53 protein-coding genes, 1 pseudogene and 1 other annotated feature (1 of these 55 cut by a window edge) are annotated in these 57,671 nt (G+C 44.8%); of the genes and pseudogenes, 40 read left to right on the top strand and 14 right to left on the bottom strand.

All coding sequences use genetic code 11. The features are described 5' to 3' along the window. A protein-coding gene (gene fba / locus ACWQAU_RS00775) for a class II fructose-1,6-bisphosphate aldolase (protein WP_003641904.1) crosses the window boundary here: on the top strand, positions 1-762 show its 3' portion. It extends 102 nt beyond the left edge of the window; the window shows 762 of its 864 coding nt (coding positions 103-864); its start codon lies off the left edge, out of view; it ends in the stop codon at positions 760-762. A 292-nt stretch (positions 763-1,054) separates the two neighbouring features. Here fba and ACWQAU_RS00770 read toward each other — a convergent pair whose 3' ends face one another. The 3 genes from ACWQAU_RS00770 to ACWQAU_RS00760 all read right to left on the bottom strand — a co-directional run bounded on the left by ACWQAU_RS00770 (position 1,055) and on the right by ACWQAU_RS00760 (position 3,656). Next, on the bottom strand, positions 1,055-2,371 hold the full coding sequence (locus ACWQAU_RS00770) for an MFS transporter (protein WP_003643745.1): 1,317 nt from the start codon (positions 2,369-2,371) through the stop codon (positions 1,055-1,057). 169 nt (positions 2,372-2,540) lie between these two features. Further along, entirely contained in the window at positions 2,541-3,443 is a 903-nt protein-coding gene (locus ACWQAU_RS00765) for an SPFH domain-containing protein (protein WP_003643746.1), read from the bottom strand. 12 nt (positions 3,444-3,455) lie between these two features. Beyond that, entirely contained in the window at positions 3,456-3,656 is a 201-nt protein-coding gene (locus ACWQAU_RS00760; protein WP_003643747.1) for a hypothetical protein, read from the bottom strand. Between the two features lie 682 nt (positions 3,657-4,338). Between ACWQAU_RS00760 and ACWQAU_RS00755 the strand changes: the two genes are divergently transcribed. From ACWQAU_RS00755 to ACWQAU_RS00730, 6 genes are all read left to right on the top strand, one after another. Continuing rightward, the gene (locus ACWQAU_RS00755; protein WP_027821527.1) at positions 4,339-5,751 is read left to right on the top strand and encodes a C69 family dipeptidase; all 1,413 of its coding nucleotides are present in this window, start codon (positions 4,339-4,341) and stop codon (positions 5,749-5,751) included. Between the two features lie 65 nt (positions 5,752-5,816). After that, a complete protein-coding gene (locus ACWQAU_RS00750) occupies positions 5,817-6,062 on the top strand; it encodes a hypothetical protein (RefSeq protein ID WP_003641910.1) in 246 nt (81 codons plus the stop codon). A 128-nt stretch (positions 6,063-6,190) separates the two neighbouring features. Then, a complete protein-coding gene (locus ACWQAU_RS00745; RefSeq protein ID WP_003643749.1) occupies positions 6,191-6,754 on the top strand; it encodes a biotin transporter BioY in 564 nt (187 codons plus the stop codon). Between the two features lie 37 nt (positions 6,755-6,791). Beyond that, a complete protein-coding gene (locus ACWQAU_RS00740) occupies positions 6,792-7,763 on the top strand; it encodes a biotin--[acetyl-CoA-carboxylase] ligase (RefSeq protein ID WP_027821526.1) in 972 nt (323 codons plus the stop codon). Continuing rightward, the gene (locus ACWQAU_RS00735) at positions 7,760-8,074 is read left to right on the top strand and encodes a CHY zinc finger protein (RefSeq protein ID WP_027821525.1); all 315 of its coding nucleotides are present in this window, start codon (positions 7,760-7,762) and stop codon (positions 8,072-8,074) included. The genes ACWQAU_RS00740 and ACWQAU_RS00735 overlap by 4 nt, the downstream gene beginning before the upstream one ends. 160 nt (positions 8,075-8,234) lie before the next feature. Continuing rightward, entirely contained in the window at positions 8,235-9,410 is a 1,176-nt protein-coding gene (locus ACWQAU_RS00730) for a pyridoxal phosphate-dependent aminotransferase (RefSeq protein ID WP_027821524.1), read from the top strand. A 176-nt stretch (positions 9,411-9,586) separates the two neighbouring features. Here ACWQAU_RS00730 and ACWQAU_RS00725 read toward each other — a convergent pair whose 3' ends face one another. After that, a complete protein-coding gene (locus ACWQAU_RS00725) occupies positions 9,587-10,753 on the bottom strand; it encodes a hypothetical protein (RefSeq protein WP_027821523.1) in 1,167 nt (388 codons plus the stop codon). Between the two features lie 594 nt (positions 10,754-11,347). Between ACWQAU_RS00725 and ACWQAU_RS00720 the strand changes: the two genes are divergently transcribed. The 5 genes from ACWQAU_RS00720 to ACWQAU_RS00700 all read left to right on the top strand — a co-directional run bounded on the left by ACWQAU_RS00720 (position 11,348) and on the right by ACWQAU_RS00700 (position 16,129). Continuing rightward, positions 11,348-12,163 carry an ABC transporter permease gene (locus tag ACWQAU_RS00720; protein ID WP_003641920.1) on the top strand — a complete coding sequence of 272 codons (816 nt, stop codon included), beginning with the start codon at positions 11,348-11,350 and terminating at the stop codon, positions 12,161-12,163. Between the two features lie 12 nt (positions 12,164-12,175). After that, positions 12,176-13,267: an ABC transporter ATP-binding protein gene (locus tag ACWQAU_RS00715; RefSeq protein ID WP_003641921.1), complete on the top strand. Its 1,092-nt coding sequence runs from the start codon at positions 12,176-12,178 to the stop codon at positions 13,265-13,267. Positions 13,268-13,645: 378 nt separating this feature from the next. Next, complete coding sequence (locus ACWQAU_RS00710; protein WP_003643757.1) at positions 13,646-13,918, top strand: hypothetical protein; 273 nt, start codon at positions 13,646-13,648, stop codon at positions 13,916-13,918. A 226-nt stretch (positions 13,919-14,144) separates the two neighbouring features. Further along, positions 14,145-14,687, top strand: coding sequence for a PadR family transcriptional regulator (locus ACWQAU_RS00705; RefSeq protein WP_027821522.1), 543 nt, complete (start codon positions 14,145-14,147; stop codon positions 14,685-14,687). After that, positions 14,684-16,129 (top strand): MFS transporter, encoded by a 1,446-nt coding sequence (locus tag ACWQAU_RS00700; protein ID WP_011100971.1) that lies wholly within the window; start codon positions 14,684-14,686, stop codon positions 16,127-16,129. The genes ACWQAU_RS00705 and ACWQAU_RS00700 overlap by 4 nt, the downstream gene beginning before the upstream one ends. Before the next feature lie 329 nt (positions 16,130-16,458). Here the strand turns inward: ACWQAU_RS00700 and ACWQAU_RS00695 are convergent, their stop codons facing one another. After that, a complete protein-coding gene (locus ACWQAU_RS00695; RefSeq protein WP_003643760.1) occupies positions 16,459-17,775 on the bottom strand; it encodes an ammonium transporter in 1,317 nt (438 codons plus the stop codon). A gap of 495 nt (positions 17,776-18,270) precedes the next feature. Between ACWQAU_RS00695 and ACWQAU_RS00690 the strand changes: the two genes are divergently transcribed. Both ACWQAU_RS00690 and ACWQAU_RS00685 read left to right on the top strand, forming a co-directional pair. Continuing rightward, the gene (locus ACWQAU_RS00690; protein WP_021356535.1) at positions 18,271-19,230 is read left to right on the top strand and encodes an L-lactate dehydrogenase; all 960 of its coding nucleotides are present in this window, start codon (positions 18,271-18,273) and stop codon (positions 19,228-19,230) included. Between the two features lie 102 nt (positions 19,231-19,332). Beyond that, positions 19,333-19,602 carry a hypothetical protein gene (locus ACWQAU_RS00685; protein ID WP_003641927.1) on the top strand — a complete coding sequence of 90 codons (270 nt, stop codon included), beginning with the start codon at positions 19,333-19,335 and terminating at the stop codon, positions 19,600-19,602. A 230-nt stretch (positions 19,603-19,832) separates the two neighbouring features. Here the strand turns inward: ACWQAU_RS00685 and ACWQAU_RS00680 are convergent, their stop codons facing one another. Further along, positions 19,833-20,396, bottom strand: coding sequence for a M57 family metalloprotease (locus ACWQAU_RS00680; RefSeq protein ID WP_027821521.1), 564 nt, complete (start codon positions 20,394-20,396; stop codon positions 19,833-19,835). Between the two features lie 193 nt (positions 20,397-20,589). Between ACWQAU_RS00680 and rpiA the strand changes: the two genes are divergently transcribed. The 3 genes from rpiA to ACWQAU_RS00665 all read left to right on the top strand — a co-directional run bounded on the left by rpiA (position 20,590) and on the right by ACWQAU_RS00665 (position 23,554). Further along, complete coding sequence (gene rpiA, locus ACWQAU_RS00675) at positions 20,590-21,258, top strand: ribose 5-phosphate isomerase A (RefSeq protein ID WP_016511451.1); 669 nt, start codon at positions 20,590-20,592, stop codon at positions 21,256-21,258. A 157-nt stretch (positions 21,259-21,415) separates the two neighbouring features. Continuing rightward, positions 21,416-22,921 carry a multicopper oxidase family protein gene (locus ACWQAU_RS00670; protein ID WP_027821520.1) on the top strand — a complete coding sequence of 502 codons (1,506 nt, stop codon included), beginning with the start codon at positions 21,416-21,418 and terminating at the stop codon, positions 22,919-22,921. Between the two features lie 264 nt (positions 22,922-23,185). Next, the gene (locus ACWQAU_RS00665) at positions 23,186-23,554 is read left to right on the top strand and encodes a DUF1304 domain-containing protein (RefSeq protein WP_013355173.1); all 369 of its coding nucleotides are present in this window, start codon (positions 23,186-23,188) and stop codon (positions 23,552-23,554) included. Positions 23,555-23,666: 112 nt separating this feature from the next. Here the strand turns inward: ACWQAU_RS00665 and ACWQAU_RS00660 are convergent, their stop codons facing one another. Beyond that, positions 23,667-24,176, bottom strand: a complete 510-nt coding sequence (locus ACWQAU_RS00660) for a YbhB/YbcL family Raf kinase inhibitor-like protein (protein ID WP_003641932.1) — start codon at positions 24,174-24,176, stop codon at positions 23,667-23,669. Between the two features lie 30 nt (positions 24,177-24,206). Beyond that, positions 24,207-25,403, bottom strand: coding sequence for a DUF2075 domain-containing protein (locus ACWQAU_RS00655; protein ID WP_027821519.1), 1,197 nt, complete (start codon positions 25,401-25,403; stop codon positions 24,207-24,209). Between the two features lie 109 nt (positions 25,404-25,512). Between ACWQAU_RS00655 and ACWQAU_RS00650 the strand changes: the two genes are divergently transcribed. The 3 genes from ACWQAU_RS00650 (at position 25,513) to ACWQAU_RS00640 (ending at position 27,133) form a co-directional block, all read left to right on the top strand. Next, entirely contained in the window at positions 25,513-25,983 is a 471-nt protein-coding gene (locus ACWQAU_RS00650) for an RrF2 family transcriptional regulator (RefSeq protein WP_003646440.1), read from the top strand. Between the two features lie 153 nt (positions 25,984-26,136). Continuing rightward, positions 26,137-26,457 (top strand): hypothetical protein, encoded by a 321-nt coding sequence (locus ACWQAU_RS00645; RefSeq protein WP_223843866.1) that lies wholly within the window; start codon positions 26,137-26,139, stop codon positions 26,455-26,457. A 103-nt stretch (positions 26,458-26,560) separates the two neighbouring features. After that, positions 26,561-27,133, top strand: a complete 573-nt coding sequence (locus ACWQAU_RS00640) for an acetyl-CoA carboxylase biotin carboxyl carrier protein (protein ID WP_027821518.1) — start codon at positions 26,561-26,563, stop codon at positions 27,131-27,133. Positions 27,134-27,298: 165 nt separating this feature from the next. On the opposite strand, the gene rihC is transcribed toward ACWQAU_RS00640, so the two are convergent. Beyond that, positions 27,299-28,219 (bottom strand): ribonucleoside hydrolase RihC, encoded by a 921-nt coding sequence (gene rihC / locus ACWQAU_RS00635; RefSeq protein ID WP_011100977.1) that lies wholly within the window; start codon positions 28,217-28,219, stop codon positions 27,299-27,301. A 136-nt stretch (positions 28,220-28,355) separates the two neighbouring features. Between rihC and ACWQAU_RS00630 the strand changes: the two genes are divergently transcribed. Beyond that, positions 28,356-29,267 carry an oxidoreductase gene (locus ACWQAU_RS00630; RefSeq protein ID WP_027821517.1) on the top strand — a complete coding sequence of 304 codons (912 nt, stop codon included), beginning with the start codon at positions 28,356-28,358 and terminating at the stop codon, positions 29,265-29,267. A gap of 887 nt (positions 29,268-30,154) precedes the next feature. Here ACWQAU_RS00630 and ACWQAU_RS00625 read toward each other — a convergent pair. Next, positions 30,155-30,601, bottom strand: coding sequence for a hypothetical protein (locus tag ACWQAU_RS00625; RefSeq protein ID WP_003641939.1), 447 nt, complete (start codon positions 30,599-30,601; stop codon positions 30,155-30,157). A 237-nt stretch (positions 30,602-30,838) separates the two neighbouring features. Between ACWQAU_RS00625 and ACWQAU_RS00620 the strand changes: the two genes are divergently transcribed. The 14 genes and pseudogenes from ACWQAU_RS00620 (at position 30,839) to ACWQAU_RS00555 (ending at position 48,607) form a co-directional block, all read left to right on the top strand. Next, complete coding sequence (locus tag ACWQAU_RS00620) at positions 30,839-32,365, top strand: ABC transporter permease/substrate-binding protein (protein ID WP_003641940.1); 1,527 nt, start codon at positions 30,839-30,841, stop codon at positions 32,363-32,365. Next, positions 32,366-33,337 carry an ABC transporter ATP-binding protein gene (locus ACWQAU_RS00615; protein WP_027821516.1) on the top strand — a complete coding sequence of 324 codons (972 nt, stop codon included), beginning with the start codon at positions 32,366-32,368 and terminating at the stop codon, positions 33,335-33,337. It abuts the gene before it with no gap. Between the two features lie 77 nt (positions 33,338-33,414). After that, positions 33,415-34,746 (top strand): dihydrolipoyl dehydrogenase family protein, encoded by a 1,332-nt coding sequence (locus tag ACWQAU_RS00610; protein ID WP_024971425.1) that lies wholly within the window; start codon positions 33,415-33,417, stop codon positions 34,744-34,746. Between the two features lie 465 nt (positions 34,747-35,211). Next, the gene (gene glpK, locus ACWQAU_RS00605) at positions 35,212-36,729 is read left to right on the top strand and encodes a glycerol kinase GlpK (protein ID WP_027821515.1); all 1,518 of its coding nucleotides are present in this window, start codon (positions 35,212-35,214) and stop codon (positions 36,727-36,729) included. A 14-nt stretch (positions 36,730-36,743) separates the two neighbouring features. Further along, complete coding sequence (gene glpO, locus ACWQAU_RS00600; protein ID WP_027821514.1) at positions 36,744-38,573, top strand: type 1 glycerol-3-phosphate oxidase; 1,830 nt, start codon at positions 36,744-36,746, stop codon at positions 38,571-38,573. 14 nt (positions 38,574-38,587) lie between these two features. Then, the gene (locus tag ACWQAU_RS00595) at positions 38,588-39,310 is read left to right on the top strand and encodes an MIP/aquaporin family protein (RefSeq protein ID WP_003641945.1); all 723 of its coding nucleotides are present in this window, start codon (positions 38,588-38,590) and stop codon (positions 39,308-39,310) included. A gap of 586 nt (positions 39,311-39,896) precedes the next feature. Beyond that, the gene (locus ACWQAU_RS00590) at positions 39,897-43,580 is read left to right on the top strand and encodes a MucBP domain-containing protein (RefSeq protein ID WP_079111766.1); all 3,684 of its coding nucleotides are present in this window, start codon (positions 39,897-39,899) and stop codon (positions 43,578-43,580) included. 1 nt (position 43,581) lies between these two features. Continuing rightward, positions 43,582-45,408, top strand: a complete 1,827-nt coding sequence (locus ACWQAU_RS00585) for a pre-toxin TG domain-containing protein (RefSeq protein WP_222834961.1) — start codon at positions 43,582-43,584, stop codon at positions 45,406-45,408. Positions 45,409-45,418: 10 nt separating this feature from the next. Continuing rightward, positions 45,419-45,814: a barstar family protein gene (locus ACWQAU_RS00580; protein ID WP_027821512.1), complete on the top strand. Its 396-nt coding sequence runs from the start codon at positions 45,419-45,421 to the stop codon at positions 45,812-45,814. Between the two features lie 175 nt (positions 45,815-45,989). After that, a complete protein-coding gene (locus ACWQAU_RS00575; RefSeq protein WP_033608070.1) occupies positions 45,990-46,220 on the top strand; it encodes a hypothetical protein in 231 nt (76 codons plus the stop codon). A 54-nt stretch (positions 46,221-46,274) separates the two neighbouring features. Next, positions 46,275-46,478: pseudogene (locus ACWQAU_RS00570) on the top strand (hypothetical protein). A gap of 133 nt (positions 46,479-46,611) precedes the next feature. After that, positions 46,612-46,857 carry a polymorphic toxin type 28 domain-containing protein gene (locus tag ACWQAU_RS00565; protein ID WP_027821510.1) on the top strand — a complete coding sequence of 82 codons (246 nt, stop codon included), beginning with the start codon at positions 46,612-46,614 and terminating at the stop codon, positions 46,855-46,857. Between the two features lie 574 nt (positions 46,858-47,431). Further along, positions 47,432-47,851 carry a hypothetical protein gene (locus ACWQAU_RS00560; RefSeq protein ID WP_003643792.1) on the top strand — a complete coding sequence of 140 codons (420 nt, stop codon included), beginning with the start codon at positions 47,432-47,434 and terminating at the stop codon, positions 47,849-47,851. 363 nt (positions 47,852-48,214) lie between these two features. Beyond that, positions 48,215-48,607 carry a barstar family protein gene (locus ACWQAU_RS00555; RefSeq protein WP_228403034.1) on the top strand — a complete coding sequence of 131 codons (393 nt, stop codon included), beginning with the start codon at positions 48,215-48,217 and terminating at the stop codon, positions 48,605-48,607. Between the two features lie 335 nt (positions 48,608-48,942). On the opposite strand, the gene ACWQAU_RS00550 is transcribed toward ACWQAU_RS00555, so the two are convergent. The 4 genes from ACWQAU_RS00550 to ACWQAU_RS00535 all read right to left on the bottom strand — a co-directional run bounded on the left by ACWQAU_RS00550 (position 48,943) and on the right by ACWQAU_RS00535 (position 52,456). After that, positions 48,943-49,560, bottom strand: a complete 618-nt coding sequence (locus ACWQAU_RS00550; RefSeq protein WP_027821508.1) for a sugar O-acetyltransferase — start codon at positions 49,558-49,560, stop codon at positions 48,943-48,945. Between the two features lie 3 nt (positions 49,561-49,563). Then, a complete protein-coding gene (locus ACWQAU_RS00545; protein WP_003641963.1) occupies positions 49,564-50,718 on the bottom strand; it encodes an MFS transporter in 1,155 nt (384 codons plus the stop codon). Between the two features lie 3 nt (positions 50,719-50,721). Further along, positions 50,722-51,513: a Cof-type HAD-IIB family hydrolase gene (locus ACWQAU_RS00540; RefSeq protein WP_003643796.1), complete on the bottom strand. Its 792-nt coding sequence runs from the start codon at positions 51,511-51,513 to the stop codon at positions 50,722-50,724. A gap of 70 nt (positions 51,514-51,583) precedes the next feature. Further along, positions 51,584-52,456, bottom strand: a complete 873-nt coding sequence (locus ACWQAU_RS00535) for an AraC family transcriptional regulator (protein WP_003643797.1) — start codon at positions 52,454-52,456, stop codon at positions 51,584-51,586. A gap of 159 nt (positions 52,457-52,615) precedes the next feature. Here ACWQAU_RS00535 and ACWQAU_RS00530 point away from each other — a divergent pair, with 159 nt between their 5' ends. From ACWQAU_RS00530 to ACWQAU_RS00510, 5 genes are all read left to right on the top strand, one after another. Continuing rightward, the gene (locus ACWQAU_RS00530) at positions 52,616-53,431 is read left to right on the top strand and encodes a Cof-type HAD-IIB family hydrolase (RefSeq protein ID WP_003641966.1); all 816 of its coding nucleotides are present in this window, start codon (positions 52,616-52,618) and stop codon (positions 53,429-53,431) included. Between the two features lie 80 nt (positions 53,432-53,511). Then, positions 53,512-53,791 (top strand) — a binding site (T-box leader). A 165-nt stretch (positions 53,792-53,956) separates the two neighbouring features. Then, positions 53,957-55,333, top strand: coding sequence for a branched-chain amino acid transport system II carrier protein (brnQ, locus tag ACWQAU_RS00525; protein ID WP_027821507.1), 1,377 nt, complete (start codon positions 53,957-53,959; stop codon positions 55,331-55,333). Positions 55,334-55,377: 44 nt separating this feature from the next. Further along, positions 55,378-56,562 (top strand): cation:proton antiporter, encoded by a 1,185-nt coding sequence (locus ACWQAU_RS00520; RefSeq protein ID WP_011100995.1) that lies wholly within the window; start codon positions 55,378-55,380, stop codon positions 56,560-56,562. 374 nt (positions 56,563-56,936) lie between these two features. Beyond that, positions 56,937-57,110, top strand: coding sequence for a ComC/BlpC family leader-containing pheromone/bacteriocin (locus ACWQAU_RS00515; RefSeq protein WP_088899882.1), 174 nt, complete (start codon positions 56,937-56,939; stop codon positions 57,108-57,110). A 15-nt stretch (positions 57,111-57,125) separates the two neighbouring features. After that, the gene (locus ACWQAU_RS00510) at positions 57,126-57,305 is read left to right on the top strand and encodes a class IIb bacteriocin, lactobin A/cerein 7B family (protein ID WP_027821506.1); all 180 of its coding nucleotides are present in this window, start codon (positions 57,126-57,128) and stop codon (positions 57,303-57,305) included. The last annotated feature ends 366 nt before the right edge of the window (positions 57,306-57,671 follow it).

Here is a 57,671-nt window from a genome sequence, read left to right as displayed (position 1 = left end):
TTGAAGGGTGCTCAAGACACTAACACCCCAGTTATTATCCAAGTTTCAATGGGTGCTGCTAAGTACATGGGCGGCTACAAGCTCGTTATGGACTTAGTTGCTGATGAAATGGAAAGCATGAACATCACTGTTCCTGTTGTTATGCACTTAGACCACGGTAACTACGAAGCTGCCAAGGAATGTATCGAAGTTGGTTACTCATCAGTTATGTTTGATGGCCATGACCTACCATTTGCTGAAAACTTAGAAAAGACTAAGGAAATCGTCAAATTAGCTCATGCTAAGGGCATCTCTGTTGAAGCCGAAGTTGGTTCAATTGGTGGTGAAGAAGACGGTATCATCGGTGAAGGTGAATTAGCTGATGTTGAAGAAGCTAAGACTTTAGCTGCTACTGGTATCGACATCTTAGCCGCTGGGATTGGTAACATCCACGGCAAGTACCCAGAAAACTGGACTGGCTTACACTTCGATCGTCTTCAAGAAATCTCAGAAGCCGTTAAGATGCCATTGGTACTTCACGGTGGTTCTGGTATTCCTAAGGACCAAATCGTTAAGGCTGTTGAATTGGGTATTAGCAAGGTTAACGTTAACACCGAAAACCAAGTTGCTTTTGCCAATGCAACTCGTGCTTACATCGAATCTGGCGCAGACCAAATCGGTAAGGGCTACGACCCTCGTAAGTTATTGGCACCTGGTAAGAAGGCCATCGTTGATGTTGTTACATCACGGATTGGCTGGTTCAAGACTCCAGCTGTTAAATAATTGGATTTTTGATTCAGAAAAAGTCGACTCTTCGGGGTCGGCTTTTTTCCTGCGCTTTTTTGGGGAACTTGGTACTGACTTACCACCTGGGAGTGCCAGTGTCAGTGTACCCTTTTCTGGTTGCTATTATCGGGGAACCGATTGTAGCGTGATTTTTAATTTTGCGGTTTGTTAAAATAATCGTAACTTAATGGGATGCTGTTGGTATCCAATTGAATGAAGGAAAAAGTGAGGTCAGTGATTCTCGAATGCCGAGGGTCACTGACCTCATTTTGGTGTTAAGAACGGATAACTAAACATTAATCGCGTCTTGCAATTGCTGCTCATTGTAAAAAATTAATACGATAAACATCACCACGTAAAGTAATAATGGTAACCACGCATAGTTCAGGGTAATCATATGCTGAGTGGCGATATTTTGTGCATGATTGGCGGTGTAGCCACTTAGATGAAAGAGTCCGGCGGTGACTAGGCCACCAAGTCCTAAGCCGACATTGACGCCGAAGTCATCAGTAGAGGCTAAAATACCTTCAGCTTGAATGCCAAGCGCCGTGCCATAACGGATCGTATCAGCAATCATAATTGAGACCAAACCAATGATGAGACCGTTACCGACAGCGTTGATCAACGTACCACCGAAGACGAAGGCCAGTTGATTGATGGCTGTCCCGAGACCGAGGATCAGTTGTCCCACAGCGGCGATTGCGATACCCGCCAACATGGTATTCTTTTTCCCATGGTGGTTGGCTAGCCGGACAATTAAAATGACCCCGATCAGTGACGCAAACGTAAAGCCGTTAACGACTGGCACTAAGTCCTCACGCTGAATCAAGTATTTAAAGTAGTAGATGGTCGTTTGATTCTTGATGGCGGTTGTTAACCAATACAGTAAAATCACGCTGGATAAAATAAACCACGGCTGGTTTTGCTTGAGCATGCCCCACACCGCACTGAGTGATTGGTGCGGACGCTCAGGTTGACTAAAGCGTTCCTTGACTTGGAAGAAGGTGTTGAGGATCAGTACCAACGAAATAATGCCAAATAGAACGATTGTCAGTAAAAACCCTCGTTGCTGATCACCCTGACCAAATAAAGCAACTAGTGGCAAGGTGAAGACAGCGACGATAATTTGAACGCTACTACCGAAGAATTGACGAATCACGCCTAGTAAGGTTAATTCACGTTCATTCTGGGAGAGTGCTGGTAAAATCGATGTGATTGGTAGGTTGACGGCGGTATAGAAGAATCCTAACCCTAAATAGGTCACATAAGCCCAGACGAGTTTACCAGTTGCTCCGAAATTCGGGGTCACAAAGGTCAAAACGGCGAACAAGACGTAGGGTAACGCGTACCATAAGAAAAACGGGCGGCTTTTACCGAAGCGCGAATGGGTATGGTCAATCATGACGCCGATAATCAGACTTTCAACGACATCGGCTAAGCGCGCAACGACAAATAAAATCGCCGCTGCACTCGTGGATAGGCCGTAAACATCGGTATAGAAGAATAATAAGTATGTGGTCATCATCTGAAAGACTAAGTTATCCGCGGCATCACTGAGCCCATAACTAATTCGTTCCGGCCAAGCTGTTTGCCAAGGTTGTTTCAATATTAACACCTCTAAGTATGGTTTTGCACAATCTAATTCTAACCTAGTTGCACGCTTAAACCTAACGGAAAGGTTTACAAAATTGATTAGGTCTTAGATTGATCAGAAAAAAGCCTGCAGGTGGCGTTCGTCAACCTGCAGGCTTTGCATTGTTTGTCCTGATTAAAAGCTACTTAGTTGTTAATTTGCTAACCTTGGTGAGTGCTGGGATTAAGCCCAAGCTATCTAACGTTTGGTTTGGTAAAACAACGGTGTTGGCATTGCCGTCCGCTAAGGCTTTGACAGCTTCCGTGTTTTGGAAGATAAAGTAGTTTTCGGATGATTGTGCCAAGGCTTCGTTTAAGATCCGCGTCCGGTAAGCATCAGCATCTGCTTCAGTTTGAACGGCTGTTGCTTTCGCCTTTGCACTATTCACTAAAGCTTCGTTTTGGGCTTTATTGGTGGCTAATAAGGCCCGGTTATTGGCTTCATTTTCCAGTGTGATTGACTTACTCTTACCTTCAGCAGTTGCGATGGTGGCATCCCGTTCCCGCGTAGCTTGCAGGAGTTTATTCATGGAAGCCTGAATATCTGCCGAAGGGTTAACGGAATCAATATTGACCCGGTCAACGTTTAAACCGTAGCCCGCCGTAACGGAGGAGATCTCCTTGAAGAGGGCGGCATTGATTTCTTGCGTCCCATTCAGGACTTCGTTTAATTCTTTGTTCCCAATGATACCACGCAGTGCCGCGCGGGTATCTTGAATCATACTACGAACGGAGTCTTCGTTTTTAAAAACGAAGTCTTCAATATTAGTGACGTGGTACTTAAGCGAAATCTTAACTGAGATTTCAGCGTTATCTTTGGTGATAACGACTTGTTGATTAAGATCAACGGGTGTCTGAGCCGTGTTAACGGTGATGACACGTGAGATGAACGGTTTAATAAAGTGAAAGCCGGAACTAATGACGCGCTCGAACTTTCCAAATGTTAAGACGACACCTTGGTTCGGTTGGGTGATGATGCGGATGGAAGCGATTAGGACTAAAACGACCAGTAGAATGACAATAATTGCAACGATGATACCTACCATAATAATTTCCCCCTATTGTTGTGGTGCGATAATCGTTACCGTTAGACCATGAGCACTGACGGCCGTGATTTCAACGGTATCGCCGGTGTGCAATGGTGTTGCGGCGTGCAAATGGTACAAGATGCCATAGAATGCGACGCCGTCAGTTAGATCGGTCGGTTTGATAATGAAGCGCTGACCGATTAAGCGCTGATCTAAGTATCCCTCTTGCATAGATGACCCACCTTTAATGTGATAATAATTAAATTATATGCTGTTTTTGGTTAGATTGATAGGGCCGTTATAAAATAGTGGGTGAGTTTTGGATTGCTGATAAAGTATGGCGATAAATGGTGAATTCATGCTGCATATCGCTCAGTAACTATTTGGATAAGCTCGTTTTAGAGGGCGGTTCAGTAATACGGAGTTAAAGGAGCGCTTGAAGTATTTAAGCCGACAAAAAAACCTTCGTACGGGAATACGAAGGTCAAAAGGAGTAGGTCAGCATATGACGGGGAATCATATGCTGATAACTTGATGAGCGTTTATTCATATAAGCGGGGGGACGTTCACATGCCGCTCATCAAGCTGTCAAAGTTGTTACGCTTTGACGGATTTCATTACTTTGGAGGAGTAAATGAAAAGAATGTTAATTATTATAGTAGCAATCTTGGAGGGGGATCCTTAATTGCTATAGATACATATTAACAACGAATTGTGAAGAAAATGTGACGATGATTTTTCAAATTTAAGAATTATTGATTAGATTACGAAAAGATTTATGACTATTGATAAATTTATCGGCAATTAAAATTGCGTAAGAATTATCTGTCAGCGCTTTCGCAATGGTGGCTTTTTAAATTAGAGCGTGTATCATTAATAATGATCACGGAAATTAAAGACAGGAGATGCTTGCATGTACGAACAAGCTTGTACCACAATTTTAGTTGGGAAGAAGGCGACCGTTGATGGTTCAACGATGATTGCCCGCAATGATGATACGTTTATGCCGATTACACCGCAAAAATTTATCGTCCATCCCGCCGTTCATGGTCGCAACGAAACGTTAACTTCTGGGAAGAATGGCTTTACCGCACCACTTCCAGCGGATGGCTACCGTTACCAAGCTGTCCCGAACATTGAAGTCGCTGAAAAGGGTGTTTTTGAAGAGAATGGCTTTAACGAAAAAAACGTTGGTGTTTCTTCAACTGAAAGTGTTTATGGTAATGAACATACGCTGACTTTTGATCCCTTCGTGCCGAATGGGCTCGCAGAAGATTCATTGCCAACCATGCTCACGCCGTTCATTGATTCTGCCCGTGGTGGGGTTGAATACTTGGGCCAGTTGATCGCTAAATATGGTTCGCCAGAAGGTAACGGTGTTTTGTTCAATGATAAAGATGATGTGTGGTACATGGAGATCGTCACTGGTCACCACTGGGTTGCACAACGGATTCCGGATGATGCTTACGCGGTGGCTGCCAACCAAGTTGCGATTCAATGGGTTGATTTTGATGATCCCGATAACTTTATGTGGTCTGATGGTATTCAAGAATTTGTTGCGGAACACCATTTGAACCCTGACAAGGAAGGTTTTAACTTCCGTCATATCTTCGGTACTGATAATGAAAAAGACCGGCATTATAATACTCCCCGGGTCTGGTACGGCCAATGTTATTTCAATCCAGAGATCGAACAAGATCCACAGTCGAGTGAGCTACCGTTCATTTGTCACGCAGCCAAGAAGATTTCAGTTGCCGACGTTGAATTTGTACTGGGTTCTCATTATAACGAAACGAAGTACGATCCCTTCTTGAATACACCAGAAGCTAAAAAGTTTCGGCCAATTTCAATGAATCGGACGCAGAATTCACACGTTATGCAAGTGCGGAATGACGTACCAGCAGAACAAAGCGCGATTATGTGGATGACATTTGGGGTACCAGCTTTTGCGCCATACCTCCCATTCCATGCGAACGTTTCTGAAACTGATCCTAGTTTTGCGAACACACCACTAAAACATGATATGAATAGTGCTTACTGGCTCTACCGGACACTATCAATGATTGTTGAATCACACTATGCTGATTTCGTTCAGGATGATATTGATTATTTGAAAGAATGTCGAATCGAACTGGGTCAATTTGTGGCTGCGACCGATGAACAAGCGGCGAAGTTATCTGGTGACGAGTTAACGGCTTTCTTGACTGAACAAGATAAAGTGATGGTCGCAAAGATGCGTGATAAAGCCCAAGCTTTGATTGGTCAATTAGTCACCAAAGGTTTAACGCTCTCGAAACTAACCTATAATGTTGATATCAATCTTTAAACTTTCGTTATGACGGTATCAGCGTGTATAATTAGGTTATTAAGAGGACAAGGAGCTGATGGCAAATGGATGAAAATGTCTTATTTAATCCTGGTGACGCAATTTCAGAATCGCATGACTACAATGAAGCGCTCCGTAGTGCGGATATTTATAATGCGCGTCACGGACGTAAGCGCGGACTCATGATTGCGCGGCCGCTAGAACAGGATCACGGTTATTCGGTTTTTTACGCGGATGACTTACTGACAGCCGATACGCCAAGACCAGAAGCACGTCAATATCACGTTGAAAAGCGTATTCCAAAAGAATAGTTCAATCATCCCATGATCAGTAAAAAGGGTCATGGGATTTTTTATTTTCTAAACAGTAACCCATGATGTTGATATTGGGTTACTGTTGTTTTATAATAGCGTTTAAATTGATTAACAGGGGTGCGATGATGACGAATCGACAGACGATTAAACACCTGACCCAGACGGCGATGGTGACCGCTTTGATTATTGTATTAGGTTTCTTTCCGGGAATTCCAGTGGGCTTTATTCCCGTCCCGATTGTGTTGCAGAATATGGGCATCTTTTTAGCCGCCGAGTTACTTGGACGCAAATATGGGACGATCGCAGTTGGATTGTTCTTAGGATTAGTGGCACTGGGACTACCCCTATTATCTGGGGGGCGTGGGGGTGCCGCGATTTTTCTCGGGCCAACGGGTGGCTATCTCGTTGCTTGGTTGCTGGCACCAATGCTGATTGGAACGTTGATCAAAATAACTCGGGCGATGACAAGTGGTTATTGGTGGCTAGAAGTTGGCATTGTCTGGTTGGCTGGTATCTTATTTGTTGATGTAATCGGTGCTAGTTGGCTAGCTGTTCAGTCTCATATGACTTTGACGGCCGCCTTGCTGTCGAACGTGGCCTTTCTTCCTGGTGACATCATTAAAGGGACTTTGGCCGTATTTATTGCCCGGCGTGTGCGGGCCATCGTTGATTTTGGATTGCCAGCTTAGTAAATAGCTAATGTGATTGGCAGGTCAGGAGGTCATAATGACAACTAAAGAACAGGTCTTAACAATTTTATTGCGTCATCATGGTGAGTGGCAATCGGGGGACCAGCTTGCCCAATCAGTTGGCTGTAGTCGTGAGAGCATTTGGAAGGCAATCAATGCTTTGAGAAAGCAAGGACACCAGATTGAGAGTCGTAAAAACCGGGGCTACTGTTATCTGGGAAGTCGTAATTTGGATGCCAAAGCCATTCAAATCTATGGGCAACGTCAATTTACGGGGCCCCTTGAAGTGGTCGCCCAGACGCCGTCCACTCAGATTCTAGCTAAGAGCTTTTTAAGTCAACATCAGCCACAGTTTGCCGCCTTCTTCGCGGACGAACAGACGGCTGGCTATGGCCGTTTGGGCCGGGACTTCTATTCACCGGCCAAAACTGGACTGTATTTTAGCTTGGTTGTTCCTAATCCCACGAATGCATTGGTCAATGTGGGTTTACTGACAACTGGTGTCGCGGTGAGTGTCTTGAATGTTTTACAGCAATTTTATCCTAATAAGAACTTTGGGTTGAAATGGGTCAATGATATTTATCTTGATCAGCATAAGGTCGGGGGCATTATCACGGAAGCAAGTTTGGAATTAGAATCGACTTCCGCAACGGCCTTTATTGTCGGTGTGGGGCTCAATTTAACGACCACCGATTTTCCACGGGAATTGCAAGCTCGTGCCCAAGCGGTCGACCCGAGCATGTCAGTGGATCGCAATCGGTTAGCAGCGGCCTTATTATCAGCACTAGTAGCGCTATCAAAACGCTACGCTACGGCCGACTTTTTGCCAGCATATCGGGCTAAATCATTAGTGTTGGGTCAACAAGTGACACTTCAAGTGGGCGATTCCGTGGTGAATGGGGTGGCTGAAGATATCGATGAACATGGTGGCTTAGTGGTCCGCATGTTGACCGGGGAGCGGCGGACATTTACGAGTGGTGAAGTGATCAGGGTAGGGTTACCAGTATGACTGAGTGGGTACCAGTGATTTACGGCATCGGTTTAGACGCTGCCGGTCGGTGCCAACATTATCACCTTGAAACTGATATTGCGGCATTGTGGTGTCGGCGATGTCAAAGCTATTACGCGTGTTACCGGTGCCATGATACGTTGTGCCAGCATACTTTTGTGGCCAGTGCTCCGACGGATTTAGCCGTGATGTGTGGTGCTTGTCGTTATCGAATGCCGGTTGATCGGTATCATGAGGGGCAATGCCCGCACTGTCACCGGCCATTTAACCCGCGGTGTCGGTTGCATGACCAGGTTTACTTTGAAAAGTAAAATTGAGACGTATTTTTGGTAGTTTTGGCTTAATTCAGTGATTAATCGAAAAACAATTAAAAAATTGACATATTCTAATTGAAAACTCATAATTAGGCTTGAGATTATGGTTGATTGTAAATTAGTACTGACAACCATTGACAGAAGGGAAGCACTAATTTTGAAATTTGAAGAGTCCAAAATTTTGCAGCAATTACCAAAACAGTTTTTTGCGAATCTGGTCAAAAAGGTCAATGCCAAAGCGGCGGCCGGTGCGGATGTGATTAATTTAGGTCAAGGCAATCCTGACCAACCAACCCCTGAGTTTGTTGTTAAAGCAATGCAGACTGCAACTGCCAATCCCGCGGATCACAAGTATTCGTTGTTTCGAGGTTTGCCGCGATTCAAACAAGCCGCGGCTGATTTTTACGAACGAGAGTACGGTGTGAAATTAGACCCGGAGACCGAGATTGCGGTTTTGGGTGGCAGTAAGATTGGGTTGGTCGAGTTACCCTTTGCCTTACTAAATCCGGGCGATACAATGATTTTACCTGACCCCGGTTACCCAGACTATTTATCTGGTATTACGTTGGCACAGGTGAAGTTGGCTTTACTACGGTTAACAGCGGCCAATCATTTCTTACCGGATTATCAGCAGGTTGATCCACAAGTGGCTGCGGCGGCCAAGCTGTTGTACCTGAATTACCCGAATAATCCCACTGGTGCTGTTGCAACGTCGCAGTTTTTTCAAGACACGGTGGATTTTGCAAATGAACATCAGATTGGTATCGTTCATGACTTTGCTTATGGTGCAATTGGGTTCGATGGTCAGCGACCAGTGAGCTTCCTACAGACACCGGGGGCTAAAGACGTTGGAATTGAGATGTACACGTTATCTAAGTCCTTTAACATGGCAGGTTGGCGCGTTGGTTTTGCCGCTGGTAATGCTGACATGATTGAAGCCTTAAATTTGATTCAGGATCATCTGTTTGTCAGCGTCTTTCCGGCCATTCAAGATGCAGCGATTGCAGCCTTGAACAGTGACCAACAGACGGTCCACGAACTGGTTAGACTGTATGAACGACGCCGTAATCAGTTCTTTACGGCGGCCCGCAAGATTGGGTGGGAGCCCTACCCATCAGGGGGCTCATTTTACGCTTGGATGCCAGTCCCTGAAGGGTATACCAGTGAAGCATTTGCCGATTTGCTGTTGGATAAAGCGGCGGTTGCGGTGGCGCCAGGAAACGGCTTTGGTGCGGGTGGCGAAGGCTATGTGCGCGTTGGACTCTTGATTGATGAACCCCGCTTCACGGAAGCCTGTCAGCGAATTACAAAACTGCACTTATTCGATCGTTAGGATGACCTCTTAGCATTAATGATGACAGCCAATCACTTACTGAGCATAATTCATGCAACGGGGGCGCAACTCGTTCTTGATTGCTCGGAAATATTGAGCTGTAATAACGGAATCAAAATAACGCAACTAGCATTCACATGCCAGTTGCGTTATTTTGATTCGAGGTATTGAAATTATTATAAATTACCGGTGCTCTTTAACCGCTTCTCTAACAGGTACGCGTCCATGTACCCAAAGGATAATTCAACGACCTGGTCGAGTTCGATCATCGTGCCAACATGATTAATTTGATTATCATCATCCACGTTATAGAAGATGAAGTGCCCGTTCGTTAACGTTCCCGGATAGCCGGTCATTGCTGGCAACATGGGGTTTTCTGTTGTGATGTGAACGAGGTTATTGAAAGTTGCGGCTTGTCGCAAAATTGAATCAAAAAGATCAGTTGTGGCGTCAAATAACCGTTCGTTGTTTAAGACGGGTTGAACATTTAACTCATACTGGCGATTTAATTCAATAAAGCCACGCATCGTTTGTAAATAGTCGGACTGGGTTGTCACCGATTCAATTAGTGAACGGCGACAAAGGGTGTAGCCCCCAAATTGGCCCGTCATATCGATCAGATTGAGCAGGACACTATCAGCGTTCAATGCGTTAATAAAGCCAACAAAGAACATGTCAGACCCATCCGCTGACCGAATTGCAATCAGTTGGTGCTCATTTAAGGCGTTGTTTAGAGTATGATCAACGTCGTCAAACTCGCTGACTTTGACGGTTGCTCGATGCGTATGGATGGTCTTGACAAAGGCGCTTTCCAATAAGAGCTCATTGCCGCAAAACTCTAAGATCTGAATAGCAGCCAATGGAATTTCCTGTTGCCCGTTGTTTTTAAAGTTAAATTTGTCAAAAGTTTTAAAGGTAATCGTTTGGTCAGTGACTTGTTGGACCTGACCTTCTAAATAATTTTCGTTGTCTTCGAGGACTAGTAGCACAACTTGATGATCGGTTTGGGCTTGGGTGACTAACTGTGTTAGGACTGGCCGTTGATCGTCTAAAGCTACGGTTGGTTGTGGCACACTGTTCAAACCTTCAGTAGTTGCATTTTCAAGGCGAAAGGCCATGTTATCAAGGTCTTCACTCATCATTTCAACTTCATCAATGACGTCGTAGCGCATGAAGACGGCGCCGTCCTGGAGCCCAGCATCATCGTAAGTATTCACGACAACGCCATCAGGTGCCAGACGGTCGATGTAGCCGGTGTAAACCACTTCGCTATTGGCTTGATATAGGTTGATGAGGTGAACCTGTTGTGCGGCTAATTGTAAACTCTCAATAATTGAACTCATCGTGTCTAACCCCCTTAGTTAATGTTCCCTCATCATAGCACTTTTTGAGGTGAAGACGCCATTATAAGTCATTATTCAGCTGGTTTGGTAAGTGTGTTATGACTAGGTAAGTAAACGGATGCTCACGTGCTATTCAGGTCGCTCATCTCATTAGAAGGGCCTTGTTCTGCAAATTTAAAACCGTTTTCGCTTGCACCCGGACGCGGTCACCGGCATTGAGTGCGGCTGTTTGGTATGTGTGCAACACAACACGGTGCTGGTCATCGCTACGTAAAAAATAGTGTTCCGATGATGCATTCACGGCTAGTGATCTTAAAGTGCAATTCGATATTCAAATGATGATTGCCAAAATAAACGCATACGGGTTTTTTAAAACACAACGTATGTAAGGGCTTTCTTTGCTTGTGAAATAGGAGTATCGGTCAATAAGTATCCATTGATAATAGGTAAATATTTAATAAAAAATGTTATTTTCGGTGCTATTAACGAGGTTTATCGTTATAATGTAGTCTGCGGTTTATCTTGACCGTAAATCTGTCATGACCTTTCAAGAGGCGCTTGATCGTGTTGCGACATACATTTAAGGAGTGCACTATGTTTACGATGTTTAAGACGATTGGCGATCAGTTCGCCAATTTCAAGATTATTCGGCGAATGGCGAAGTATGATGATCGGGCCACATACCAAAGCCATTACCTTGGGTTAGCGTGGGAATTTCTAAACCCACTGATTCAAATCGGAATTTATTACTTAGTATTCGGGGTCGCGTTAAAACGTGGCGATCCGATGCCAGGAATCCCGTATTTACCATGGATGGTTGTCGGGATTGCACCATGGTTATACATGAACAAAACGACGCTGGACGCGTCTTCTAGCATTTATCGTCAGGTTGGGTTAGTTTCAAAGATGAAATTCCCAGTCAACGTATTACCGTCAATTAAAATTTATGGTAACTTATATAGTTTCTGGACGATGATTGCTTTTGGAATCTTCCTGATGTTCGTTAATGGCATTTGGCCCTCAGTTTCTTGGATTCAATTTATCTACTACTTTGGTTGTATGATCGTATTAATGTATTCACTTGGGATTTTTAATGCCACGGTCAGTGTTCTGATTCGTGACTGGCATATCACGCTTCAATCCGTATTGCGGATGCTGTTCTATATGAGTGGGGTGCTATTTAACTTTACAACGTCTAACTTCCCCGCAGTTTTTGTGCGCCTACTAGAACTAAATCCGTTCTACTACGTGCTCAACGGAATGCGGGAATCGCTGCTTAATCGTGGTTGGATCTGGCAACAGCCTAATATCACGTTGACGATTGTCTTTTGGCTCTTCAATCTCGTTGTGATTCTGACTGGAACGTATCTCTATAACAAGTTCCGTTCGAACTTTGTGGATTTGATTTAGGAGGCGGAACTGATGGAAAATCAATATAAGGTTGAATTGCATAATGTCACTAAAGAATATGATTTATATCGTAGTAACAACGATAAGTTAAAACACTTTTTTAACATTGGTAATGTTGATGTCCCGCGGTTTTGGTCGCTAAAAGGGGTCAGCTTAAACGTTAAACCAGGTGAAGCGTTGGGGATTATCGGAATCAACGGTTCTGGTAAGTCAACGATTTCGAATATCATTTCGGGAATCATTCCTCAAACGACTGGGACAGTGGATGTGCACGGTGATACGTCCATTATTTCAATCGGAGCCGGCTTAAAGTGGAATTTGACCGGTGATGAAAACATTCGGTTGAAAGGACTCATGCAAGGGTTGAGTATTAAAGAGATCCAAGCGGTTCGTGATGATATTGTTGATTTCGCGGATATTGGTGATTTTATTGGTCAACCAGTTAAGGACTATTCGACCGGGATGCGGTCACGATTGGGATTTGCGATTGCGGTGCATATCAATCCCGACATCATGATTATTGATGAAGCACTCTCGGTTGGTGATGACACCTTCTATCAAAAATGTGTGGATAAGATTATGGAATTCAAGAAGCAAGGAAAGACCATTATCTTTGTCAGCCATAATTTACGGCAAGTGGAATTACTTTGTGACCGGGTCGCTTGGATGCACTTTGGGGATCTTTTAGAAGTCGGCGAGACCAAGGAAACTGTTGATCATTACCGGAAATTCTCTAAGGATTTCAAAGCGCAAACGGCGGCTTATCGTAAGAAGTATCAGGTCGGTAAGAAGAAGGAACAAGCGGACTTTGACATTGTCGCTTATGAACGACAATTAGTCGAAGAAAAGGCTAAGGATAGCGATAAGAGTAAGCAGGCAGTTAGCCGTCAAGTTCATCGGACGCTATACAAGCAAATCTTGCCAGAAAAGATGACGATTGCCACCAAGCTCGTCATGTTAGTGGCAATTGTCCTGTTCGTCTTCTTTGCGTTAGTGAATGTTTCAGGTCACTCAGTTACTTCGGCGATTGAGAATCCGACAGTACTGTTACATCCAGTCAATCATTATATTAAAAGTCAGTCAGTCTTATTCAATAGTAAGTGACGGCGGCTGGTTAGTGGTTGCATTAAATTAACATTAATATCGATGGGTGATTGCGATGGCAATCACCCATTTTTTGTGTGCATTCAAGACGGCTTTGGTTGGAATAAAGTACAATACAACGTCGCACATTATTCGGACTGGGGGCCGCTGATGCTTTTATTCGAGGGGACGAGCTTGGGCTGACCGTACTACCGATTTGAAAGGAAAATGTCTAAACTTCAATGCACAATTTATGAGTTGGTTTCGGGTTAAATTAAGCTTGATTTTTTGTAATGCTTCAGCAATCTAGTTATATTCGTTATAAGCATTAGATTATTTTCCGCCTGGAATACCATTTGGTGGGTTATCTTAATACTAGAGCATAAAGGGGGTCATATCATGGATACGCCACTATTCTTAAATGTTGTCGCCTATGTGCTATTAATATTGGTATTACAATATATCAAATTCAAATTTCCAGACAGTACCTTTATCCGTTTCTTTCAAAAATACGGGTGGTGGTTAATTGGTCTATGTTTTGTCGCAATATTGGTGATTTTGGCCGGACCGCAATTTCAGAACCCCTTTAATGCGTTAGATGTACCGGCTATTGGGGTCATGTTAGTATTCGGGTACTTCTTTATTAAGGATAAAAAATCGAAACATAAGTGATGATTAAATGAGATAGCACCTCGAACGATGATGTCGTCCTGAGAGGTGCTATTTTTTTGCCCAAAAATCGATTTGAGAAGTACTGGTGTTTAGCCGTTTTAATCTAGCATTAAACGTGAACTGGGTTATTCGATAACGGAGGGGCATAATTAAAAAATCAGTTTGGCTCCTTGAAATATATCTAAAAGATATATATACTTAACAACGCGAAAGATTGGTGAATTTAATGTATGAATTGTTTATTTTAGGACAGTTGATGGATCATCCGATGACGGGCTACCAGTTGCGTAAAGCGCTGGTAAACGTAGTCGGTTCAGAATTAACCATTAGTTTTGGCGCGTTGTACCCGTTGCTAGATAAGTTAGCCGCGGCTGAAGAATTAACACTGGCGTTTAAGCGGACCACTAATAAACGGCCACAAAAGTTAGCCACGATAACAGCGGCTGGTCGCACGAAATTTTGGCAGTTAGTTATGACGCCAGTCGCGCTCAACAAGCAAACGCAGTTAACGTTTCAAATAAAGCTGAATTTTTTACATTTATTAAGTCGTGATCAGCAGCAAGTAATCTTGTTGGATTTTCAGCAATTTGCACGGGGACAGGTCGCACGCTTAACGGCGCAGCACAAACGGGTGATGACGAATACCCACATGCTTGCCGCTGATATTCAAGATGCGTTGATGGTCAATGAGTTACAACGGGTACGAGCCCAAGCACAATTAGACTGGCTTGACCGCCAGTTGCGCAATGGAGGGGAAGTTAAGGGATGAAAACAATGTCGTTTGCGACTGATCCACAAATTCAAAAGCATCGCTGGTGGATATTGGTTGCGGTATGTTTATTTACGTTCATGTCAACGTTAGATGGGAGTATTGTGAACATTGCCTTGCCAGTAATGAGTAAGGATTTAGCGATTCCAATGAATCAGGCAGAATGGGTCGTCTCAATTTATTTGATTGTGATTTGTGCGTTATTGTTATTATTTGGTAAATTAGGTGATATTTACGGTAAGATTCGGGTGTTTAAAATCGGGTCCTTACTATTCATTATTGGCTCGTTATTGTCAGGATTCAGTGTGGGGTTGCCATTTCTACTCATTGCACGCAGTATTCAAGCAGTCGGAGCGGCAATGACGATGAGTACGAACAACGGGATTATTACCGAAGTTTTCCCGTTTAAGGAACGGGGCCGGGCGCTAGGTATGATTGGCTCATTCGTTGCATTGGGGAGTATTGCTGGCCCCGGTATCGGTGGTTTGATCCTAGCTCATTTGAGCTGGGGCTATATTTTCTGGATCAACGTTCCGGTGGGAATCTTGGCGATGATTTTAGGCGCAATGATTTTGCCAAAAGACGTCACGACGACGCAACAACCATTGGATAAGACCGGGGCGGGGTTATTTGCCGTACTCATGGTTGCACTATTTGCAGGTGTGTTTATCGGGCAACAGATTGGGTTCTTGCAGCCGGTTATCTTAGCCTTGTTTGCAGTGGCAATTGTGACGCTGATTATTTTTGTTCGCGTCGAGTTACGTCATGAAAATCCGCTGCTAGCGCTACAATTATTTAAGAATGCCCGTTTTAGCATTAGTATCTTATGTGCGTTATTAATTTTTATTGCGAACTTTTTCTTTAACGTGATTGCCCCGTTTTATTTGGAAAATGCTCGGGGGCTAGCGGCAAACTATGCGGGCTACGCCTTGATGGTATTCCCAATCGTACAAGTGGTGGTCGCCCCGATTGCTGGGACGATTTCTGACAAGATCGGACCAGAATTGTTAACGTTCGTGGGATTGGTCCTGATTTCAATCAGTCAAGTGGGTTACATGGTTGTGGGGCTAGCAACACCACTTTGGTTCTTCTTATTATTCGTCGGATTAGTTGGATTTGGCAATGGTATCTTCATGGCACCCAATAATTCGATCGTGATGAGTTCAGTGGCGGTCAAAGACTTGGGCGTTGCTGGCGGGATTAACGCGTTGGCACGTGAATTAGGCATGATTGTTGGAATTTCGGTTGCCACGACCGTACTATATTCGGCAATGAGTCAATCAGCGGGGTATAAGGTTACGTCATACCTGCCAGCTCACCCGGAGATCTTTATTGATGGTATGCACATTGCGTTCGTGGTCTCGTTAGGGATTTGTTTAGTTGCGACGGTCATTACTGGCGGGCGGTTACTAAAACATCGACGCACGGCACCTGCCAAGTAAACATTAGCAAATCAAAAAACGTGTTGCGAGAAATCTGAGATGATTTCTTGCGACACGTTTTTATATTCTTGCATCCTTGATGTTGCTGAAAGGGGGTCTGGTTAAATCAGGCTTGTTTTAAAGATCCAGGGCATAAGCTCACTGAAAAAAACTCGGATTAGCGCCGTTATGACGCCAAACTCGTCGTTTAATTCCCTAGTTAGGCTAATCCTCAGTCTTCTCCCGTCTGATTTATGCCCGCTTGTGATACTGAGCATTGATAGAAATGTGCCATGCGACTGCTTTCTCGAACGCACTGAAACCTGTGCATATTACGCCCATGATTCCGATTATCGGAATCGTTGTTGCTTATCTAGCAGTTGCGCTAACTGACCACGAAATTCATCGCTATGGTGTTGAATGTTCGTCAAGTCGTGACTCATTTGAACGGTGTAGTCAGCGACTTCGCCGTGTTCGCCTTGATCGAGTCCGAGTTCTTCCTCTTGTTCGTCAACGCGCATTCTGATGACTCGTTTCAATAGTACGATAATGACGATGCAAACGATGGTAGTAAAGCCAATGGTAAAGATCGTTGCTAATAGCTGTAATCCGAATAATTTAAAGCCGCCACCATAGAAAAGACCGTTTAGAGAAATTGTGTTATTAACGGCTTTGCTAGCGAATAGCCCAGTCATGATACTGCCGACCATGCCGGAAACACCGTGGCATCCAAAGGCATCGAGTGCATCATCGATACCTAAGCGTGGTTTGATGAACGTAATGAAGCCGTAACTAGTTAATGTGGCGATAAGGCCAATCCAAAAGGCACCAGAAATGGTGACGTAGCCACAAGCAGGTGTAATCGCAACGAGACCACAAAGGGTACCGGTGCAGACACCGACTAGGGTTGGTTTGCCCTTGGTTAGCATATCAACGACCATCCACGTCATCATGGAAGTGGCGGTGGCAACGGTCGTGGTTAAGAAGGCTTGGATGGCGATGTCGTTCATGGCAAGCGCCGAACCGGCATTGAAACCGTACCAGCCGATCCATAAAATAGCGGTCCCCAGCAATACCCATAAGATGTTATAGTGCTGGGTCATATCCTTGCCATACTTGTGGCGGGCACCTAAGAATGCTGATAAGACTAAAGCGGTGATACCGGCATTGATGTGGACGACGGTACCACCAGCGAAATCGATGACGCCAAGTTTAGCTAATAAACCGTTATCCCAAACCATATGAACCATTGGATAGTAGATGAGGAGTGACCAGAAGATGATGAAGGTTAATAAGAATTTAAAACGGATACGGCCGACCACTGCGCCAACAAATAGTGCTGGCGTGATAATGGCAAACATCATTTGAAAGATGAGATATAAACCGTTGGGGATCTTTGTCGCGGTAAGCGCGGTCAAGTCCACACCATGCAACCAAGTGGCTTTGAGATTACCGACAAAGCCACCTAAATCACCGGAAAAAGATAGTGAATAACCGAATGCGAGCCATAACAAGATTGCTAAGCCACAAATCATGAAGACGGATAACATGGTGTTAACGACATTCCGTTTGGAAACTAAGCCACCGTAGAAAAATGCTAATCCGGGCGTCATGAATAATACCAATATACTAGATAACACTAAAAACGTTGAATTTGCAGCGTTCATACTCCCAACCCCTATCCATACCATTTGATGTTAGAAATTATAACATTGATTATTGAGTGACGCACTCTTTTTTTGTGTTTAGGTTAAATATTAAACTTACAAACGGGCTTTGGTGTCATTATGGAACTGTTGATGTCAGGTTTTGTGACGCAAAACTATTGAAAACATGAGTGGACTCCTTGTAAATTCTTAGCAAAATCCGGTCAAGGTTGCTTGTTGGCAGAAATGTAGGAAGTGACTTCCAAGAGTGGTCGCGATTAGTTCGGTAATGAAAATAATTAGGCAATGGGGGGCAAGTGATTAATTATCTTAAACTAATTAGGGGAATTGGTAACTATAGTGCGTGCTATTGCTTAATAAAATGATGATATGAAAGGTGAGGCGCTTTCAGCAATTGACCATTACTAACTAGAGCAGTAAGGTTATCACCACATAAATTAAAAGACGATGAGATTATTACATAACGTCTTAATAATTAAAACGGGGGTTCAGCTTATGCGAAAATATGCGATTATTGGGGTCGGCCACGTTGGGGCGACCATTGCTTATACATTAGTTTGTAAAGGAATTGCGGATGAATTAGTCTTGATTGATACTAATGCGGCTAAAGCTCGCGCAGAGCAATTAGATTTACAAGACGCTCAAGCCCGTTTAGATAGTCGAACGATTATTAAAATCAATGACTATCATGAATTAGACGACACGGATATTTTATTTGTTACTAGTGGCAACATTCACGCGTTAGACCATGCTTCCGGTAACCGATGGGCTGAATTTGAATATACGAAGCAAATCGTTCAAGATATCGCTCCGAAAGTTAAAGCAACCAAATTTAATGGCGTGGTCATCGATACAATGAATCCGTGCGACGCAATTACTCACTATTTCCAACGCGCAACGGGATTATCACGCCAACAGGTCTTTGGGACTGGGACTTTCTTGGATACGGCGCGCATGCAAAAGGTTGTCGCAGAAGCCTTCGACTGTGATCCAAAAAACATTAGCGGGTATGTTTACGGTGAACACGGCGAATCACAATTCAGCGCGTGGTCAACGGTTCAGGTTAACGGTATTCCAATTACATCCTTAGTTGATAAGTATGATTTGGACTTAGATGCACTTGAGGCAGCTGCACGCCATGGTGGCTGGGCGGTTCATTCTGGTAAGGGGTATACCAGTTTTGCCATTGCTACTTGCGCGGTTAAATTAAGTGAAGCGGTCTTTGCAAATGCTCGCTTAGCATGCCCGGTCTCTGCGTATAGTGAGACCTTTGGGACGTATGTTGGTCAGCCAGCAATCATTGGCAAAGATGGGGTCGAGAGTGTGACGACGCTTGCTCTGACTGCTGATGAACAAGCTAAGTTCCGTAATTCAGCGGACACGATTATCGAGAAATTCCACGCCTTTGATGACGTCTTAAGCGATCAATCAGTAAAAAAACGTCAACAAGCCTAAAAAGTGACGGTTGTTAATTGTCTTGTTTGGCAAACTTCTACCAAAATGTTAAAATTTTACTAAGCAGAACGTTGACTGCATTAACTATATGGTGGGATGAATATGCGCCGACAATTAACAAACCGGCAACGGTGGTTCGTGATTGTAATCGCGACGATTCTGGGAGTAGGCTGTGCCTTGCTTGGTCAATGGGGCCAGTTCTTCGGAGTCATCGCAGCAACGTTTGCGCTAATGTTGTTAACCAGTGGCTGTTTGACTTTTTGTCATCGCCGCGGGTGGCAACCTGGAAGCGGCATGTTGCTAGCATTAGTCACGGCTACAGGGTATGTACTAGTTATTTTAGGAAGCTATGGTTATTTACTGCACAGCTAAGCGCAGCACTTTGATACGGTCGATTCCTCGTATCAAAGTGCTTTTTGTCTGCAATCATTTTTAGCGTGCTAATTAAGTTATGTTTCAACAATGATTACGGCCATCGGTGCTCATAAAAAAAGGTCGCGACTCATCATCGCGGCCTTCCTGGGTGCGGTATTGATTGTAAACATCAAAGTGGGGTCACCGCACCCAAGGTATTAATGGCAGACCTAGTTGGATAGCTTTACCTAAAGCCTGCCAACAGGTAAGCGGTAACGCAGATGCACCGCCGCGCTATCGGCTGCACTAATACCGTTATAGCGATTATCAGCTAACATGACACTGTGGCGATCACGGCTGTGTTCCAAACCAATAGTATGTCCTAACTCGTGTTCAGCCACGTGGACTTGATCCGTATAAGAATAGTGGTAGCGTACAAAATTACGTGTTAACAAGTACACTTGCGCTTTTGTGTAATAACCATTGGTATAACCGGTCGAAAAAGTAATACCGGCTAAGCGATAATACTGCCCACTGGTGGCATTACTGGTCCCCAAAGTAATTTGATGATGAGCAGTGGTTCCCGGCACGAATTTAAAGTAACCAGTCGCATTCCAGGCTTGGATGGCCGCTTGATAGACGTGCCGCTCGTATGATGATGCTTGAATGACGTAGGTCACTTGAGCGTGTGGCCAACGACTCCGTGAATATGGTGTCGCAATCGATTTTGCGTTGGCAATTGGTGTCAGCCCAAGACCAAAAATCACGGTTATTGTGGTTAAACCTAACTTAGCACTGTACTTATTCTTCATTGTTGTAACCCTCTTTCCCCCAAAAACGAAGGTCGCCATCAATAATTGTATTTTAAAACGTTGCTGAGATAGGGGCCTCATCCTAGACCCGAATTTGACCAAAAATCGTGTGATTTGGTTGCGATTAAAGTTAGTTAAATAGGTTATCGCGTGCTATGATGAGAATATCTTGTGATGATGGAAGGAAATTGATATGACGATTAAACAGGCAATTGTTCAACAAGCTTTGACGTTAATAAAACCGCAAATGGTTGTTGGTTTTGGTGGTGGCTCGACGGTTGGTGAACTGGTCAAGGAGGCAGCCAATCATGTGAATGATATTACGGTCGTCACCCCATCACCGACGACCCGCCAGCTTGCGACCGTTCTCGGGTATACCGTTGTAGATACTGCATATTGTGACCGGGTTGATATTGCTTTTGACGGCTGCGATCAGTTAGATCATTACGGTAACGCGCTCAAAAGTGGCGGTGGAATCCATGCTAATGAGAAGATTATTGCCAGTTTGGCGGATGAATATTGGCTGTTAACGATGCAGGACCGGTTAGTCGATCAATTTGATATCAAGACGCCACTAGTCTTAGAAGTACTACCAGCGGCCTTATCGTTAGTCATGCGGACGGTGAGTGATCTTGGCGGTCAGGCAACCATTCGAACTGCTAATAATCGGGATGGCTTCACGTTAACCGATAGCGGCAATTTATTGATCGATTGTCATTTTCCAACGTATGCCAAACTTACGGACCTGAATGTTGAATTGGCAACTTTGGCTGGCGTTGTTGAAACGAGCTATTTTGATCATTTGGTGACGAATGCTTGGTTGGGCGATGCAACCACGAATACAGTCAACGCGCTATTTTAAGTGTTATCAGGGACGACAGCATGACCTTAATGATTAGCAATTGAGCACTGAAATTCGTTTGACACTTTTTTAAAATAATTCTAAACTGAAGGTGACGTATAAAAGCGCCACCATTTTTTGAATCTAAGTTATTTTAAATATCTAAGGGGATGTCAACATGGCAAAAAAAGTCTATACTGATTATTTTTTTGATGAACCTGCTTACAACACACATGACGGTGGCTATATTCCACTAGTTACACCGAAAGTCGAGTCACAACCGTTAGCGATTCCGCCGTTATTGAAGCCGGATCGCCAGACGGATACGGATGATTACTATACCGTCACGGCACAAGAAAGCGAAACTCAGTTTTTACCTGGTAAGAAGACTAAAACGTGGGGCTATAATGCGGGCTTCCTAGGCCAAACTATCGTCTTTCGTAATGGTAAGCAGACCCATATTGACTTGGAAAATAAACTCCCAGAATTGACGACTTTCCATTGGCACGGCTTGAATGTCCCAGGGCCCATTACCGATGGTGGCTGCCACGCACCGGTCTATCCCGGTGAAACGAATCACATTGACTTTAAAGTACATCAACCAGCTGCGACTACGTGGTTACATGCTCATCCGTGCCCATCGACTGCGACGCAGGTCTGGAAAGGCCTAGCAACGATGGTGATTATTAAGGATGACGTTGAAGATCAGTTACCGTTACCACGTAATTATGGTGTGGATGATATTCCGTTGGTATTACAAGACCGTGAATTTCACGATGATAACCAATTTGATTACCGGGCGGATTACGATCCAGATGGTGTTCAAGGGCATACGGCGTTAGTTAACGGGACGGTCAACCCATATTTTGATGTGACGACGCAGCGGGTGCGGCTACGAATCTTGGATGGGTCGAACCGGCGCGAATGGCGTCTGCACTTCAATGACGATTTGGAATTTGCACAGGTCGCTTCCGATGGTGGCATTTTGCCGGCACCGGTTTATATGACTAAAGTGATGATGACCTGTGCGGAACGGGACGAAATTGTCGTTGATTTCGGTCAGTATCAGCCGGGCGATGAAGTCACGCTGATGACGGATGATACGCCGCTATGTCGCTTCCGAATCAAGTCGTTCGTACCGGATGACACCAAACTACCAGAACATTTAGTTGATATTCCTGATGAAACCCCAACACCTGACTTACCTGTTCGCACAATCACGATGGATGGGATGGATGATGAAGTCGCGCTGGATGGTAAGAAATTCGATATGAGTCGCATCGACGCTCGGCAGAAAGTTGGAGATGTCGCCATTTGGGAAATCCGCAACACCAACAGTACTGAAAACGGCATGGTTCATCCATTCCACGTTCATGGGACTCAGTTTAGAGTTTTGGCACGGAATGATGGTCCAGTTTATCCTAATGAACATGGGCTGAAGGATACGGTCGGTGTCAACCCTGGTGAAACGGTGCGGATCAAGGTCAAATTTGAGCTGACAGGAGTTTACATGTATCACTGCCATATCATCGAACATGAAGATGGTGGTATGATGGCCCAAATTGAATCATATGATCCCCAACACCCACAAACTTATCATTTAATGGATATGGACACCTTACGGAATGCTTTTGCGAAGGAACAAGGCATCAAGCCCGAAGATGTTTGGATGCCCGGTATGTAAGTGTAGATTAAGCTAATTTGGTAATGAGATGTGAATAAAGTCCGGTTGCAACCAGCAAGTTATCTGCTTGGTCGTAGCCGGGCTTTATCATTTAAAAGCACCTCGGGGTCAAAACGGTGGCGGTTTTGACCCCGGATTTACCATGTTTTAATCATGATTTGTGACGAATTAGCTCGTATAAAGACAAGTAAGTCTGTATTTCTACAGTTTAGGCGCAGTAACTGGTACAATTCAAGTAAGGACCGAAAAAAGGAGGGGATTAGGATGCACGTTGCAGCAATGATTATGGCGATCTTGGTTGCCGTTGAACATTTATTTATTTTGTGGCTGGAAATGTTTAATGCGGATAGTGAAATGGCCGCAAAAGCGTTTGGAATTCCACGGCAAACGCTACAGTCGCCGTCAGTGCAATTATTGTTTAAAAATCAAGGGTTATATAACGGTTTCTTGGCCGTCGGTATTTTATACAGCTTGTTTGTGATTCCGGCCGTCGCGAGCGTCGGGGCAACCCTGTTTTTCTTAGCCTGTGTGATGGTTGCCGCGGTTTATGGTAGTATTACTGTCAGTCGCGCGATCGTCGTGATTCAGGGGCTACCGGCATTAATTGCGTTTATTCTGATGTATTTTGCTTAGCCGGTTCTTTGAAGTAATGCAATTATATTAGTGTTAATAAAAAACGTTGCTACGTGATTCTGTAGCAACGTTTTTGGTTGTTTAAGCTATCCATATTATATGGCAGATTGGATTACACTTTGCCAATGACCGTCGTTTTAGCAGTTGCTAGCACGTGACCGGCAATGGCATCATGGAATTCGTTGAGCCAGTATCCAGGTTGGAGGTCTAACTCAGTATCAAGTGCAAATAGTTTAAATGAATAACGATGATCCTTGTCAGGCGGATACGGGCCGACGTAGTGTTGGCTAACTTTCGGATCAGTCTCGTGAACATAGGCGCCCGCTGTGGAATTATTACCTTGGACCATCGGAATAGCACCGGTCTGACTGGCATTTTCAGGGATGTGGGTCGTGGTTGCCGGTAAATTGGCGGCAATCCAATGAATCCAGGTGAAGCCACCTACCGGAATTGCATCGTGGTCAACGAAAGTGAACGCCAGTGAATGGGTGCCAGCTGGCACATCACTAATGTCAACGGGAAACGAGATGATGGGGTGGCCCTTATACGTTTGGGCAACGGCCGCTTGTTTGGAATAGGTGGCTGCAAGGGCGCCATTGATGGTCGGAATTGATAGTTGCATTGCAAATCCCTCCTCGTGTAATTAGTCTTATTATAACGCTAATAGTCGCTGGCGTAGTGCTGGGTCAACCGCATAAATATAAAGCCCATAACGACCACGTTTCATCAAGACGTTGATTGAGTTAAAGATAATCTGCTGTTTAAGGGGACGCAGATCGCCTAAGTCTGTCCGGTTTTTGAACGCTTCTTGATCTTCATAGCGTTCAGGGCGAACGACAATCTGATCATGGTCTTCATCATAGCCCACAGAAGGGCCGAGAATGACCCCCGCATAATTCAAATCAAACCCTTGAATGGTATAAATAGAACCAACTTCATTCAGTGTCTCAGGTCGTAAGGCCCAAGGATCATCAGTTAAGTTGACTTTATCCCACGGAAGCTTCAATTGTCCGGCCGTCACGTACCAAGTGCCATGATTAACGACGTACGGGAAGTCAGCGGTTGCCACCATCCGAGCGAGTCCATACTGCTGGTCGCGTTGTTTGATCAGGTCGTATAAGGGTTGCCCATCATCAAAAAAGCGTAGATCAAAGTTATCGCTAACGGGTTTTGGTTGTAATTGCCCGCGGGTAAAACCATCGATCCAGTCGACAACATCGGCGCCGCCAGTGACCCGAAATTGCTCGTCTAAGTTGTAGTTCGCGTGCGGGTACTGGTCTAAAAATGGCTTGAGATCGTTGCTGTGCCAGTAGCTCTTTAACTTCAAGACTTGACGGGTGTCGAAGACGAGGACAACGACGCGACTATGATTGATCAGTTCCGTTAACTGGTTGTGACCTGTAAAGCGGTTATAGCGGTCTGGTTGCGTGAGTAATAGGTGCGCTTCGTCGATAAAAACAACGTCTGCTTGCCGGTGTTCTTTTGCCAACCGGTTGATCAACGGAGTGGGCTTTTGGAAGTCTTTTTTGCGCAAGACGGGATCTTCACCAGCTAAGCGCTTATAAATTTTGAGCATTTCATTGTGATTGACGACGAGATAGTTGTCAGTGGCCTGCAAATCGTTTGGTGTCAAGCTACAATTGAGGGCTTGTAGCCGAGCAAACGCGGCGGCTAATACGGCACTCTTGCCAGTTCCTGCATCACCATGAATAACAAAGAGGCTGGGCTGCTTTTGCTGGCGATGGGTACGGATAAAAGTTAATAGTTGGTGCTCTAATGATTGTTGTGCCGGTGACAACGCAGCTTGATCATTTAGCTTGAACGTTGCGGCACTGATTGTAGATGACATATTTTTTCACTCCCAAACACATTATACCTGCATATTGGGGCTAATTGAAATGAGAGTCATTACAGTTGGTGGTAGAATAGAATTATGACAAAGTGTGGGAGGAAGTAACATGAAACTTGATTTTTCGGTGGCGGTGCATAGTATCCTGTACCTCGATGCACACCGTGATAGTAAGGTCGCTAGTCGGGAACTCGCGCAGTCACTGCATCTTAACCCGGTGATGATTCGCAATATTTTATCAGTTCTACATAAGCATGGGTATTTAACGGGGACGGTTGGTAAAAATGGGGGCTACCAATTAGACTTGGCGTTGGCCGATATGAACCTCGGCGATCTATATGATTTGACCATCCCGCCAACAATTAGCTATGCGCGCTTCATTACGGGACCATCCAAAACGGATGAACAGGCTGATCAATCCCCGATTGCGGCCAATATTAGTGAAACGTTGACGGATTTATTTACAGTAGCTGACCGTCAATATCGGGCTTACTATCATCAGTTTACGATGGCTGATTTACAAGCCGACCTGAACCACCACGGTACGTTTTTACAACACGAACAAGATTCAGAATCTTAAGTAAAAAGCGTTACTTGATTGAAAAATAAGGCGATTTTCGTTAATAACCTTAATTTGAAACGGGTTTGCCATTCAGGATTGTCAGGGCTAATTATCGGTGCTATCTTAGATGTCATTATGAAAGTGGCATTGAGATTGAAAGGGGCCTTGGCAATGACAGCACGGTTAGTGTTAATTCATGAAGTTGGTCGTTATCGAGAATTATCGGAACAACGGTACTGGTTAGAATCCGCCGATTTTTGGGGTGTCGATGGGCGTGGCGCGACGGTCAATGAGGCCATCGGTAACTTTTTGACCAACCTCGTGCAATATTGCCGCGACTATTACCAACGCGGCTTGTGGCAACTTGATGATCGGTTGTTACAGCTAGATCACGTTGATACAGTGTTAGCGTACGCGCAGGCAGGTAAGTCACCAGCACCATTATTTTTGTTTAAATTAGTTCCGGCGGATCATGAGTTGGCGTCTGCTTAATCGAAATATTGACGAATTCTTAAAGAAGCGTTCATACTTCCACCACACTCCTGCGCTAAACTATGCGGTATAATCAAAGCGTAAATTAATTGGAGGGTGTTGTATGGAATTAGATAAGATTTATCAGTTAATGGACAAGTTTGAACAAAGCAGTTTAACTAGTTTTGAGTATCGGGACCAAGATTTTGAAATTCAAATGGGTAAGAAGGGACACGGCAAGACGACGGTGACTCCGCAGCCGACGCCACTTCCCAATCAGCCGGTGATTGACCCAACGCCGGTCACACCGACACCGGTCTCAACGGTTAGTACCCCAGTTGTTGCGGAGGCGGAACCAACCCCAGTGGCGACCAGTACGGCTAGCAATCCGACGAGCGTTGTAACACCTGATCCTGAACCAGAACCGGCGCCAATCGATCCTAAGGAATGCGTGACGGCACCGGTCGTCGGAATCTATTACCCAGCGCATTCTTCAGAAGAAGCGCCATACGTTAAGTTAGGCGACCACGTTAGCGTTGGTCAACAAGTCGGTCTCATTCAAGCGATGCAGATGATGCGGCCCGTGGTTGCTAAGCAAGCGGGGACGGTCAAGGCCTTCCTAGTGAAGAATGGTGAAGAAGTCAACTTCGGTCAACCATTGATTCAATTAATCCCAGATACACCGGATGACATTTAATCAGGTACAATCAGTGGTTGCTGAGCGTATTAAGCACTTTGAGTAGCACTATGTCTTGATAAAAGCGTGACACAAATTAAAAATGAACCACTTCAAGCGCACATGATAGTTGTGCAAGCTGAAGTGGTTCATTTTTTAGCTTAATTAATGACGATTGGTAGTGGTTTATTTAGATTGGTCAATGGCTGCCACGGTTTCTAGGAACCATTTATTGAAAGCCGCCGCATCAATATCGACACAAACGGTCGCGTTGGTTTTGCCGTCATGGTAAGCACCACGAATATCGCCAACGGTCTCGCCATTAGCGGGGCCCTCCGTCTGGACATCAATCCACATCTTTTCAGTCGTGAAGGCTTCTGGATGTAGTAAGTAGAAGAGCGTATTGACATCATGCATCGCAACGCCAGTCTGGTTGCGGTCGTTGTAATGACCAAAGAGGGCGTGGAGCATTTCGCCAGTTTTACCGAGGGTCGGTAACTGTTCAATCGATTTGCGCGTTAAAAGGGCCTTCATCGTCACGTCTAAGCCGACCATGGTAATTGGAACGCCGGATTGGTACATGATTTCAGCCGCGTGCGGGTCGGTAAAGACGTTGAACTCTGCGGCGCTGGTCATATTACCTTTGCCTAAGGCCCCACCCATCGCAACGATTTCTTTAATGTGTGGCATTACTTCGGGGTAGGTCTTAAATAAGAGCGCAATGTTGGTATAGGCTCCCGTTGGCACTAACGTAATCGGTTGTTCAGCAGCCATGATGTAGTCACGGAGCGCTTCAACGGCTGTTTCTGGTAATGGTTCCGCAAGGTCAGTCGGGAAGTCGTAACCCGGCATTCCTGAAACACCGTGAATTCGGACGGCATCTTCAAACGGTTTGATCAGCGGTTGGGCAGCCCCACCCGCTACGGGAACGTCACTGTTAAAGAAGCGCGTTAGTTTGAGCGCATTCAGCGTCGTTTTGTCGACCGTCACATTGCCGGCGACCGTTGTAATTAATTGTAAGTCCAAGTCAGGATGATTTAACGCAAAGGTAATTGCGGCGGCATCATCAATACCAGGGTCAGTGTCCATGATAATCTTTGTTGACATGTTCATTCCTCCAATTAAATTGACGTGCTTGAAATTAGTTCTATTTTAGCATACTACGGGCAATGAATTCGATTGCAATTGTGAAGGGTTTGACGTAGCATGACAGTAAATACAGTTAACGATGGAGGAACGGATTATGAGTCAACCACGGGTCATCTTAATTACGGGCGCATCTTCGGGGATCGGTAAAGCAACTGCTTTGAAGTTACAAGCTCAGGGGAACATTGTGTACGGAGCCGCACGGCGGATTGAAAAAATGACGGATTTAGCAGCGGCTGGAGTGCACGTTTTAAAAGTCGACGTGACGGATGAAGCGACGTTAATCGCGGCTGTCAAGACGATTCAGGTCGAACAGGGGCGCATTGATGTCCTAATCAACAATGCGGGGTATGGCTCATACGGTTCCTTGGAAGACGTTCCGGTCGCAGAAGGCGAGTACCAATTCAAGGTCAATGTCTGTGGTGTGATGCGGTTGACACAATTAGTTTTACCGTTGATGCGGGCACAACATCGTGGTCGGATCATTAATGTTTCTTCAATTGGGGGAAAGATCTATCAGCCTTTAAGTGCTTGGTATATGGGGACCAAACACGCAATTGAAGGGATGAGCGATTCGTTACGGATGGAAGTCGCACCATTTGGTATAGATGTTGTCATCGTTGAACCTGGTGGAATCAAGACTGAATGGGCTGGAATTGCGGAAAAAAAGCTGTTGGCAGTTTCCGGTGAAACGGCTTATCATGAACAAGCCGTTAAGGTCGGTGCGATGCTGTCATTGTTCGATCAGTTTGCTTCCAATCCGGGAGTGATTGCTAAACTGATGGTTCGCGCTGTCAATGATGTGAAGCCCAAGACTCGCTATCACGCAGGTATGGGCGCGGGGGTCTCATTAACGGCTCGTCAGTGGTTGAGTGATCGTCAGTTTGACCGCATGATGAACTCAGCCGTCAATGGTGCGGCTAAGCTGTCAAAAGTTACGCGGCGTAAGGACCGGCGAACCGGGAGTCGGCATTATCGGCATGGAAAAATACCCGCTGATAATAATTAATCTGAATAATGATGCTAAGAAGCGAGCCTAACGATCACAGTTGTTATTGTGGTAGGGGTTCGCTTCTTTATTTCAAGTCTAAACTTTAAGCTTCCCCCATGTAGTATGGGAGAGATAGGGTCTCGTTAGTTATTATTTTAGCTGGTGCTTGGATGCTGACAAGCAGGTGGATTCCTGTTCGTCAGCAATGATCGTCCGATCCCGACCTCCGGGGCTGGGTGACAATTGCTGGAACGTAAGCCGACATCGATTTGAGCCCGTGCACAACCCGCCCGGTCTCAAATACGAGTCTTATTCTAAGCCGGAAGAAAATCACTTCCGCCTAAGAATAATTTGGCTACTGAGCATTGTCACCCAGCCCCTCCAGTCGGTAAGCCGCTCGAATGGCTGATGAACGGCCACTTAGCTTGGTGCAATTGGTCACTGACTATTTTGATGATGGAACCTTAAAAGAAACGTTAGGGTTACGTTAACCACTTTGTTGAAACGTTTGATTATTACTATGGTGATTCCGAAATAGTAAGCTATCACAATGTCACTTTCTGCCTGACAATTGCTCGACAAAATTACTGTTTATGAAGAACAATGATGAGTCCAATAAAAGTTGGTGCCTCACCGTCAGCCATTCGAATACTATCCCGACTGGAAGGCGTTTCTGACAATGCCCAGTGGTGAAATTTCACTTAGCAAGCGTCTTGTGCTTGGTTAGTGAAAGGCCAGTATTTGAGACGTGGTGTTTCGGCTTAAATCTGTGCCCACCACGTTCCGGCAATTGGCAGAAATGCCTGGAAGTCGGTGTAGGACGAACTAACCAAACATGTTTACGCTAACCCGAACTTTTCCAGCGGGCCTAAGCTGGCTGCTTTGGACTTAGGTTTGCACCGCCATTATAGCTTCGTCATCACCGCCGTTAGCGTAGTCGTTGCGGTGGTCATCACGGGATCGTCCACGGGGTGGTAGGTGATGGTGAGGTTGGGAAATTCTTCGATAATGGGAATCAGCGTTTGCCATTGGGGTAGGTCTGGTTGGTCGGCTTCGGGAACGTCCCAGTTGTTTTGCCGCCAGCTTAAATAACGTTGTTCGCTAATAACCGCCGCCACTTGTTCAGTTGTGGTGTGAATATGAACGGGTAAATCATGACGTTTCAACGTGGCGAGTGCGGTGGTCAGAGCACTCAAGGCCAGTGAAGTTTCGGTATGTCCGTAGCCACCGTCGTTTAGCGCCTTTTGATGGTCAGCATATCGCAGAATGACGACCCAGGCAGCGGGGGTCGTTGCGGTGATGTTGGTCGATTGGTGGTTGGTACTTGCAAGGTAAAGATGAATCGTAGCCATTGTTGGGGCCTCCTTAGTTGTAATGATAATCCATTGAGTGGTTCATCTAATAGTTTCGTAAAAACTAGCCAGCTTCATTTTAAATTAATGAATAATTTTAACATGAAACTACAATAGTTACAAAATTTAGTGAATTGTCAGTGCGTATTACTATGATTTTTGGCGGATTATGCTACGATTAAATACATGGATAATTAAGAAGTTATTAAGTAATAAAGGTGAGCACTGGAGGTTAGCATGCAGACATTAATACAGACGTTTATGGATCGACGCGGGGATTTGCTGACTGCGCTATGGCAACACTTGGGGATTTCATTAGCATCATTAGTCATCGCAATGGTAATTGCGATTCCGTTGGCTATTTGGGTCGTTCGACGACCACGGTGGGCCGAGGGATTGTTACAACTCACGAGTGTCTTACAGACGATTCCGTCTTTGGCACTGTTAGGGTTATTGATTCCGTTAGTTGGGATTGGAACGGTGCCAGCAGTAATTGCGCTGGTGATCTATGCTTTACTGCCAATTTTTCAAAATACTTATTTGGGTATCTCAGAAATTGACGCCTCAATTGAAGAGGCCGCCGATGCCTTTGGGATGTCACGAATGCGTAAGTTGTTTAAAGTTGAACTACCCATTGCCCTACCACAGATCATTGCTGGGATTCGGACCGCGCTCGTCTTAATTATTGGGACGGCTACTTTGGCCGCTTTGATTGGTGCTGGGGGTCTCGGGACCTTTATCATGCTCGGTATTGACCGTAATGATACCTCGTTATTATTGATTGGGGCTATCTCATCAGCATTGTTAGCAATTCTGCTGAGTGCGCTCGTTCGGTGGTTTCAAACGGCTAAACCACGCCACGCCTTAATCGTCTTTGTCGGTATTTTAGCTTTACTTGGTGGTGGCGGGGCTTATAGTGTCTATGCCAATCGAGTTGAAACAATTACGATTGCAGGTAAACTTGGTTCCGAACCAGAAATCTTGATTAATATGTATAAGCAGCTGATTGAAGCTGAAGATGAACACGTTCATGTGACGCTCAAGCCTAACTTTGGCAAGACCACGTTCTTATTCAGCGCGTTAAAGAATAATCAGGTTGATATTTATCCTGAATTTACTGGCTCGGTGCTGGAGACCTTAGTTAAGGGAAATAACCCAGCTGGTCAAACAGCTAACCAGACCTATCAGCTCGCCAAACAGCGCCTCGCTAAACAGGAACAAATGACTTACTTGAAGCCGATGCAGTATAACAATACGTACGCATTGGCAGTGACTAAGAAATTTCAACAAGAACATCATTTGAAGACAATCAGCGACTTAACGCAAGTTGAATCGATTCTGAAACCCGGAATGACCCTAGAGTTTATTGATCGTAATGATGGCTTAAAAGGAATCAAGAAGACTTATGGGTTAGACGTGACTGCCAAGTCGATGGAGCCGGCGCTACGCTATGAAGCCATCAGTAAGGGGAAAATCAACTTGGTAGATGCCTATGCGACGGATAGTGAATTACGGCAGTATCACTTGGCCTTATTGAAGGATAACAAGCACTTCTTCCCAACGTATCAAGGGGCACCGTTGATGAAGACGAGCTTTGCCAACAAACATCCTAAGGTCGTTAAAGCGTTGAATAAGTTAGCAGGAAAGATTTCAGAAACTGATATGCAAGAAATGAACTATGAAGTCAATGTTAAGAAGCAGTCCGCTTCGACGGTTGCACATCGCTATCTTGTGAAGCACGGTTTATTGAAGGAGGGACGTTAAATGACAACGGCAATTGAATTTCAACACGTCCAGAAAGACTTTAATGGGCAGACCGTGATTCCCGACCTTAATTTAACGATTGACCAGGGTGAGCTATTTGTTTTGGTAGGGACTTCTGGGAGTGGCAAAACGACGTCACTTAAAATGATCAACTGCTTAGAGCCACTGACGGCTGGTAAAATCCTAGTTAATGGTACTGATACAACCACGATACCAGTCCGAAGTCTACGGTGGCAAATGGGGTATGTCTTACAGCAAATTGCCTTGTTCCCAACGATGACGGTGGCGCAAAATATCGCCGTGATTCCAGAAATGAAAGGGACAGCTAAGAAGGAAATTAATCAAACGATTGATGAGCTATTGGCGGAAGTTGGCCTCGATCCAAAGGAATACCGTGACCGGATGCCGTCAGAATTATCCGGTGGTGAGCAGCAACGCATCGGTATCTTACGGGCGATTGCGGCGCAACCAGATATTGTTTTGATGGATGAACCATTTAGTGCGTTAGACCCCATCTCGCGGCAACAATTGCAAGACTTGGTCTTACGGCTACACGCCCGCTATCACAACACGATCGTCTTCGTGACGCATGATATGAATGAGGCGTTGAAGTTGGGTAATCGGATCGGTGTCATGCAACACGGTCAGTTAATACAAGTCGATACGCCGGCTGCTCTGGCTCAGCATCCAGTGAACGACTTTGTGCGGAACTTCTTTGGTGCGAGCCGAGCTAAAAATGTCTATGATGTCTACGTTGGGCGTGTAGGGCTTATTCAGGGTTATCTCACAGAAAAACCCAGTGTTGCGAGTGGTCGGATTCAATCGTTAGACGTTCAAGCCACGTTACGCACCGCCTTTACGGCATTGACAGATCACGATTATGTGGCGGTCACGGAAGAAAATCGGGTTGTTGGCTATTTGGATCGCCAACGAATCGTGGCTTACTTGAGTCAACATGAAGAAGTATCTTAATCGTCAATTAAGGATAAATCAGTTACACTAGGTTGTGATAATTGATGGTCGCTAATGAATTTAAGGAGGAATTTCGAATGGCGGAACAGTACGATGTTGTTGTGATTGGTGGCGGACCAGCCGGCAATGCCATGGCTAGCGGATTAAAGGCTCAGGGCAAGACAGTGTTGATCGTTGAAGCGGATCTGTGGGGCGGCACTTGTCCTAACCGCGGTTGTGACCCTAAGAAAATCCTGTTAAGCGCCGTCGAAGCGCGACAAGCGGCGCAACATTTACAAGGGCAGGGCCTGATTGGCGCGCCCAAAATTGATTGGCCAGCACTGATGGCGCATAAACGAGGCTATACGGATGGCATCAACGATGGGACGTTGAACGGACTAACGGGGCAAGATATTGCGACGTTACATGGCCAAGCACACTTTCAATCCGACAATCAGTTAGCGGTCGGGGATCGAGTAGTCAGTGCGACTGATTACGTGATTGCTACTGGTCAGCGTCCAGCGATTCTACCGATTACCGGGCACGAATACTTTAAGACGAGCACTGACTTCTTAGATTTGGACCAGATGCCTAAACGCGTGACATTCGTAGGTGGTGGCTACGTAGGATTTGAATTGGCGACGATTGCGAATGCCGCTGGCGCTGATGTGCACGTGATTCATCATAATGACCGCCCGTTAAAAGCTTTTGATGCAGATTTGGTTAAGGATTTGATGGCCGCAATGACGGCTGATGGAATCACGTTTGACTTGAATACGGATGTCCAAGCAATTACTAAAACGGCGACCGGTCTACAATTGACAGCTGATAATTTCGAGCTGACAACGGATCTGGTCATCAGCTCAGCGGGACGGATTCCGAACGCGGACCAGTTAGGTCTAGCCAACGTGGGCGTTACCTTTGATCGGCATGGGATTCAAGTCAATGATCATTTGCAGACGGCCAACCCGCACATTTATGCCATTGGGGATGTCAGCGATACACCGGTACCGAAGTTAACGCCAGTTGCAGGTTTTGAAGCGCGTTATCTGGTCGGTGAGTTGACGCATCCCGGCGCAGCCATAAAGTATCCCGTTGTGCCAACGCAGGTTTTTGCAGCGCCCAAGTTAGCGCAAGTCGGGATCAGCGCGGCCGCGGCGACTGAGCATCCAGATGAGTATCGTGTCAATACACTTGATATGACGAAGTGGTTCACTTATTACCGCTTTGGCGCACAACAAGCCCAAGCTAAAGTAGTGGTTGCTAAAGCGAGTGGGCAGGTTGTGGGTGCTACCCTTCTAAGTGATGTTGCCGACGAGATGATTAACTACTTCACGTTGTTAATTGAAAAACACGTGACTTTACCAGATTTACAACGGTTGGTATTGGCTTACCCAACGCCGGCTAGTGACTTACAATATTTGTATTAATGTGTGGTTGAATTAAATCAAAGTCCAGCTATTCAGCTTAACTGAATATGTCAGCACTAACGGAGTGACCAGGAATGACCGGCCACTCTTTTTTTGTTTAACCGGCGTTTGGAGTGGAATACGGAGGCTAAATGATGTCGCAAACAGACGGTCGTCATTTTCGTTGTGCGACTATCTTGGCGTGTAAGTACTGTGAAAAAATGTCAAAATTGTAGCTCGTCGCGGTGGCACTAATGTTAGTAAATTAATTATTTTATAGAACTAGAAGCGATTGCTTAAATGCTACGATGCTTGCTATGGCAGTATCGAACTGTGACATAGTACAAACTAGTTTTAAAGTAAATTCAATTGTGCAAAATTTAATTTATGCAAATCTATTCACAAAACGGTCGCGACATGGTATGATTCAATCATCAATTATGATAGCGTTTTCATAAAACTGTTATGACTAAGGAGTGACACACCATGACCGACAAGTACATTATGGCAATTGACGAAGGGACAACCAGTACCCGCGCCATTATCTTTGACCATGCGGGCCATAAAGTGGCCGACTCACAACGGGAATTTCCACAATATTTCCCGCAGCCGGGCTGGGTCGAACATAATGCCAATGAAATCTGGAATGCTGTCTTGTCTACTATTGCGAATGCCTTCATTGAATCGGGAATCAAACCCGCTCAAATTAGTGGTATTGGAATTACGAATCAACGGGAAACAACCATCGTTTGGGACAAGCAAACTGGCTTGCCAATCTATAACGCAATCGTGTGGCAATCACGGCAAACCGCGCCGATTGCTGAGAAGCTGGTTAAAGATGGTTATGGTGATTTGATTCATCAACATACGGGACTCGTCACAGACGCTTACTTCTCGGCAACTAAAATTCGCTGGATCTTAGACCACGTGAAGGGGGCCCAAGAACGAGCTGAAAAGGGTGAATTACTCTTTGGAACGATCGATACGTGGCTCCTATGGAAACTTACCGGTGGGGCCACCCACGTGACGGATTATTCCAATGCCAGTCGGACGATGCTCTTCAATATTCATGATTTGAAGTGGGACGACCAGATTTTGCAATTATTAAATATTCCAGCGGCGATGTTGCCAGAAGTTCGCACTAATTCTGAAGTTTATGGCAAGACCAAGGACTACCATTTCTTTGGGTCGGAAGTTCCAATTAGTGGGATGGCTGGTGATCAACAAGCGGCCTTGTTTGGTCAACTGGCGTTTGAACCGGGAACCGTGAAGAATACTTACGGGACTGGGGCTTTTATCGTGATGAACACCGGTGAAAAACCCCAATTATCTGATAATAACCTATTGACCACGATCGGTTACGGCATCAACGGTAAAGTGTACTACGCCTTGGAAGGGTCAATTTTCGTTGCCGGTTCAGCGATTCAGTGGTTGCGTGATGGAATTCGCCTGGTTGAAAGCGCTCCCGATTCTGAACGGGCGGCGCGCGAATCGCATAATGAAAATGAAGTCTATGTGGTTCCGGCCTTTACTGGTTTAGGGGCACCATATTGGGACTCTGAAGCACGTGGCTCAGTCTTTGGCTTGACGCGTGGCACGACTCGTGAAGATTTTATTAAAGCAACCTTGCAAGCATTGGCTTACCAAACGCGGGACGTGGTTGAAACAATGAAGAAAGATTCCGGTATTGAGATTCCAGTATTAAAAGTTGACGGTGGCGCTGCTCGTAATGACTGGTTGATGCAATTTCAGGCGGATATCTTGGATACGCAAATTATGCGGGCTGCTAATCTGGAAACGACAGCGCTTGGTGCTGCCTTCTTAGCCGGGCTTAGCGTTGGTTATTGGCAGGATTTGGAAGAATTAAAAGCGTCGTATAAGTCCGGCACGAGTTTTGACCCTGAGATGGGGCCAGCTGAACGGACGAACTTATACGAGGGATGGCAGGCAGCGGTCAAAGCGACCCAAGTCTTTAAGCACACCCCATACCACGCAGGAAAATAGAGGAGGACAACAACATGGCATTTTCAGCAACGACGCGTCAACAAAATATTGAACGCTTACAAAATGAAACGTTAGATTTACTCGTTATCGGTGGTGGGATTACCGGTGCCGGTGTCGCCATTCAATCAACCGCAATGAACATGAAGACCGGGTTGATCGATATGCAAGACTTTGCAGAAGGAACTTCATCACGGTCGACGAAACTGGTCCATGGGGGTATTCGTTACTTAAAGACGTTTGACGTGGGGGTAGTCGCCGATACCGTTAAAGAACGGGCGGTCGTCCAGGGGATTGCGCCACACATTCCTAAGCCCGACCCAATGTTATTACCGATTTATGATGAGACGGGAGCGACCTTCGACCTCTTTTCTGTTAAAGTGGCGATGGATCTGTATGATAAGCTCGCCGAAGTTAAAGATCCTAAATTCACCAATTATACCCTTTCACGCGAGGAAGTCTTACAACGGGAACCACAGCTGAACCCTAAACATTTAGTTGGTGGCGGTGTTTACCTTGATTTTCGGAATAATGATGCGCGCCTAGTGATTGAAAACATTAAGAAGGCTCACGAAAATGGTGGGATTATGGCAAGCCATGTGAAGGCGACCGGCCTCTTACATGATGATGATGGCCGGATCAATGGTATCACCGCTGAAGACTTATTGACTGGTGCATCGTTCGAGATTCATGCCCGAATCGTCATCAATACGACCGGTCCATGGTCAGACACGATTCGTAAGATGGACCATACTGAAAAGTATCAATCCCAGATGCGGCCAACCAAGGGTGTACATTTAGTCGTTGACGCTGAGAAACTCCCAGTGCCACAACCAACCTATTTTGATTCTGGTGATCAAGATGGCCGGATGATCTTCGTGGTGCCACGTGAAAACAAGACGTATTTCGGAACGACTGATACGGATTACCATGGTGATCTGAAACACCCGACCGTTACGCAAGAAGATGTTGACTACTTGTTGGAAATCGTCAACCGTCGCTTTCCAACTGCTAAAATCACCTTAGATGATATTGAGGCTAGTTGGGCCGGATTGCGGCCACTGATCGCCGCTAACGGTAGTTCCGATTATAACGGTGGTAATTCAGGAAAAATCAGCGATAAGAGCTTCAAGGAAGTTATCAAGGTTGTTGATCAGTTTGAAAGTCAGGAAGCCAGTCGTGAAGATGTCGAAAGTGTCCTGAATGACTTGGAAACTTCCTTGGCAGAGGACAAACTCAGTCCGTCAGCGGTTTCACGCGGTAGTTCGTTGACTAGTAGTCCAGACGGGCTGTTGACCCTTGCTGGTGGGAAGATTACTGATTACCGTAAAATGGCTGCGGGTGCCATGGCGCTGATTGCCAAGATTTTAGCAGATAAGTATGATGCCCACTTTAATGAAATCAATTCGAAGAACCTCCCCGTTTCTGGTGGCGATATTGATCCGCACAACGTGGATGCAACGATTGCATTTTATGCTAAACAAGGGACGGATAATGGTTTGACGAATGATGAAGCGTTGCGGATTGCAAATATGTACGGTTCCAATGCTGCGCGGGTCTTTAGTTTGATTGGTAAAGTTGAACCGACGCATGGTCTGAGCTTAGCCGAAACGATTAGCTTACGTTATGCTTTGGATGAAGAAATGACCCTGACGCCAGTCGACTACTTGCTGCGGCGCACTAACCACTTGTTATTCATGCGAGATACGCTGGATAGCTTAAAGGATGGCGTCATAGCGACAATGGCCGATTACCTTGGTTGGGATGCTGCAACGGTCAAAGCACAAACCGAATTATTGAATCAGACGATTGCTGAATCGGACTTAACAGCACTGAAGCAGGGCTAAGGAATGGGGTGGTCATGATGAAAGATCCATTAGCACTACAATTGTTGGGGGAATTTCTCGGGACCTTTATCTTGATTCTGTTAGGTGATGGGGTTGTAGCTGGGGTAACACTCAATAAATCCAAAGCGCAAAATGCGGGCTGGGTCGCGATTACCTTAGGTTGGGGATTTGCAGTCACGATGGGCGTCTATGCGTCCAGCTTTATGAGCCCCGCACATCTTAATCCGGCGGTCTCACTAGGAATGGCAGTGGCCGGTAAGTTCCCATGGGCTTACGTGATTCCATATAGTGCGGCTCAGATTGCTGGTGGGGTGATTGGTGGCCTCGTGGTTTGGTTGCACTACTACCCACACTGGCAAGCAACTAAGGATGCTGGCGCGATTCTCGGCATTTTTGCAACCGGTCCTGGTATCCGGCGATATTTCTGGAACTTTATCAGTGAAGTGATTGGAACGTTCGTCCTAGTCTTTGGCTTGTTAGCCTTCACGAAAGGCCAATTTACGGCGGGATTGAACCCGATTGTTGTCGGAATTCTGATTATCGCTATCGGGCTGTCTCTGGGTGGAACGACCGGGTATGCAATTAACCCGGCCCGGGATTTAGGGCCCCGCATTGCGCACGCGGTATTGCCCATCGCCAATAAAGGAACTTCTGATTGGGCCTACAGTTGGGTGCCAATCGCTGGGCCATTGGTTGGTGGTGCGTTAGGCGCACTGTTGTTTAATGTATTGCCATAATTTTATGACTGATTTGATATAAACCGTGAGGACTGTTGGAATTGACAACAGTCCTCACGGTTTTATTTGTGAGTAATGGTTGAAATTCATGCTTTCATTAACTGAGTAAAAGACATCTGCTAATTAAAATTTTATGGTTTGGCAACATATAAAATGCCTTTCAGTTGGGTAGTCTTCGATTAGCAGAAAAAAGGCTTAATATTTGATAGACTAGGTGCTATTTTGCATTAATTATGATTAAAACGTACCAATTTAGTTGAATTACTGATTATCAGTAAATGCGGACCTTATTCTAAACCGGAAGAAAGCCATAGCTAAATAAGCAAGTTTATACAAAATTGTACTTTTCCAACTGATCTAAGCTGATTGCTCTTGTGCTTAGTATGGAAAGCTTTAACCATGGTTTAGGGTAGAAAAATCAGCATGATACGTAAAGAATTTATACAATTGAAAATGTCAATGTATATTGATATTAATATAAAAATATTTATTGTTTTTTAACAAAATACATGTTAACCTGCTATGAGTAGTTAGTTAGTTGGGTCGCTTTACTATATAAGTGATAGTTAGATAAAAGGGGTTAAACATGTATACGGAAAACACGGGGAAACATCATCGTAATGGCCTGCCAGTTTGGTTGTTGCCATTACTGGTCGTCATCTCTTTCTGGGGTGTGTCACAAAATATCATGGTGGTTGATGCTTCATCATCGGTCACGGTCTTACCAGGCAACGGGGGCACGCTCCCACTGGTCAATCAGCTAGTCATCAAGCAAAATGACACGGCCTTACAAGGAATCACGAATAATGCTGGAGATCGTGGCAGTCTAACACCTAAGGACGGTGCGCAACGTGTGCTCATACATAAGGTGAAAGACAGTGATACGATTACTTCAACCTATGGGACAGTGGGAACTTTCCATGGTCAGGAAGTCACTGCTAAAGTAACAATCTCACATATTAAAGTTCACGACGACAGCCACAAGGCACCGTCGGGAATGAAACAGACTGACGGGGCGTTTCAAATTGGTCCGGGCTTTTCTTCGGACACGACCATGTCAAATGTGGCCCAATTCAATGTGAGCTATGAATTTTATTACGCTGATACGCATGCCGCGGTCAATATTCAAAACGCGTTCATTACGCTATCTAGTCTGGATGGTCCGGTAGCGGGGACGTCAACCGGCTTTGAATATGCGGCTTACTTAGGGGCTGGTAAGATTTATACTGTTGAAAACTCGATTGTTAAGCAAATTGCGAATCCCCTCGGTGGAGGACAACTCGTCATGGCTGGGCAAACAGCGCGTGATGCGAGCTGGCCATATACCTCGTCAACGGCTGCAACTTTTGGGGTCAGTGGGACGAAGCTGGAATTTATCTACGGGACGACCCGTGTTAATAGTGGTAATTCATGGTTACAACCAGTCTACAACGTTAGTACGATCACGCTTGGGACGCCCGCCATTGCGACGCCCACTTTGAGTGCCACACAAAGTGCCACTGACAAGCAAAATCGGACGTTAACGTATGACTTACAACAAAAAGTCAATGTTTTGGATCAGGATTTAATGACCAAGTATAAAGATTGGTCAGAAAATATTACGATTCCGGTTAACGCTAAGTACGCTAAAGGCGAAGTCGTTAATGATGCTGGCCAAGCATTACCTAGTACTGCCTACCAAGTTAGCTATGATGAAAAAACACATCAAGTGAAATGGCATCTGACGGACGCAGGCATTAAATCGCTACCGTTTAAAGGTGAGACCTATCACTTTAAGGCTCAAGTCCAGTTCAGTGATGATGTTGATGACCAGACCAAAGTAACGGCAACTGGTCAAACGGCAATAGATAAGCAGACTAAGACGTCGAATACGGTCACCAATACCATTGACAATCAAGCGACCATCACGGTACATCATTACATGACCGATTCTACTGATAAAGTTGCTCCTGATGAAACAGTCAAAGTTGGTTACGGGAAAGCTTATGATGTTACTAAGCAGGTCAAAACGATAACTGGATATAAGCGTAATGCCACATTGGATGAACATACCCGTGGCACTGCTAGCAAGACTACCAAAGAAGCCGTGATGTATTATGATCCGTTGCCATACAACATTCATGTCAATTACTTGTTAACGGATGGGCAGAAGCTGGACGAATTGGATGTCACTGGTCTATATGGTGATACTTACACGACCGAGGCAACTGATTTCGAAGATTTGTACACAGTTGATACTGATCGCTTACCGACGAATGCCCAGGGAACGGTAACGGAAAAGCCAACAACGGTCAATTATTATTACCAACCAACGACTGGGCAGTGGGTTGACGTTGGTAATCAAAGTAGTGTTTTAGTACGACAAGATACGAAGCATAATGTCCGTTCTGTCTCGCAGATTTATGCCAACGATAGTGGCTTTACGGTCAAATATAATCAGGATGCTGCTCAAGTTGCGATTGCGGCTAGTGATACAAACGGTACCCAAGATAACAGCTTAGTCTTTGATTATAATTCGAAGTATACGTTTGAATTATCTAAGAATGAGACTGTCACTTTTAAGGTTGATGATCAAGGCCAAGTGACTGCGACTAGAGTGTTAGGCGCAGAGCAAACGGTCACGACTTTTGATAAAAGTGGTCAGCTCAAGACAGTGACCACGGTGACTAACGCGAATGGCACTAAGAGCCAGCAGACCAACACGGTTGACGGGTTGAAATCAATGGTGACTGGCGAACAATACGACTTAGGATTATTGAATGGGTTGAAAGTTACCGCACAAAAAGAAATTAATCCGAGTCAAGCAGCAACGACTGAGTCCAAGACAACGACTGATACTAGTCAGTCTGGTAGTAATCAGTCGACAAGTACGACAGCGACTGACCAAACTGGGACTAATGAATCAACTGCTGGTAGTTCGACCAACGCAACGAACGCGTCCAGTAGTGTCGATGCAAGTTCAGCGAATAGTCAAGGCGACACTGAGGCTACAAGCCAGTCGGGTACTAGTGCAAGTGCTGATTCAAAGACGGATAGTAGTGCGGCATCAAGCACTAGTCAAACTACTGACGGTGAAACAACTAATACCGGTGATACGACCACTGGAACAACTACTGACAGTGGGCTGGGTTTCAAGTCACCATTTACTGAGGATCAAAACACAAGTAGTGCACTGGGCAGCGCCCAAACTTCGAGCAGTCTCAATAGTGATACGAGTGCAGCAGTACAAGCATTGATTGCAGAACCCAATTCGACGCCAGTTGTCTTGGGTGAGGATGCTTCTTTTGAGGAAGGCGTGCCAGTCAATGATCCGGTATTCAGTAATGATGAAGGTGTTTCGCCGAACAATAATCCAAGCAGCGCGGCGACGCCCCTTGCGCAAGCCACGAATACCCGGGCGCGTCTGACTCAAAATGGCAAACTATTATATGAAGGAACGCTGAAGGCTGATCAAGGGGAACAAAATCTCTATGTGTCGCCAGATACAACTGTAGAAGTTGATGGTGGGGCCGATGGTGACGGTTTTTACCTAGATACTTATGATGGTGATAAAGGAATGGCCTATACATTGGGTTCAGGTTATGCGTGGGCAGCCGAAAACAATGATGTGACTGCGGCACCAGCAAGTAGTGCGACGACCAGCTCTGAGAGTGCTGCTAGTGAGCCGAGCGCTAATAGTAGTGATAGTAGCCGTACAGCATCAAGTGCAGTCGACCATTCGACTAGTTCGGCAAGTACCAGTGATGCGAGCCAATCAAGTCATTCAACTAGCTCGGGTGAAAGTAGTCATCCAGAAAGTTCATCAGGCTCAAGTACGACCAGTGATTCGGCTGACGTGGATAAACAGGCCGCAGCTCGTTCCAGCCAAACTCAGTCGAATAGTGTTAATGGTAGCAGTCAAGCAGTAAGCTCTAGCACGGTCACTAGTCAATCGTCAGTACCAACTAAAGCTAATACGAAGCAGGCTTCATCCACGCCAACGACCAAGGCTAACCGAGCAACTGTCGCAACCGCTACCAGTTCTACAGCGCCACGGCAGTCGCGGGCTACGACGGCAAGTGCGTCAGTTCCAAGTGTAACCTCAGCAAGTGCTGCAGCGGCAAGTCGTGATAAGCAACGATCGGCGTTCAAGAAGCAACATCCAATCTTGAACCAAATTTTGCCTAAAACGAACTCCGCGGTCGCGACCTGGTTGGTCTGGCTAGGAGTGGGTTTATTGCTACTCACTGTAGCGATTACGATGGTTATTAAGAAACGAGGGCGTGACTAATATGATAAAATTACGCCAGGTTCTTAAAAAAATCCTCATTGACCTAATGGTGTTTGTTCTAGTTTTCACGGCTTTTTCCAGCTCGGTCGACACAGTCTCCGCACATCGCCGTGGTGTGACCCACACTCGGAAGCATAAGGTGCGACATAGCGCTAGTGGTCACGCCAAGAAGTCTCATCGTGCACATCGCAAAGCTAAGCGCAGAGTCGTCCACCGTAAAGCACCGCATCGGCGGAAAGTTGCGGTAAGGCATAAGAAAAAAACGCCAAAGCGTCATAAAAAGTCGCATAAGAAGAAGGCCGCTAAGAAACATAAGAAGGCCCATAAAAAGAAAGCGGTCAAGAAGCACAAAAAGTCACACAAGAAGAAAGCGGCCAAGAAACATAAGAAGTCGCACAAGAAGAAAGCGGCCAAGAAGCATGGCAAGTCGCACAAGAAGAAGTCTTCTAAGAAGCATGGCAAGTCGCACAAGAAAAAATCTTCTAAGAAACATGGCAAGTCCAATAAGAAGAAGTCTTCCAAGAAGCACGGCAAGTCCAATAAGAAAAAGTCTTCCAAGAAACACGGCAAGTCGCACAAGAAGAAGTCTTCCAAGAAGCACGGCAAGTCCAATAAGAAAAAGTCTTCCAAGAAACACGGCAAGTCGCACAAGAAGAAGTCTTCTAAGAAGCATGGTAAGTCCAATAAGAAAAAGTCTTCCAAGAAACATGGCAAGTCCAGTAAGAAGAAGTCTTCCAAGAAACATGGTAAATCCAGTAAGAAGAAATCATCTAAGAAGCACGGCAAGTCTAACAAGAAAAAATCTTCGAAAAAGCATGCATCCAAAGGTAGTGCTGTAATTGCCACGCTTAGTCGTAAGACCGGTATCAGTAAAGGCATCATTTCGCTTTTGACGGATCTAGTTGGGTATAATGATATTTATACCATGATTACGGGAAAAGATGCCGCTACCGGTAAGAAGCGCTCGCGGTTGGTAGGATCGGCTTGGACAGCCTTGAACTTTGTGCCTGTCTCGAAAGTCGCTAAGTTAGCAAAGGCCGCGAAGGTTCTGGCAACTGCTAAGAAGGCCGAGAAAGTTGCGAAGAATGGTGGTCGGATCAAACGGGCCGCTCGAGCAACTAAACTGGCGATGAAGCGGGCGGCTGAGAAATTAGCTAAACGAAAACCCGCCAAAAAGACTGCGAAAAAGGCAGCTGAAGAGGCTCGTAAAGCCCAAAAGGCCAAGCACGCAAAAGATGTCCGAGCAACAGGTCAAGCAAAGCATGAGGCAACCCATCGTGCTGGCACACAGTTATCCAAAGCAAAGGCTAAGCTTGAGCGAGAGAAGGCGGCCAAGCGTGCAAAGCCTCAAAAGACTTCTCAAGTTACGAAGCATAAGGTGACCAAGAAGCAGCAGAAGCGATATAACAGGAAAAAAGCTGCGGGCAAGGCTAGGAAATCTTCGTATGCACGAAAAAAGCCGGGTAAACGTAAAAGTGGTAAGTCCAAGTCCAAGACTAAATCGAAGTCTAAGTATAATATTTCTAAAGGAAGCCCTAGTCAACTTCCTGACCATGTAAAAAAAGTATATGATAAGTATGAAGCAACTGGTTGGAAAGGGAATTTTAAAGGACAAACTGAGGGTACAAAGGCGAAAGGAAAATTCAAAAATGAGGATAAGAAGCTTCCTAGTATTGATGCCAAAGGTGATTCGTTAGAATATTGGGAATTTGATATTAATAATAGGATGCCAAATAAATCCCGAGATGCGGAACGTTTTTTGATAGATAGCAAAGGGCATGTATATTACACGAGTAATCACTATGCTTCTTTTGTGAAAGTTAAATGAGGTAATAACAATGAAAAAAAATACGATTTCCTATGTCGATAAAAATAAACTTTTATCTTTGAAAAAAGATTTGAAGGCTTTGGACTATTTTGTCGTTGAAGTTCCTGGTGATAAAATTCACACCGCTCGACAATATTTGAATTTTATGGGAAAAGAGTTTAAAATGCCGGATTATGCGGGCTTTGACGCTTATTCAGATTGGATGACTGATTTGAGTTGGATTCCTAACCATAGGATTGGTGTAATCATAGATGATTACGAATCTTTTTTGAATAAGGATCTCAGGGCAAAAGAAATAGTAATTGAAAGTTTTACGGATGTTGTTTTACCCTTTTGGGAAAAGGATGTTGTCAGGATTATGGTTGGTGGTAAGCCAAGAATTTTTGAAGTTTATATTGTAAAATAATACTTTATTTGAGCTTCAGCTTAGATAAAAATCTTAATTTCGAATAGTTAGGTTGAACAAACGTCTGAAGATTGAAATATGAGTCTATCATCGGTGTGAAGTCATCTTAAGGAAAAACATCAATATTAGTAGGGGCGTATCATTGTTAATTATTGTAACTATTGGTGTATTAGTAATGGTTATTACGCTGGGCTTAGGAGTCTGGAGCTATTTACTGGGAAAAAGGAATCAATCTAATTTTGTTGGCACTGTTATTCCAGTAGCTTACTTTGCCGTTCGAGCAATCTTAGCTGTGATGAAACAAACTGCGACACATGGGCTAGTATCGTCATTAGTCGGTAGCTTGTTATTCAGTTTGATTTACTATGGCTTATTTGTTTGGGGGAAGCACCGGGCCGATAAGTAATATGAATTAGTCAGATTAAAATAACCGATATTCGACAAGGGCTAATTGCCGAGTATCGGTTATTTTATAGAAAAGTTGAGTTATGAGGGAGGCAACAACACATGTTGGTATTTTATCGTCCGGTTAGTCTTTGTGCGGGTACTTGGTGACGGCATTTGAGAACTGATAACTAGTTTAGTTGGTAATTTGGTGATTACCGTTATCTATGTCCTGTTGTTTGTTTGGAGACGACAACGATTCAATAAGCAAACAAAATAAGTCGGTTGAAGATCCAGAATGTTGATGAAATTACGCGTTCTGGACTTTTTAGACGATTACTGGTATGAAAATAAGGGCATCATTTCTAACGGATCTAGTTGGGTATTAATGATGTTTATATGAGGTCAAGAAAATGAGTGGAGATAAAACTCCAAAAAGTATTGAAGAAGAGTTGACGCCTGCTCAAAAGAAAAGTGTAAATAATAATGTTGCTGATCATTTAACGGATGGAGATTTTAGTGGAACTAGAAGAGACTCAGAAGAAAATCCTGTTCCAAAAACAGACGCACCCGGGGAATACTGGAACTACTTAGATGAAATGCTAAATACGTACAAATCTATAAAGAACTCAAAAAAAAGAATTTATGAAAATATATAATAAATTCAAGGAAAAAGCATCTGATCTATAGTTTGTTATAACAGAGTTATTATCTAAAATGTCAAATTAACTGATTCCGATTCTCGTTAGTGCCATATTCTCTTGGTGAGTAAGAGATGTGCAAAATAGACCGTTGCGCAGGTCACTTGGGATAAGTCCGCAAGTTTGGACAGGTTGAAGGAAAAAATTAAATGTGGATGATGATTGTGGTATTGAAAAATGTTGGAACAAAGTGACTGAACTTTTGTCTCTTAATGAGGATATTACAATAAAGTATTTAGAAGATTGTGATGCGGACGGACTTATATTGGATCAGTGAAGTTTTTGAGGATATTTCTGCCAATTTGAAAAGTCAAAAGTTTATTGATTGTTTAAGGAAATTGGATAAAAAGTTTCCAGAATTAGAAATGGCACATGACATTGATATTGCTGAAAGTTATTTTTAAAGGGGTATGTAAACAGCATAGGCGGACTATAACATTAATGGAAAAGTATATCGAGTCGCATATGGGGACAACGGTTTCGTCGTATCGTTTCATCCAATGTGAGAATAAGTAATACGAGAGGAGAAAATATGAGTAATTTAGAAATATCAAAAAATTGGGAAGATAATAATTTATTAGAACTAAGTATTAATGCGAAATCAAAATTTGTAACAATCCATCAACTGTGCTATGTACAAGATACAGATTTAAAAGAAATTGGCGAGAAAATTATTGCATATTCTTTCGACGCTAAAGAAGAAATTTATGTGGAATTTGGTGAAAAAGAAGGAAATTTTACACCAGCATTTTCTTTAAGCTTTTTACCGGCCGATAATTCTGGGCGTGTAAAAATAGAGATTGATATGGAGATTGACGATAATCCTGATAGAAAGCATAGATGTAAATTTTATATTTATAGTGAGTTAGGATTGATTGAGCAATTTGGTAGAAGCCTTATTCTGCTATCTGAAAATAAAAATGAAGATATCGCATTGAATGTTAGAAATTAAAGGCGATTTTTATAATCAAATTAGCCACTAATTTTTCTACTCCGGGTTCTCAAAACAAGTGTAACACGTACGTTAAATAGTGGATCAGTTAATAAAATAACCATCTATGATACCTGATAAGTAAGTGTCTACCATGCGTATTGGTTCAAAACATCTTGAATGGATTGGATTTCAGTAATAATTAAGAATCGCATAAATTATCTTTTGGAAATAAAATCGCGAATTTACCGGTTTGGATTTACGCCTAATCCGTGTTTCCAAGGTGAGTATGGGTAGGGGAAATAGGCCTCGATGGTTTTTGGGGGGTTAGTCTTTTATGTATTACACTTTAATTTTAGATTCGGAAAGTTAAGTGAGGTAATAATGGAAAATAAAATTTCATTTGTCGATAAAGTTGAGCTTGTGTCGTTGAAAGAACGATTGAATGATTTAAATTATTTTGTTGTTATAGTACCAGGCAAAAAAGTTCGCACGTTTCGTCAATATCTGAATTTTATGGGTAAAAAATTTAAAATGCCAGATTATGCAGGCTTTGCTGCCTATTCAGATTGGATGACAGACTTGAGCTGGATACCCAATCAAAAAATTGCAGTAATAATAAATAAATATGATTTTTTCATGAATAAAAATCCTAAATTAAAAAGGTTAATAATGGACAGCTTTGAGGATGATATTTTACCCTTTTGGGAAAAGGATGTCGTTCAATTTATGGTTGGTGGTAAGCCAAGGATTTTTGAAGTTTATATTGTAAAATAATACTTTATTTGAGCTACAGCTCAGATAGTGATCTTAATTACGGGTAGTCAGGTTGAGCAGACGTTCGTATCATAAAACAATCAGTAATGATGGGTTACTCGAATATAATATAAATAGTTAGGTGGTGTAATGGCTGTTCTAAACTTAAGGCTATGTTGTTGAGGATAGCAGTTATCAAATGAATACCCAACTGTGGCGTTGCCAACGATCAACGTTGCTAAGGTGTTGGCAAAAAATGAACGAGAATTAATTATTTTGACGCATATTAAAAATCAGTCCGTCGTATTCTGCCGTGATAAAGGCAGCGAATGCGATGGACTGATTTTTTGAAACCACTAATTTAACAAGCTAGGATCAATCTGGCGGTCTTTAAAGTAGTACAGACGGTCGTGATCATTAATGTGTCGCAAGATATGGGCGGGATTCCCCACGGCGACGACGTTATCAGGTAAGTCTTTGGTCACGATGCTACCAGCGCCAACGACGACATTGTCGCCAATCGTAATACCGGGTAGTACGATGGCACCTGCGCCGAACCAACAGTTACGGCCGATATGAACTGGCATATTGTACTGATAAGCTTGTTCGCGCAATGATGGCAAAATCGGATGGCCCGCGGTTGCAATTGTCACGTTGGGGCCGAACATCGTATAGTCGCCAACGTAAATATGGGTATCATCTACCAGTGTTAGGTTAAAATTGGCGTAAACTCCCTTGCCAAAGTGGACATGGTGCCCACCAAAGTTACTGTGAAACGGTGGTTCGATGTAACACTTCGGGCCGATTTCTGCGAACATCTTGCTAAGTAGAATTTGGCGCTTGGTTAGTTCGCTGGGCCGAGTTTGGTTGAAATCATAGAGCTGATCGAGATAGCTAAATTGGCGTTTTTCAAGTTCAGGGTCGTTAGGTAAGTAGAGTTCGCCAGTATGAAGACGATCGTTATTATTGGTCATTAATTAAACTTCCTTTCGTGGATGATGGCTGCCGGTAATCAAGGCTAAGCCACCTAAAATGAGCATAATCCAAATGAGAACGTTGGCGGTGAGCGTCTGTGGCCCAAGTTGGCCGAGACTGTTCCAGACCAGTGGCGCAAAGAAAGCGCTGATAATGGTGGCAATCGTCAGGTAGCTACTCAGGACGTTGACTTGAATGGTATCCAGGCCAGTATTGCTAGTGAAGACCAAATATGGCCCGGTGTACGAGTAAATAAAGTTGAAAAACACGGCAGCGCCAATAGCCACAGTTGCATTGGATGCCAACCATAATACTAAGACTGAAATAGCTGCTCCGGCATAGCCTAAGGTTAAGGTGAACCGGTGTAAATAGCGGTATAGATAGCCAAAGGTGAGACCAGCCAGCAAGCCACCGATGTTCATGGCTGCTAAGGTTAAGTTGATAGTGGCAGCGTTACCAAAATGACGGGCGCTAAAGTAACTCGGCAGCTTTAATTGAACGCCCCAGATGAGTAGATAGGTGATAAAGGTAAGTCCTAGTAACGTCCACTGGTGCCGTGGTAGTTGTGTCTTTTCAGTGCGTGCGTGATTAGTCGTTGTTGATGGAACAGTGGGTTCCGGTACGAACCACGCCACGCCCCCAGCAACAATCACCAGTAGCCCGTATAGCCAAAAGACGGCGTGCCAACTGAGACTGATCAGCAGGCCTGCTAATCCTAGCAATATCGCGTTACCTAGGGCTGAGAGGCCCGTCTGGTAACCTAACAGTCGAGCCCGTAAATCACCGGTAAAGCTGTGGGTCAACAAACTGATGGCATGCGGTGAAAAGAGGCCGACGCCTAATCCTAATCCGAGCCGACTGACCATGATTACGGTAAAGTTAGTCGTGATAGCGGGAATCAGTCCCATGATGGCGCTGATCAAGAGTCCACTAATCACGATTGGCCGTAATCCCCACCGGCTTGTTAATCGGGGGTTGAGTAACAAAGTAATCAATGCGCTACAGTTGGCGATGGTGACGAGCCATTCAATCAGCGTAGTCGGGACGGTGGGAAAGGTCCGTTTGAGCTGGGGAATGATTCCTGTAATAACGGTAGTGATGCCTGTTACAGTGGAGAGGCTAAGAATACTGATGGTGGTGGTCAACCGTGGCTGCATGGCTTACGCCTCCAACCAGTTTTTGATCCACTGTAAGACGCCTTGTTCTTGGTTTGTACCTGTCGTGGCGTTGGCTACGGCTGTCACGGCTGGTTGAGCATTCGCCATGGCAACGCCGCAGCCGACTTCCCGGAGCATTTCTAGGTCATTGCCCCCATCGCCAAATGCAGCCATGTCAGCGAGGTCGATTCCGAGAACCTGTCCGAGTTGCGCTAAGCCAGCCGCCTTATTCATGCCGGGTTGGATAATGTCGATGTCGCCGTGACCACTGCTGGTTGGTTCGGCGACACCCGTCAGTAACTCGCGTAGTTGCGTCACAATCGCTGTGGTGCGTTCTGGTGGACATGTGATGGCGAACTTCATAATGTCATCATCAAGCTGGTCGTAACTTTCAACGACGGCTAAGTGATGATAATAATGTCGCATTTGTGCCACGTGCTCAGGATTAGTGGTCGTTAGGGTGTAGGCACTTTTGGCACCGCAAACCAGTAGCTTTAAATCCGGGATGGTTTGAATCTTATTCAGAATCGTCTGGATTGTGTCTGGCTGAAAGGCGTTAAGTGCGTAAACGTGGTCGGCATCGCGGATATAAGCCCCATTTTCAGCAAGGTAGATCATCTCAGGATAGTCCTTGAAGAAGGACTTGAGTTGGAAATATTGATTGCCGCTTGCAATCACGAACCGCACGCCCCGTAGTTGTAATTGTTGATAAAGCAGTGCAAATTGAGCTTCGTCGTAAGTCATGTCGTCACGCAAAAAGCTGCCATCCATATCAGTTGCCATTAATTTAATCATGGTTAAAATCTCCCGTCGTTTAATTGATAGCCGTAGCTTACCACGAAATTCAGACCACGAAGGGACATTTTTAGAGGCAACTAGTATCAATTCGGTGATAGCGGGCATAGGCTTGGCGGTAGTCGGTAGGCGTCATACCCTTCCAAGATTTAAAATTCCGATTGAACGTCTTACTATTTGGAAAGCCGCATTGCATGGCAATATATTCAATCTTATGGTCGGTCTCTAACAGGAGGCGACGGGCGTTCATCAATCGGATCAGTCGTAAGTATCGGTTAACGGATAGTTGGACGTTTGCATTGAATTGCTGATTCAAAGTGGTCAACGAAACGTGAAATTGCTCGGCAAGGGTATTACCATCGATGGGCTCAGCGTAATGTCGATTGATGGCAGTCATGACCGTATCCGTTAACGTCAAGTTAGGGCTGACCGTTGTTGCAGTCAGAGGAACGGTAAACGTTTGACCCAGAGTGACAAGTAACTGGTAAAAGTGGCTGAGAATTTGTAATCTCAGCAGATCGGTCGTGGGGGTTGTCAACAGGTCGTGAATCGTGACTAATTGTTGGCGGACATCGGCGTAGGCTTGTGGGTGAGTTTTCGATGAGGCCGCGCCGTTCAATGTCAATTGCCAGTTCGCACTTGCCGGAATTTGAGTTTGTAAGAAATCGTCGTCAATGATGATACCGAACTCTACCCAGTCAACTTCGGTGGGCCCACTAGCGCTGTGAACCACGCGTCGATTAGTAGTCCAAAGGTCACCAGGCCGATATTCATTCGTCTGTCCATCGGTGACGAATTTTAAGGTCGTACCGCTGACGAGATAATTTAACTCAATCCCTTGGTGCCAGTGTGGGGCAACGTTGATATCAGTCAATGGATCATGTTCGTAATATTTAAAGGGGAGGCGGGGAATTGTCTGGACCGTCTCGTGTAAGATTTTCATCACTAAACCTCGCTTCAAGATTTTGTAAAATCGCACCGCTTCCTTTCAAAAATCAACCTTGATGGCTGACGCGCTATGCTATATTAGAATTATAGTTCGCGATGAGCGGTGGCATGACTTAATTGTAACCGTATTCGCAGTTGAAAGGAACGAAAACCCATGACAATTAAATTAATTGCGATTGATATTGATGACACGCTTCTGGATTCAAAGGGGCAATTATTACCAAGTACGATTGCGGCAGTTAAGGAAGCCCACGACCAAGGGATTAAGGTGGTTTTGTGTACCGGCCGGCCACTTGCTGGGGCGCAACATTATTTAGATGCGTTAGGCCTTGCTGGTGATGACCAGTACGTGATTACGTATAACGGTGCTGTAATCGAGAGCATTGCTGGCCGGATCGTCGCCAAACATTTAGTGGATAATGCGCACTATCGGCAATTAACCGCGTTTGGAAAACAACATCACGTGCCCTTTAACGTGCTCGATGCGGACAGTACGATCTATACAGCTGACCGCGATGTTAACTGGGTCACAGTTGTACAGGCGTGGGAAAACAAAGCTGGGCTGTTGATTCGAGACCCTGACGATTTACCAGCTGATTTTCAAATTGCCAAGGGGGTCTTTGTAGGTGAAGGCCCGCAACTCGATGCCGTAGAAGCGCAAGTTAAGACGACTTTTGGTCGGGACCTGTACGTGGTACGTGCGGCAACTAACTTCTTGGAACTGATGCATACTGGTGTCAACAAGGGGCAGGCAGTTCAGGATTTAGCGGCAGCTCTGGAAATACAACCGGACGAAGTGATGGCACTGGGAGACGAACAGAATGATCTGCCAATGTTTGCTTTCGCCGGAACAGCTGTCGCGATGGGCAATGGCAGTGATATTGCTAAGGCACACGCTGATCACGTGACGGCTACTAATGATGCGAACGGGGTCGCAGCTGCGATTCGGCAGTGGGCATTATCGGATTAACTCGGATGATTATTTTTAGCGAAACAGTTGACAAGACTACGCAATGAGTTTATGATTGCAAATATTAAAAATAAATGAGACTAAACGTGATGATCAGGAGAGTAAAGTCAGGGTAATCTTAAGCGAGCCGCTGGATGGTGTGAAGCGGTGGTGAGCCTGGCTGGAAAGTAGCCTGAGAACTGCTAATGCGACGAGCTGGAGTGTTAGCTGGGTGCCCCCATTAACGGGCCAACGTATCGTCAGTTAACATTACTGTTTGGGGAAACCCGTCATCGGTGTTGGTAATTGGCCGTACGCGCAAAGGTGACGAGCTGCGGTTCGTGACGAATTAAGGTGGTACCACGCGTTAGCGTCCTTACAAAATCAATTGATGATTTTGTAAGGACGCTTTTTTAGTCCCATGGCAGTTGAGAGGATGGAGACAATGCGCTTAACAAGTAGTGATGGTGGTTTGTATCGAGTGCTCTTACTAGTGATTGTTCAAACTGGTTGATGAGAACGACGCTTAACGGAGGAGAGACGACTATGCAAATAACGCGAAAATTAACAATCAAACATTACATCATTATTGGATCAATGCTCTTTGGGATGTTTTTTGGGGCTGGCAACTTGATTTTCCCAATTCACTTAGGGCAGCTGGCGGGGGCCAATTGGTTGACAGCTGGTTGGGGATTCTTGCTGACAGGGACACTATTGCCACTGTTAGGAATTATCGCCATCAGTGTGACGCACAGTAGTGGGATTTATGAGCTAGCGCGGCCAATTGGCAAACGCTACGCGACGATTTTTATGGTACTGACTTGTGCGACTTTGGGCCCCTTGTTCGCGACGCCGCGGACAGCCACTACGCCGTTTCAAATTGGTATTGCTAGTCATGTGAGTTCGGCACAGGCACCGTGGTATTTATTAGCTTACTCATTGATTTTCTTCAGTATCACTTACTGGGCAGCTCGTAGGCCCACCCGGATCGTCGATACGATCGGTAAATTGTTAAACCCAGCTTTTCTGATTTTGCTCGCCTTAATTTTTGGGATTGCCTTCAGCCGGCCGCTAGGGACCACGAATGCGACACCGACCGCGGCCTACCAACACGGCGCGTTCTTGAACGGCTTTTTGCAAGGGTATAATACGATGGATGCGTTAGCCGCCTTGTTGTTCGGAATTGCAGTTGTCACCACGATTCGGGGCCTTGGTCAACGGGATGCCGGAGCGATTGCTAAGACGGCCGCCAAGTCTAGTTTGTTGAGTATTAGTTTAGAAGCAGTCATTTATCTTGGTCTGATCTGGATTGGTGCGACGTCGTTATCGCAATTTAAGTTGTCTGCGGATGGTGGCATTGCCTTTGGTCAGATTGCCAATGCTTTTATGGGCACGCCGGGTGCGATTGTTTTAGCAATTATGGCGACCTTGACGTGTCTGACAACGGCAGTGGGTTTGGCGACATCGTTTGCGGAAGCCTTGCACGCTAAATTTCCTAAAATCAGTTATCGCGCTTGGAACCGCTTGGCCTGTGGGGCCTCATTTCTAATCGCTAATATTGGGTTGGATCAAATTATTGCATGGTCGACGCCGATGCTGATGTTCCTGTATCCGTTGGCGATTACACTGATTATCTTAGCGATTGCCTCACCGCTATTTCATCGTGATCCGCTCGTTTATCGATGGACGACGGCGTTAACTTTGATTCCCGCGTTCATTGATGGTCTAGGTGCTGCACCAGCCCTGATTACTCGGTTAAGATGGGTTCAAACGATTCTTGCATGGGATCAACGGTACTTACCATTAGCTAAACTAGGATTTGATTGGGCACTTCCCGCCATTATCGGTCTACTGATCGGCTTGGGCTGGCACTATGCGCGCCGCTTCCAGAACGCCCATGCTTACAAGATGAGCCAGGACTAAAGGTGTATGATAGATGGTAAGACTTTTGATGGATGGGTGAGCACATGGATTTTTTGGGAATACTTTGTTTGTTGATTTTGGCGACAACCCTCGCTGGGCACTTTGCTCACCGTGCGGGGATTCCTGCCGTGATTGGTGAGATTCTGGTCGGGGTGATATTAGGGCCGGCACTACTTAACTGGGTCCATTTAACGACTTTAGTTCAAACGTTCTCAGATATTGGGGTCGTGGTACTGATGTTCATCGGTGGACTGGAAAGCAACTTAGCACTTTTACGTAAGTATTTACGCCCTGCCATTATCGTGGCTATTATTGGAGTGATCTTTCCAGTCGTTATTATGGGGCTTGCGAGTCGCTTCTTTCAGTTTAGCTGGTTTGAATCACTGTTTATCGGTGTCATCTTTTCAGCCACGTCGGTTTCGATTTCCGTGGAGGTACTAAAGGAATTTAAAGTGTTGGATACTAAGGAAGGAGCCACGATTCTAGGGGCAGCGGTCGCTGACGACATTATCGGGGTGATTCTGTTGAGTATCATGATTGCAATGATGGGTGGTCAGAGTGGCGTTGCCCAGACTAATCTCGGTATCGTGCTCTTGGAACAGGTTGGCTTCTTCATAGGGGTCTTCATCGTGATTAAGTGGGTTGCCCCGTATCTGATGCGCTTGAGTGATCATCTGTTGATGGCTGCCAGTCCAACTATTATGGCGATTATTATTTGTTTAGCGTTGGCATGGTTGGCAGAACTAGTGGGCTTGAGTGGTGCTATAGGTGCTTTCTTCGCCGGAGTCGCAATTGCACAAACTGATTACCAACACGTGGTGGACGTTAGTATTGAACCAGTGGGCTACACGACGTTTATTCCATTATTCTTCGTCAGTGTGGGTTTAAATATGACGTTCAAAGGGGTCTGGCAATCGCTACCGTTCATCGTGGTCATGACGGTGCTCGGTGTGTTAACTAAGTTGTGGGGTTGTGGACTGGGCGCGAAGTTAAATGGGTTCAGTCGCCATAGTAATTACTTAGTCGGTGCCGGTATGATCTCGCGTGGTGAAATGGCATTGATAACGGCACAAATTGGGTTTTCAGCGCACTTACTATCAAACGATTACTATTCGGATATTATTTTGGTCATCATTGTGGTGACGATGATTGCCCCGTTCGTCTTAAAGAATGCCATTCATCGTGCCGGTCAGGTGACCGCAACACATAGCATCATAGAAGAACATTAACCACATAGATTGGGCGGAAGTTAAGAACCGCTTGGACGCCGTAGTTTGAGACTACGGCGTTTTTTGAGTCTGGAAGATTTGAACGAGGAGTGAGGGTGTTGCATTAGCATGTTGACTTATTGTCGTGGTGGTTGTCGACTAAACGGCTATTTTCGTGGTATCGGTGAATTATTGTATGATAATAGCTAAAAATATGACGTTTGTAAAAATATCGTTCGATAGGTCGGGTGGGTGTTATATTAAGAGCATAGAAAGCAATTAATATTGAATTGATAAGCAACAAAAGTAAACTGATTTTATCGTTAAATATTTTTAAAGAATCCGGATTTTTAAATCAAATTGATGAAATATAAATATAGGAAAAGGTGATTAAAATGAAAAATATTAATAATTTTCAGGCATTGCAAAAAAATGAGCTTTCTAAAGTTAACGGTGGCAGTAATAATAAGTTTTGGACTTGGGCTGGTTACACATATGAGAATTGGCGTATTTCATCAAGGCGAGCGTTTAATCTACGTCAGCGTAAAAACACTATGACTCATCATTAGAAAGAAGTGGTAAAAATGAGAAAAAGCATCAGTAATTTTAAAGCATTAAATGAAAAAGAACTTGGCGCTGTTAACGGTGGGATTTGGCAATGGATTGTGGGCGGTTTAGGCTTTCTTGCTGGTGATGCATGGTCCCATTCAGATCAAATCTCAAGTGGAATTAAAAAACGCAAGAAAAAAGGTTATGGCTACTAGCCTTTTTATGGTTAAATACAGTTGTTAAGGTGGGTGATTAACCTGAAGAAAAATACATTATTCAAAGGCTGTGCGCTTTTAATTTCTCTTTTGTTTGTTCTTTTAATGTTTCAGGTAGATAAAGACATGATATGGCTAGCATATGCCTTTGCATTGCTAGCTATACCTAGGCCCAGACCCAAATATCCTAAAAGCTATGACAAATGGTACTATATAGCATTTTTATTTTTCTGTCTTGCATATTTATTAGAAGAAAACATTTTGGGAAATTTGGGAATTATAGTAGCTGTAATTTCTTTTAGTCCAACTACTCATCCATTCGCTAAAAATAACATCGATAAAAAATAACATGAACCTAAGTGCAGC

This window comes from Lactiplantibacillus sp. 3062 (assembly GCF_055413545.1).
This window is presented reverse-complemented; position numbering and strand designations above follow the sequence as displayed.

Bases quoted from the DNA above. Each gene is read 5' to 3' on its own strand.
- ACWQAU_RS00765 (WP_003643746.1), bottom strand. From the start codon at position 3,443: ATGGTAGGTATCATCGTTGCAATTATTGTCATTCTACTGGTCGTTTTA.
- ACWQAU_RS00760 (WP_003643747.1), bottom strand. From the start codon at position 3,656: ATGCAAGAGGGATACTTAGATCAGCGCTTAATCGGTCAGCGCTTCATT.
- ACWQAU_RS00755 (WP_027821527.1), top strand. From the start codon at position 4,339: ATGTACGAACAAGCTTGTACCACAATTTTAGTTGGGAAGAAGGCGACC.
- ACWQAU_RS00750 (WP_003641910.1), top strand. From the start codon at position 5,817: ATGGATGAAAATGTCTTATTTAATCCTGGTGACGCAATTTCAGAATCG.
- ACWQAU_RS00745 (WP_003643749.1), top strand. From the start codon at position 6,191: ATGACGAATCGACAGACGATTAAACACCTGACCCAGACGGCGATGGTG.
- ACWQAU_RS00740 (WP_027821526.1), top strand. From the start codon at position 6,792: ATGACAACTAAAGAACAGGTCTTAACAATTTTATTGCGTCATCATGGT.
- ACWQAU_RS00735 (WP_027821525.1), top strand. From the start codon at position 7,760: ATGACTGAGTGGGTACCAGTGATTTACGGCATCGGTTTAGACGCTGCC.
- ACWQAU_RS00725 (WP_027821523.1), bottom strand. From the start codon at position 10,753: ATGAGTTCAATTATTGAGAGTTTACAATTAGCCGCACAACAGGTTCAC.
- ACWQAU_RS00720 (WP_003641920.1), top strand. From the start codon at position 11,348: ATGTTTACGATGTTTAAGACGATTGGCGATCAGTTCGCCAATTTCAAG.
- ACWQAU_RS00715 (WP_003641921.1), top strand. From the start codon at position 12,176: ATGGAAAATCAATATAAGGTTGAATTGCATAATGTCACTAAAGAATAT.
- ACWQAU_RS00710 (WP_003643757.1), top strand. From the start codon at position 13,646: ATGGATACGCCACTATTCTTAAATGTTGTCGCCTATGTGCTATTAATA.
- ACWQAU_RS00705 (WP_027821522.1), top strand. From the start codon at position 14,145: ATGTATGAATTGTTTATTTTAGGACAGTTGATGGATCATCCGATGACG.
- ACWQAU_RS00700 (WP_011100971.1), top strand. From the start codon at position 14,684: ATGAAAACAATGTCGTTTGCGACTGATCCACAAATTCAAAAGCATCGC.
- ACWQAU_RS00695 (WP_003643760.1), bottom strand. From the start codon at position 17,775: ATGAACGCTGCAAATTCAACGTTTTTAGTGTTATCTAGTATATTGGTA.
- ACWQAU_RS00690 (WP_021356535.1), top strand. From the start codon at position 18,271: ATGCGAAAATATGCGATTATTGGGGTCGGCCACGTTGGGGCGACCATT.
- ACWQAU_RS00685 (WP_003641927.1), top strand. From the start codon at position 19,333: ATGCGCCGACAATTAACAAACCGGCAACGGTGGTTCGTGATTGTAATC.
- ACWQAU_RS00680 (WP_027821521.1), bottom strand. From the start codon at position 20,396: ATGAAGAATAAGTACAGTGCTAAGTTAGGTTTAACCACAATAACCGTG.
- rpiA (WP_016511451.1), top strand. From the start codon at position 20,590: ATGACGATTAAACAGGCAATTGTTCAACAAGCTTTGACGTTAATAAAA.
- ACWQAU_RS00670 (WP_027821520.1), top strand. From the start codon at position 21,416: ATGGCAAAAAAAGTCTATACTGATTATTTTTTTGATGAACCTGCTTAC.
- ACWQAU_RS00665 (WP_013355173.1), top strand. From the start codon at position 23,186: ATGCACGTTGCAGCAATGATTATGGCGATCTTGGTTGCCGTTGAACAT.
- ACWQAU_RS00660 (WP_003641932.1), bottom strand. From the start codon at position 24,176: ATGCAACTATCAATTCCGACCATCAATGGCGCCCTTGCAGCCACCTAT.
- ACWQAU_RS00655 (WP_027821519.1), bottom strand. From the start codon at position 25,403: ATGTCATCTACAATCAGTGCCGCAACGTTCAAGCTAAATGATCAAGCT.
- ACWQAU_RS00650 (WP_003646440.1), top strand. From the start codon at position 25,513: ATGAAACTTGATTTTTCGGTGGCGGTGCATAGTATCCTGTACCTCGAT.
- ACWQAU_RS00645 (WP_223843866.1), top strand. From the start codon at position 26,137: ATGACAGCACGGTTAGTGTTAATTCATGAAGTTGGTCGTTATCGAGAA.
- ACWQAU_RS00640 (WP_027821518.1), top strand. From the start codon at position 26,561: ATGGAATTAGATAAGATTTATCAGTTAATGGACAAGTTTGAACAAAGC.
- rihC (WP_011100977.1), bottom strand. From the start codon at position 28,219: ATGTCAACAAAGATTATCATGGACACTGACCCTGGTATTGATGATGCC.
- ACWQAU_RS00630 (WP_027821517.1), top strand. From the start codon at position 28,356: ATGAGTCAACCACGGGTCATCTTAATTACGGGCGCATCTTCGGGGATC.
- ACWQAU_RS00625 (WP_003641939.1), bottom strand. From the start codon at position 30,601: ATGGCTACGATTCATCTTTACCTTGCAAGTACCAACCACCAATCGACC.
- ACWQAU_RS00620 (WP_003641940.1), top strand. From the start codon at position 30,839: ATGCAGACATTAATACAGACGTTTATGGATCGACGCGGGGATTTGCTG.
- ACWQAU_RS00615 (WP_027821516.1), top strand. From the start codon at position 32,366: ATGACAACGGCAATTGAATTTCAACACGTCCAGAAAGACTTTAATGGG.
- ACWQAU_RS00610 (WP_024971425.1), top strand. From the start codon at position 33,415: ATGGCGGAACAGTACGATGTTGTTGTGATTGGTGGCGGACCAGCCGGC.
- glpK (WP_027821515.1), top strand. From the start codon at position 35,212: ATGACCGACAAGTACATTATGGCAATTGACGAAGGGACAACCAGTACC.
- glpO (WP_027821514.1), top strand. From the start codon at position 36,744: ATGGCATTTTCAGCAACGACGCGTCAACAAAATATTGAACGCTTACAA.
- ACWQAU_RS00595 (WP_003641945.1), top strand. From the start codon at position 38,588: ATGATGAAAGATCCATTAGCACTACAATTGTTGGGGGAATTTCTCGGG.
- ACWQAU_RS00590 (WP_079111766.1), top strand. From the start codon at position 39,897: ATGTATACGGAAAACACGGGGAAACATCATCGTAATGGCCTGCCAGTT.
- ACWQAU_RS00585 (WP_222834961.1), top strand. From the start codon at position 43,582: ATGATAAAATTACGCCAGGTTCTTAAAAAAATCCTCATTGACCTAATG.
- ACWQAU_RS00580 (WP_027821512.1), top strand. From the start codon at position 45,419: ATGAAAAAAAATACGATTTCCTATGTCGATAAAAATAAACTTTTATCT.
- ACWQAU_RS00575 (WP_033608070.1), top strand. From the start codon at position 45,990: ATGGTTATTACGCTGGGCTTAGGAGTCTGGAGCTATTTACTGGGAAAA.
- ACWQAU_RS00565 (WP_027821510.1), top strand. From the start codon at position 46,612: ATGAGTGGAGATAAAACTCCAAAAAGTATTGAAGAAGAGTTGACGCCT.
- ACWQAU_RS00560 (WP_003643792.1), top strand. From the start codon at position 47,432: ATGAGTAATTTAGAAATATCAAAAAATTGGGAAGATAATAATTTATTA.
- ACWQAU_RS00555 (WP_228403034.1), top strand. From the start codon at position 48,215: ATGGAAAATAAAATTTCATTTGTCGATAAAGTTGAGCTTGTGTCGTTG.
- ACWQAU_RS00550 (WP_027821508.1), bottom strand. From the start codon at position 49,560: ATGACCAATAATAACGATCGTCTTCATACTGGCGAACTCTACTTACCT.
- ACWQAU_RS00545 (WP_003641963.1), bottom strand. From the start codon at position 50,718: ATGCAGCCACGGTTGACCACCACCATCAGTATTCTTAGCCTCTCCACT.
- ACWQAU_RS00540 (WP_003643796.1), bottom strand. From the start codon at position 51,513: ATGATTAAATTAATGGCAACTGATATGGATGGCAGCTTTTTGCGTGAC.
- ACWQAU_RS00535 (WP_003643797.1), bottom strand. From the start codon at position 52,456: ATGAAAATCTTACACGAGACGGTCCAGACAATTCCCCGCCTCCCCTTT.
- ACWQAU_RS00530 (WP_003641966.1), top strand. From the start codon at position 52,616: ATGACAATTAAATTAATTGCGATTGATATTGATGACACGCTTCTGGAT.
- brnQ (WP_027821507.1), top strand. From the start codon at position 53,957: ATGCAAATAACGCGAAAATTAACAATCAAACATTACATCATTATTGGA.
- ACWQAU_RS00520 (WP_011100995.1), top strand. From the start codon at position 55,378: ATGGATTTTTTGGGAATACTTTGTTTGTTGATTTTGGCGACAACCCTC.
- ACWQAU_RS00515 (WP_088899882.1), top strand. From the start codon at position 56,937: ATGAAAAATATTAATAATTTTCAGGCATTGCAAAAAAATGAGCTTTCT.
- ACWQAU_RS00510 (WP_027821506.1), top strand. From the start codon at position 57,126: ATGAGAAAAAGCATCAGTAATTTTAAAGCATTAAATGAAAAAGAACTT.